Here is a 57,671-nt window from a genome sequence, read left to right as displayed (position 1 = left end):
AGATCTTCGCCGCAGCGATCTTCCTGCCGCTCGCCTATTTCATGCCTGACGACATGTTCAACACCTGGGGCTGGCGCATTCCGTTCCTGCTCAGCGCTATCGTTCTGGTGGCGGGCTACATCATCCGCCGGACCGTGGAAGAAACCCCGGCGTTCGCCAACGTTGAAGCCAAGCAAGAACTGACCAAGTCGCCGATCGCCGAAGCCTTCCAGAAAAACTGGCAGAACATGGGCCTGGTGACCTGCATGGCGCTGATGAACGTGATCCCGGTGGTCGCGACCATCTTCGGTGCGGCATACGCGGTGCAGCCAGCCTATGGCATCGGCTTCTCGAAGAGCGTGTACCTGTGGATCCCGGTAGTAGGCAACATCGTTGCGGTACTGGTGATTCCGTTCGTGGGCAACTGGTCGGACAAGATCGGCCGTCGCCCGATGATCATCGGCGGGGCGCTGGGTTCGGGGCTGCTGTCGTTTGGTTACTTGTATGCCATCAGCGTGCACAACGTGCCACTGGCCTTCTGCATGTCGCTGCTGATGTGGGGGGTGGTGTACCAGGGCTACAACGCGGTGTTCCCAAGCTTCTACCCGGAGCTGTTCCAGACTCGCTACCGCGTATCGGCCATGGCCATTTCGCAGAACGTCGGCACCATGATCACCGCCCTGCTGCCAGCGCTGTTCGCCGCCGTGGCCCCGCCCGGCTCGGACAACATCCCGATGACCGTGGGCGCCATCGCCTTCGGGATTACCTGCATCGCCGCACTGGCAGCCTTCAGCGCCAAGGAAACCTACCGGATTCCGATGAGCGAGCTGGGCAAGCGTGATGCGGTCCCGGTGCAGAAGAAGGACTATGACGTGCAACGCATGTCGGCTGCGGCCAAGCCTTGAAGCTATAAGTAGCAATAAAAAAACCGGCGCCTGATGAGGGCGCCGGTTTTTTCATGTCTGAAGATATTGTTTCGATCAGCGACCGCCGGCCAGGTCGATGAAGGTCCCGGTCACATAGCTGGACAGCTCGCTGCTGAGCCAGACGATGGCTTCGGCCACTTCGTCCGGACGTCCGCCGCGGCCCATGGGTAGCGCCGACTCCTGCTTGGTCACGCGATTGGCATCGCCGCTCAGGGAGTGGAAATCGGTGTGGATGTACCCCGGACGCACCGCGTTGACGCGAATACCCTCGCTAGCCAGCTCCTTGGACATGCCGATGGTGAAGGTGTCCAGCGCGCCCTTGGACGCCGCGTAATCGACGTACTCGTTAGGCGCGCCTAGCCTGGCGGCGGCCGACGAAACGTTGACGATGGTGCCACCCGAGCCACCATGCAGGGTCGACATGCGATGAATCGCATGCTTGGCGCAGAGCATCGGGCCAACGATGTTGTTCTTCATCATTTTCAGCAGACGAAACTCTGACATCTCCTCGACCCGCGATTGTTCGGCGATGGTCGCGGCGTTGTTGACCAGCGCGGTCACCGCGCCCAGCTCGGTATCGACGCGGTGGAACAGGCGAATGACCTCGTCTTCGTTACTGGCGTCGGCGCGCACCGCGATGCCATGCACACCACAGGCACGGACCTCGGCCAGCACACGCATCGCCGACTCCTCGTCGGACAAGTAGTTGATGCACACGCGATAGCCCTGTCGGGCCGCCAGCAGCGCGGTTGCAGCGCCGATACCGCGACTGCCGCCAGTAATGACAATGACCTTGGCCATGGACCTTTCGTCTCTCCAGAAATGTTTGATTGCCCATCATTGCATCAAGCAATGGCGGGCTGGCCGAATGATATCAAGCTATGACAGCTTTGGCCTTCTGAATATCGGCCATGAAGGCCTGGGCAGGTAATGGATGCCCCAACAGGAAGCCTTGCAACGCATCACAGCCAAGGCGCGTGAGGAAATCCTGCTGTTGGTCGGTTTCCACCCCTTCGGCGACAATCCGCAGCCCGAGCGCCTGGCCCAGAGCGACGATGGCCGAAACGATCGCGGCATCGTCGCTGTCCTGCTGCAGATCGCGGACAAAACCGCGATCGATCTTCAGCTCGTTGGCGGGCAAGCGCTTGAGGTACATCAGGCTGGAGTAGCCAGTACCAAAATCGTCGATGGAAAGGTCCACGCCCATGGTCGACAACTGTTGCAGCACGCCCATGCTCGCATCGGCATCGCTCATGGCAGTGGTTTCGGTGATCTCCAGGGTCAGGTTGCTGGCCGGCAACCGATGCCGCGCCAGCGCCTGGGCCACGCTGGCGACCAGGCCGGCATGGCAGAACTGCAACGCTGATAGGTTGACCGCCATGCGCCAGTCGGTGAAGCCCTGCTCCAGCCACAGCGCCATCTGCCGGCACGCCTCGTTGAGCACCCACTCGCCGATGGGGATGATCAGCCCGGTCTTTTCCGCCAACTCGATGAAACTGGCCGGCAACAGCAGGCCCCGCTGCGGGTGCTCCCAGCGCAGCAACGCCTCGGCGCCCACTGGCGCACCGCTGGCAGCATCGAACTTGGGCTGGTAGTAAAGCCGTAACTGGCTGAGTTCGATGGCCAGGCGCAGCTCCTGCAACAATTGCAACTGCTTGCGCGCATCGGTGTTCATGGAGGCGTCGAAAAAACAGTAGCCGTTCTTGCCGACGCTCTTGGCGTGGTACATGGCCGCATCGGCATTCATCAGCAGCTGATGCTGATCGTCACCGCCGCCAGGGTACAGGGTGATACCGATGCTGGCGGAAATCTGCACGTCGTGATCGTTGACGTTGAACATCTGCGCCAACCGGTTGACCTGCTCGGCCGCCACGGCCATCGCATCGCTGGGCTCGCGCAGCGCCACCAGCAGCACGAACTCGTCACCACCGATACGCGCCAGGGTGTCGTGGCCGTGCAGGCCGACCCGCAAGCGTTGCGCCACCGCGCGCAGCAACTCGTCGCCAACATGATGGCCAAACGCATCGTTGACCGGCTTGAAGCCATCGAGGTCGATGAACATCAGCGCAAAGCAGCCATGCCCATCCAGTACGTTCTGGATCGCCTGACTGATGCGATCGGACAGCAGCATGCGATTCGGCAAGCCGGTGAGGTTGTCGTGCAAGGCCAGTTGGGTGAGTTCCTGATTGGCCTGTTGCAACGACAGCGCCAGCTGTGCGGTGCGCGACTCCAGGCGAGCATCCAGCACCGAGGTGACCAAGGCGATGCTCAGCACCGCTAGGGTGGTAATCAAGACCAGATACGCCAGGCTGTCGCCGGTCAGACCGCCTGGCAGCGCACCGCAGTGGCTGCCCACCGGAAAGCGCGCCGCCGCCATGCCGGTGTAATGCATGCCGACGATCGCGACGCCCATGATTACCGCCGCGCCACTGCGGATCAGCCGCACATAGGGTGTGTGGCGGCGCAGGCGAAAGGCGATCATCAGGGCCGCCGCCGCCGCGCCGACGGCAATCAGCAGGGAGGCACCGAACAGGTAAGGGTCATAGTCGATGCCCGGGGCCATGCGCAAGGCGGCCATGCCGGTGTAATGCATGGCGGCGATGCCCGCGCCCATGACCAGTGCGCCCATGGCGACGCCGCTCATGGTCAGTTGTGCACGACTGACCAGCCAGAGTGCAAAGCCCGATGACGCCAAGGCAATGAGCAGGGAGAGCGCGGTAAGCGTCAGGTCGTAGCCCAGCGCCAGGGGCAGTTCGAAGGCGAGCATGCCGATGAAATGCATCGACCAGACGCCAATGCCCATCGCCAGAGTGCCGCCGACCATCCAGCCCAGCACCGCACGACCGCGCGCGGTGGCGATACGCCCGACCATGTCCAGCGCGGTATAAGAAGCCAGAATGGCCACGCAAAGGGAAATGGCCACCAGCGAAGGCGAAAAACTTCCTGTGAGAAAACTACCAATGAGCATGAGCACTCTCGAAACCGGACACAAAGGTTCCAGAGACGCGCGCCTGGGGAGATGCCCTGACGCTGCAGGCCCGTTCGCTCATTTACAAAAGGCAGGCGGGCGACAGAAAGCGCGGCTTGCAAAAGACGCCGTACAGATCTGCTTATCGCTGGAGAGCAGCAGTCTAGCGCGTTGCAGCCTGAACCGTTAATGGCCTTTTCAGATCATGGCCGTTATCGCGTACGACTTTTGTATAACCCCTTGTCAAAAACCGAACAAGGCCACCGCACCGTCGCGCAGAATGGCCTGGCGCTGGCGCGGCCAAGGCACCAACTGCGCCAGCAATTCGAACTGCGAGGCATAACTGACCTGATCCTCGAACTGGGTATGCGGCCAGTCGCTGCCCCACATCAAACGCTCGGTGCCGAAGTGCTCGATCAACAGCGGTATGGCCGCTTGGGCGAATGCCAGGTTCTCGCTGTCGGTGCCGCCCAAGCGGTACACCCCGGAGATCTTCACCCACACATCCCCGCCACCCAGCGCCAGCAGGGCTTTGAAGGTCGGATGGGCCACACCGAAGGCCGCGTGCGGACGGCCAAAATGGTCGACGACTATCTTCAGGCCGTAAGGCTTGAGCGCGGCCACCAAGGCCGGGATGTCTTCGATCTGCCGATGCAGCTCCACGTGCCAACCCAGCGCCGCCACTTGCTCGAGCAGCGGCCGCCATTCCTCGCTGCCTAGATCAGGCAGGCTTTTGCCCATCAGGTTCAGGCGAATCCCCACCACCCCCAGGCGCGCCATGCGCTGCAACTGCGCCTGGCTGACATCCGCATCAACCACTGCCACTCCGCGCAAGCGCTCGGGCGCCAGCATCAGCGCCTCGAGCAGATAGGAATTGTCGCTGCCCAGAAAGCTAGGCTGCACCAGCACCCCGTGGCTCACGCCCTGGGCGTCGAGCACGGCGCGCCAGTCCTGCAGGGTAGCGTCGTATTGCGGGGTGTAGCGACGCTCGCCGGCAAAGGCCAGGGCCTGGGTGAAGACATGAGCGTGGGCGTCGACGCCGCGGATAGGCAAGGTAGTGTCCATGGATCTCATCTGGGTAATGGGGCGGCGCTTTTCGTACGCCGCAGGTTCATTCATTCAAGCCCGGCTAGGGGTCGACGCAGCGATCGGGTCGGCTGTGGCCGGCATCTCGGTATCAAGGTTGCGACCGCGGGTTTCCGGCAACGCCAGGGCCGCGATCACCGCGACGCCATAGGCGATGCCGGCGTCGATGCCGATGGCCGAGCCCAGCGACATGTGCTCGCTCATGTGGCCGACCATGAACGGGAACACCGCCGACAGCACGCGGCCGAAGTTGTAGCAAAAGCCCACGCCCGCACCGCGTACGTCGGCTGGGTACAGTTCGTTGAACAACGAACCCAGGCTGGCCGGAATACCGGCAGCGAAGAAACCCAGCGGGAAGCCCAGAAACAGCATTGCCGTGTTGCTCAGATCCATGAACACGTAGGCCTGCACCGTGGCCACGCAGCAGAACGCGAAGAGGATGATGTTCTTGCGCCGACCGATCTTGTCGACCATGAAGCCACTGGCCACGCAACCGCAGAAGAACGCGACGATGATCACGGCCAGGTAGCCGCCGGAGTTGAGTACCGACAGGTGCTTCTCGGTTTTGAGGAAGGTCGGCAACCAGGTCATCACCGCGTGGTAACCGCCGTGGGCGCCCAGGCCCAGCAGGCCGCCGAGCAGGGTCACCCGCAGCAACTCGGGGCGGAAGATACCGGCCAGCGACGCGAAGAAGGTTTGCGGTCCGGTCTGAGCCTTTTGCTTGCGGGCAAAGCTCTCGGGCTCCGGCACCTGGCGGCGCACGTAGATGATCACCAGCGCCGGCAGCAGCCCGACCACGAACATCACGCGCCAGGCCATGGCCTCGGGCACGAAGGTATAGATGAGCGTGAACAACCCGACAGCGGCTCCCCAGCCCACTGCCCAGGCGCTTTGCACCGTGCCCATGACCTTGCCGCGGTACTTGGGCTGAATGGCTTCGGCCATCAGCACCGCACCGGCTGCCCATTCACCGCCGATACCAAAGCCTTGCAGGGCTTTGACCACCAGCAATTGCTCATAGCCACTGACAAACGCCGACAGAAAGGTGAACAGGGAGAACCACAGAATCATCCATTGCAGGGTACGTACCCGGCCGTAGCGGTCCGACAAGGTACCGCCGACCCAGCCGCCCAAGGCCGAAGTGATCAAGGTCACGCTGCTGATGGCGCCCGCCTCGCCCTTGCTCAGCGCAAAGGCCGCGATCAAGGCCGGGATGGCGAGGCCGAACATCTGTACTTCCAGGGCATCGAGCGCCCAACCGCCGAAGCAGGCCCAGAAGGTTTTGCGCTCACGCGAGGTGACGTCTCGATACCACTTGAACATGATGTTTGTTGTCCTTATCGATGTTGTGTTGGCGACTGCTGTCATGGCGGCGTTGGATCAGCGGATCTGCACGCTGTAACGGAAATGGCTGGCGCGCCCATGGGAACGGCGCCACTCAAGAGCAAGCCCGGCGTGATTGCGCGCCAAGCGCTCGATCACCACTACGGGGCTGCCGGGCGAGATGCCAAGCAGATTGGCGCGGTGATCGTCGGCGGCTTCGGCGCCCAGGGTTTCGTCGGCCGAGGCGACGATCTGCCCGCAAAGCTCTTCGTAAATGGGGTACAGCAGCGGGCCATAGGTATCTAGGTCGACACTCAGCAACGCCTTGAAGCGCTCGCGCGGCAGCCAGATGTCTTCGGCCAGCACCGGCTGCTCGTCGAGCAGACGCAAGCGCTGCAGGCGGATCACCGCAGTGGAGGGCGCCAGGCCCAGGGCGCGAGCGACATCAGCAGGGGCCTGGAGCGACTGCACCGAAAAGATCTGGCTCTGGGGAATCTGTCGTTCGCCATCCGGGGTCTGGAAGCGGAAAAAACGGAACAGCGAGGCATGAAACTGCGGACGACGGATAAAGGTGCCGCGGCCTTGTTGGCGCTCCAGGATGCGCTCGCCAACCAGCATGTCGATGGCCTTGCGCACCGTCCCGACCGACAAGCCATACTCACTGGCCAACAGCGCTTCGGTGGGAATGGCTTCGCCGGCGCGCCAACGGTTGTCGGCAATCTGCTGGGCGAGCTGATCGCGTAAGCGCTGGTAGAGGGGCAGGCGTTCGTCGCTGGAGAGTGGGGTCATGGCGGTTCTCGTCCCGGAGCAGTTATTGTTATCTAGTCATATATATGAATTTGTACGTCAGTATTCTGTTACAGCGCCTGTCCGTCAAGCACCACCTATCCCCCGTGTGAACGGATGTAGCCTTACCGATTCCACGGAACGATGGGGCTTATCAGCAACAAAAAACCAAAAAAATAAAAAATACAGCAATAAACCCCCGACAAATTGCATTCCCATAGCAACCTAAGCAATCATATGTGTCCAAATAATTCTAAAATGGCGGCTCGACCCGTATGGATATCTGCGCATGACCACCCTCTCCCCCACTGCCGCGCTCGACACCCAAGACCCTGTCCGCGCTTCATTGATTTCCGCTCGCATCGACCGCCTGCCGGCCGTGGCGACTATCTGGCGACTGGTGGCGTTGCTCTCCATCGGCGGCTTCTTCGAGCTGTACGACCTATTCCAAACCGCCTACATCAGCCCTGGGCTGATCAAGGAAGGGATTTTCGCCACCGGCGCCCAGGGTGCCTTCGGGTTGTCGGACCAGGCGGCATTCGCCTCGGCCACCTTCCTCGGCCTGTTCCTGGGCGCCAGCCTGCTGAGTCAGTTCGCCGACCGCTTCGGCCGCCGCGCGATCTTCACCTTCGCCCTGCTGTGGTACACCGTGGCGACCGTGCTGATGGGACTTCAAGACCACGCCATGGGCATCATCGTCTGCCGCTTCCTGGTGGGCATCGGCCTGGGCATCGAACTGGTCACCATCGATGCCTACCTGTCGGAGCTGGTTCCCAAGCGCATGCGCACCTCGGCCTTCGCTTTTGCCTTCTTCATTCAATTCGCCTCAGTGCCGGCGGTCGCGCTGATGTCCTGGTGGCTGGTGCCGCAGGCGCCGTTCGGGGTGTCGGGCTGGCGCTGGGTGGTGTTCGCCAGTGCAGTGTTCGCGCTGTTCATCTGGTGGCTGCGCAAGCGTCTGCCCGAGTCGCCGCGCTGGCTGGCCCAGCAAGGCCGCCTCGATGAAGCCGATCGGGTGCTGAGAGACATCGAACAGCGCTGCGCCGCCGACTACCGAAAAAAAGCCGACGCGCCACTTCCCGAGCCAGAAGTCGAACAGGTGCAAGTGGTGAGCACCGGTCGCTTCAGCGATATCTGGCAGCCGCCGTATCGCCGCCGCGCGTTGATGCTGATCGTGTTCAATATCTTCCAGGCCATCGGTTTCTTCGGGTTCGGCAACTGGCTGCCGGCGCTGCTCGCGGGTCAGGGCATGAGCGTGACCCACAGCCTGGGGTACGCTTTCATCATTACCTTGGCCTATCCGTTGGGGCCATTGCTGTTCGTGCGCGTGGCCAACCGCTTCGAGAACAAATGGCAGATCGTCGGCTCGGCGATCGGCACCATGATCTTCGGCACCTTGTTCGCGGTGCAGACCTCACCGCTGGGCCTGGTGGCCTGCGGCGTCGGCGTGACCTTCTGCAACGCCTGGCTGACGTTCAGCTATCACTCGTACCAATGCGAGATGTTCCCCACGCATATCCGCGCGCGTGCAGTGGGGTTCTGCTACTCCTTCAGCCGCCTGTCGACAGTGTTCAGCAGCCTGATGATCGGCTTCTTTCTGGAGCACCTCGGCACACCGGGGGTATTGGCCTTTATCGTCACCAGCATGCTGATCGTGACCCTGACCATTGGCGGCTTCGGGCCACGCACCCGGAACCTTGCACTGGAAAATATTGCGCACTGATTACCTACCGTTGGTCGGTTGGGCGGAGCCTTTTTGGCCGCACAGCCGCCCAATATCAGGTAACGACTCTATCCAGAACAAGGAGACGCACCATGATCAGGAATACATTGACCCATCTCACCCTGGCCGGCCTGCTCGCACTGACCTCTGGTATGGCGCTCGCTGGCGTCAGCGGCCCGAGTGGCAGCTCAGGTGGCTCCAATGCCACCGGCAGCACCTCTACCATGTCGCCATCGAACACCACCAACGACAGCAAGATGACCAAGCGCAGCGGTGGCGATGTCACCAGCAAGCACAATGGCGTGGGTACCGCGAAAGGCAAGACCAATGATGGCGCCGGCTCTCAGCCCGGTGGCGCAGGCAGCAACGGTGCCTCCGGCTCGGGCGGCGCAGGTGCAGGTGCCGGCGGTGTCGGCAGCGGGGAAGGCGGCGCTGGTACGGTCAAGTAACGCCTGACCGCCCATCCGGGCAGAGCCGGCTCCTGCGGGAGCGGGCTCTGCCTGTGTAAGGGCCCTCAAACCCCGGAAATCCGACTGACTCAAGCAAATCCGAACAATCGCCGCGGCGTGTCCCACATCACCTGTCGACGCACCTGTGCATCCGGCATGAACTGCTCGGCATACTTGAGCAGCGGCCCGTAATCGATGCGGCTTTGCTCACGCAAAAACGGCCAGTCCGACCCCCACACACATGCCTGCGGCCCGAACGCCCGCAGCAATGCCTGCACGTAACGATCGGCCTGCTCGAACAGCTCGTCGATGTGGGCAAACTTCTGCATACCAGAGATCTTCACGCAGGCCCGGCCACTGTCGGCCAGCCGTAGCAAGGCCGCGAACCCTGGCTGATTCAGGCCATCCTTCTGCTGCGGCCGCCCGCAGTGATCGATCAACAGCCGCGGCGTGCTGCGCTCGAGCAATGGCAGCAGTTCGAGCAGTTCGTCCTGCTTGACCTGGATCTGCGCGAACATGTCCAGCTCGGCGAGCTTGGCGAACAACCCGTCCACCCCGGCCATTACCGCCGTGCCCTCGCCCGCCGGGTTGAAGGCCACCCCGACCACGCCAGCGTCCTTGAGCGCCGCGAGTCGTTCCAGGGACGTATCGTCCTCGACCACGGCAATGCCCTTGAAGCGTCCCTGGCCTTGCGCCAAAGCATGCAGTAGCAGCGAATTGTCGGTGCGATAGCCGCTGGTAGGGCCGACCAGCAACGCGTGCTTCACGCCGTAGGCATCGAGCACGCGGTTGAACTGGGCCAGAGTGCCGATCTCCTGTCCGGCCGGGCGATACAGGGTTTGCGCGCGGTAGGGGAAATGCAGCGGATCGAACAGGTGGTTATGGCAGTCGATCTTCGGTTCATCAAAAATGCTCATGGTGCCACTCCTGGATAGATGAAGGATCGAGGCTTTGTGCCGGGCGCAATGTTGGGGGGCTTCGCCTGCCAAAGCCGTCACTGCCGCGAGCGTACCAACTCGCGGCAACCAGCGCTCTCATCCAGATAGCGACAGCACTTACATCAATACATACAACAACACGATATTGACCACCAGCATCGCCAGCGCCGTCGGCACCTGCACCTTGATCACCGCGTACTTGTCCGGCAATTCCAGCAAGGCCGAGGGCACCATGTTGTAGTTGGCCGCCATCGGCGTCATCAACGTGCCGCAGTAACCGGAGAACATGCCGATCGCCGCCATCACTGCCGGGTTGGCATGGAACACCCCCACCAGCACCGGTACACCGATGCCACCGGTCATCACCGGGAACGCCGCAAAGCCGTTACCCAGCGCCATGGTGAACAGCGCCATGCCGAGCACATAGACCATCACCGCCACCAGTCGGTAATCCAGATTGATGTAGGAGGTCGCCAGATGGGCCACCGCCTTGCCGACCCCAGCGTCATTGAACATCAACCCGAGCATCGCCAGCATCTGCGGCAGCACCAGTGCCCAGCCCAGCGCCTCGATCAGGCGGCGCGACTCGCGCATCGACTGAATCGGCGTGTCGCGGGTCAGCCAGCAGGCCAGCACCAGCGCGATCAGACTGCCGACACCCAAGGCCACGAACGTGCTGTTGGCCGGATCGAGCAGGAACAGATCGCCGATCTTGAACGACTTCAAGCCCATCGCCACGATCACCGTGATCAGCGGAATTGCCAGGGCCGGGATGAACAGCTTGCTGCCCAGACGCTTGACGCTAGCCAGGCGGCGCTCGCCATCGAGTTCACGATGGCTGCCGATACCGACGCCCCCCATGCCCGCCAACAGCGCCATGGCCAGCACACCTATGCCTACCACTACTGGCGGCAAGCGTTCCCCTACCAGAAAGGCAATGGCGAACAAGCCCCAGAACAACCCGGTGGTCCAGCGCTTGGGATGGGCGCGATCGGCAAGGATCATCACGGTGGCGATTGCCAGCATCACCCCGGCCAGCCAATACAGGTACTGAATGGAAATGATCATTTGGCGGCGACCTCGGCACTGGCAGCGGCAGGAGCAGGCACCGGTTCGGCCTGCTGCTGGGTGAGATAGCGATCCAGGCGATAGAGCCTGAAGCTGTGGATGAAGAACACGCTGATGGCCGTGGGGATACCCCAGAAGGCGATGGCCAGCGGTTCGACGTCGATACCCGCGCCCAGCAAAAAGGTGTGCATCAGCGCAATCGCACCGAAGGCCACGAAAATGTCTTCACCGAAAAACAACCCGACGTTGTCCGTGGCCGCGCAAAACGCCAACAAGCGTTGGCGCACCGCCGGTTTCAGTGGGCCATGACGGCTGACCGCTGCCCCTTCGGCCATGGGCGCCAGCAACGGGCGGACCATCTGCGGATGGCCGCCGAGGCTGGTCAGGCCCAAAGCCGCAGTGGTTTCGCGCACGAACAGATAGGCGATCAGCAAGCGCCCGGCCGTGGCGCTGCGAAAGCGCGAAATGAATTGCTGGGCATGCACCCGCAAGCCATGGCGCTCCAGCAGGCCGATGACGGCCAGCGGCAAGAGAATGATCAGCGCCAGGGTGCGGGTCTTGATGAAGCCGGTGCCGATGGTCGCCAGGATGGTCTCCAGCGGCATGCTTGCCGCGAAGCCGGTGACCACCGCAGCGGCGGCCACCACCAGCATCGGATTGAACCGCAGCACGAAGCCCACGACGATAACCAGCACCCCCAGTAGCGGCCACAGGTTGATTGCAGTTTGCATAGTAATGATCTCGTTGCAGGGTGAACGGAAGTCTCACCAGCGGTAGCAGGGATCGGGCCATGCGACCCGAACTCAGATGCGGGCAAGCCGCACGGTTACCAGAGGGCCAGGGTGTAGCTGAGGATCAGGCGGTTCTCGTCCAGGTCGTTGCCGAAGTTGGAGCGCACCGTGGCGTTACGCCATTTGATCCCGACGTTCTTCAGTGGCCCGCTCTGCACCACGTAGGCGATGTCCATGTTGCGCTCCCACTCCTTGCCCTCGCCGCCGCTGGCGCGTTCGACGTTGTCGCCGTTGACGTAGCGGGTCATGAAGGTCAGGCCGGGAATGCCCATCTGGGTGAAATCATAGTCGTAGCGCACTTGCCAGGAGCGCTCGTGAATGTTGGCGAAGTCGCCGATCTGGATGAAGTTGACCAGATAAGGATCGCTGCCGGTCATGTAGGGAAACGGGCTTTCGCCGTTCATCTTCTGAAAGCCGGCAGCGAAAGCCTGGCTGCCGATCTTGTAGGTGAACAAGCCACCCAGCGCCTGGTTGTCGAGGTGCGCGAAGGTGCCGTCATCGTGGCTGGTGGAAAAACGCAGGTCGGACTTGAGGCTCTGGCCATTGCCCAACGCCAGGGTGTGAACCAGGCCGCCATAGTACTGCTGATAGATGTTTTCGAGCTTGGCGTAGCGGGCGCTGAGGGTCAAGTTGGGCGTGGCCCGGTAGTCACCGCCACCAAAGCTGAAATCGTTGCTGACGCCACCGATGCGGTTGGCACTCATGTCGGTGAAATCGGTGGAGCTGTTGGCCTTGATGCGGTCGATATGGCCGCCGATGAGGCTGAAGTTGGCCAGGTCCTGAGAAGTCACCAGCGCGCCGCGAAACGTCTGCGGGACCAGGCGCGTGTCGTTGGAAGACACCACCGGATCGCGGAAGAACAATGTGCCGACCTTGAATTCGGTCTTGGAAATCTTCGCTTTGGCGGTCAGGCCGAGCTTGCCGTATTGATCCTGCGAGCCACCGTGCTGATCCGCCGGCAGCAAGCCAGTACCGGCATGGCTGTCACTGGAGTCGAGCTTGTAGCCGATCATCCCCAGCGCATCGACGCCGAAGCCGACGACGCCCGGGGTGTAGCCCGATTGCAGGTGAACGATAAAGCCCTGAGCCCATTCATCGGCCTTGTCGCGGGCGCCGCTCTGGCGAAAGTCGCGGTTGAAGTAAACGTTGCGTAGTTCCACATCCCCTTTGCTGTCGGCGAAAAAATCCGCTTGAGCCATGCTGCACAGCGTCAGGCCGGCACCGCCGAGGGCAGCCAGGCGCATCGATTTACCAAGGTTCATGCAATCCATCTCCACAGGGAGCGCGCAGCGGCGTGGCCGGCTGTTGGCAGTGCGCGATTGTTTTTATAACCGCTGCTCGCTGGCATCGGCCGTGAAGGTTTGACAGCCCGGGCGGGCGGCGACCTTTCTCTGGGGCGCATTGTTCGAACGCTTTGCGCCAAGCGTCCAACGAGAAAAACCGTGGCTGGCCGATAAGTTTTTTTTGCCGGGCAGTGGCATGCAACCTGCTGTACACGGGCTCATCATTTTTACCTTCGGCACCGCACGAAGGCGAAATGGCAGGCTTCAGGAATCGCCGAAAATGAACATCAAGTTTCTCGAAACATTCGTCTGGGTCGCCCGCTTGAAGAGCTTTCGGCTCACCGCCGAAAAACTCTTCACCACCCAGGCATCCATCTCCAGCCGCGTCGCGGCACTGGAAGACGAGCTGGGTGCGCGGTTGTTTCTGCGAGACTCCAAAGGCGTGGCCCTGACCGCCGAGGGCCAGCGCGTGCTCGAATACGCCGAGCACATGATCGACACCCTGGACAGCCTCAAGGCCGCCATCAAGGACCCTAACCAGACACGCGGGCGCATCCGCATCGGCGCCATGGATACGGTGATACACACCTGGTTGAGTGCCTTGGTAACACGCCTGACTGCGGCCTACCCAGCACTGGAGATCGAGATCACCGCCGACACCGCGCGCAACCTGTGCGAGCAGCTGGAAAAAGGCTATCAGGACATTATTTTCCAGACCGACATGGTGCGCCTCGACACCGTACGCAACGCCCTGCTCGACCGTTTCCCCATGCACTGGGTAGTGGCTCGCGGTTCATCCTATGATCGTCAATACACCTCCTTGAACGATCTGGCCGCCGAACGCCTGGTGACGTTCTCGCGCAACTCGCGCCCGCATCAGGACCTGCTCAATCTCCTGCACAGCAGCGATGTGCTGAGCACGCGCATCAATTGCGTGAACTCGGCGTCGGCGATCACCCGCTTGATTCGCGACGGCTTCGGCATCGGGGTATTGCCGCTCAAGCTGGTGCAGGCGGAGGTAGCCAACGGCAATCTCATGGCGCTCGAAGGCGTGGCCAGCCTGCCTGACATGGACATCGTCGCGACCTGGCGTACGGGGTCGGGGATCGCGCTGGTGGAGGATATTGTCGAAATCGCTCAGGAGGTTTCGCGCACCGATATAGGGCGCAATCAGATGAGTGCACCAATACCAAGCCCATAGGGGCGGTATTGCGACGAGCCTCCTCGCCGGTCGCCTCACCACAACCTTCAACCGATCAGCTTTTCTTATGCACAGGCCCCAGCTTTTATTCATTGACCGGCTGTACCCCTGCGGAAAACACTCGCTACATACTTTGAAAGAATTCCCTGCATGAGGACCGCCGCATGAGCCAAATCCTACTCAACTGCGACATGGGCGAAAGCTACGGCGCCTGGACCATGGGTCTGGACGCCGAAGTCATGCCCCTGGTCGATTGCGCCAACATCGCCTGCGGCTTTCATGCCGGCGATCCCGGAACCTTGCGCAAGACCGTGGCCATGGCCCTGGAGCACGATGTGCGTATCGGCGCGCACCCGGCCTACCCGGACCTGCTCGGCTTCGGCCGCCGCTCCATGGCCTGCTCGGCGCAGGAAATCGCCGACCTGCTGCACTATCAGATCGGCGCCTTGCAGGGCATTTGCACTGCCCAGGGCGGCCGCGTGCAGTACGTCAAACCCCACGGCGCGCTGTACAACGACATGATGGCCAACCCGATGGTGCTGCGCGCCGTGGTCACCGCCATCGCCCACTACGACGAGCAACTGCCGCTGATGCTGATGTCCACTGCCGACAATAGCGCCGCTGAGGCGATCGCCGCCGAAACCGGCGTGCAGTTGTGGTTCGAGACCTTCGCCGACCGCGCCTACGATCGCGCCGGCCACTTGGTCTCGCGGCGTTTGCCAGGCGCCGTGCATCATGATGCCAGCGTCATCGTCGAGCAGGCCAAGACCCTGGCCGGTCAGCAACCGCTGCTGGCCAACGACGGCAGCGTCCTGCAGCTGCGCACCGACACCCTCTGCGTGCATGGCGACAACCCGGAGTCGGTCGCCGCGGTCCAGCGTATCCGCGAAGCCCTGGGACCTCGCGCCTCATGACCCGTTTTACCTATGCCCGCACGCGCGCCGGCCAGTTGGAAACCGTCGCGGTGGACTGCGTGATGATCCGCCTGTTCGAGCGCATCGAAGAAGACAACGTGCCCTGGCTGCTGGCGGCCGCTGCAAGGTTGCGCGCGGCATTCGGTGAACGCCTGATCGACCTGGTGCCCTCCTATACCACCCTGATGCTGCACTACGAGCTGCAGCAACTGGCGCCCCGCGACGCTGCCGCGCTGATCATCGACGCCCTCGCCGACCTGACCCCAGACAGCCAGATCGCCGGCCAATGCCATGAATTGCCGGTGTGGTACGACCGTAGCGTCGGCCCCGAGCTGCAACGCCTGGCCAGCGCCGGCGCGTTCGGGATCGACGAAGTGATCCGCCGCCATTGCGCCAAGGCCTATCAAGTCTTCGCCCTGGGCTTCACCCCCGGTTTCGCCTTCATGGGCCTGGTCGAACCCGCGCTGGCCACGTCGCGGCTCAGTACCCCCCGGCAAAAAATCATGGCGGGCAGTGTCGGCATCGGCGAGCGTCAGACCGCCATCTACCCCTCGGTATCCCCGGGCGGCTGGAACATCCTCGGGCGCTGCCCGACGCCGCTGTTCGACCGCGAGCGCGAAGGCTTCGCCCTCATGCAACCGGGCGACACCGTGCGCTTCGTGGCCATCGACAAGGCCGAATTCATTCACCTGGGTGGCGACGACACGCCGCTGGAGAGCGCGGCATGAGCGGTTTGCAGATCGAGAAAAGCACACCCCTGTGCCTGTTGCAGGACGGCGGACGCTTCGGCGCGCGCCACCTGGGCGTGACTCAGGGCGGCGCGGCCGACTGGGTGTCGATGTCCTGGGCCAACTGGCTGCTGGGCAACAGCGTGGACGCGGCCGTGGTGGAAATCGCCCTCGGTGGCTTCAGCGTGGTGAGCCAGGGCGACTGCGTGCTGGCACTGGCAGGTGCCGACCTCGGCGCGCATATCGAGGGTCGACCACTGCTGCCGTGGCGGGCGTTTACCGTGCGCAAGGGCGAACGCCTGAGCTTCAACGGCGCGCAGGGTAATAGCGACTCCCCGAGCGGTGTACGTGCCTACCTGGCAGCGCCGGGCGGTTTCGCGGCGGACAGCGTGCTGGGCAGTCGCTCGACCGTGGCACGCGATGCCATGGGGGGATTGCGCGGGCAGGGCCAGGCGTTGGCCAGTGGTGAAGTCTTGAACGCCGCAGGGCTATCGGCGGTTACCACTCGGGAACTGTCAGCAGCGCTTGTCCCTCGGTTTACCACCCGCCCCGTGCTGGACGTGGTGATCGGCGCACAGATGGCCGCGTTCAGTGGCCAGAGCCTGTTCGATGCGTTCAACAGCGACTGGCAGGTCGATGCCCGCGCCGACCGCATGGGCGTTCGCTTGCTGGGGCCGGTGCTGGAGTATCAGGGTGCACCGATGATCTCCGAAGGTATCTCGCTGGGTTCGATCCAGGTGCCGCCGGATGGCCAGCCGATCGTGCTGGGCAACGACCGCCAGACGATCGGAGGCTATCCGCGGCTGGGGGCGTTGACCCCGCTGGCCAGTGCACGGCTGGCGCAGTGCATGCCCGGTGAAAGCCTGCGGTTCAGGCCGACCGTGGCGGATTCGGCGCGAGGGGAGCAGGTGCGGTTCATGGCCCGGTTTGGGTGATTCGGGCAAAAGGCTCAAGCCTGGTCATTGGCAGCCGACAGTGCTGGCCAGGCTCTCAGGATTGTGGTCATTTCCTGCGCATTCACCGGGGGGCTGAGCAAATAGCCTTGAACGAATGGACACGCCATTTCCCTCAAGTGCTGAAGCTGTGCCAGGGTTTCAACGCCTTCGGCGGTAATACCTATCTTCAGCGTTCTGCCCAGCGACAGAATGCTTTTGACAATCGCGTCGGAGCGTTCAAACAACATCATTCTGGAAACGAATGAACGATCGATCTTTATCGCATCGATGGGATAGCGATCAATGAATCCAAGCGAACTGTAGCCGGTGCCAAAGTCGTCAAGCGCCACTCGAATCCCCAGCCCTCGCAGCGACTCCAGCACTTTCGCAATCTTCTCGGGTTCATGGATGAATACCGACTCGGTGATCTCTATCTGCAGTTCTCTGGCGTCAACGCCTGTTTCCTCAAGGATTGCAGCTATCTGGGCGACGTAGCCCGGACGACTCAGCTCGGTACCCGATACGTTCACATTCAAATGCAGTGCCAGTGCGCTGAATTCGGCCTTCCATCGCTGGAGCTCCGAACAGGCCCGATGCATGACCCACCCCCCCAGGTCATGAATCACGCCAATCTCTTCCGCCACACCAATGAACATATCGGGCGGAATATGGCCCAGCTCAGGATGTAACCATCTCACCAACGCTTCGACCCCGCGAATCTCTCCCGTGGTGACGTCATAGATAGGTTGATAGGCAACGGAAAATTGATCCTTGGCGATGGCCTGTCTGAGCGCGTTCTGAAGGAACAGCGCATCGACTGCCGCTTTGCGCATGGAGGCGTCGAAGATAGCCCAACGTCCCCGGCCCTCTTTTTTGGCGGCGTACATGGCGACATCTGCATCTCTGAGCAGGTCTTCCGGTGAGGAATGACTGCAATCAGCAGACACGATGCCCAGGCTGCATGAGGTGAAGATGTTTTGCCCATCGATGACGACGGGCATCGCCATTTCTTTCACTATTCGCTGCGCCAGTTCGACGGCTGCTCCCGATTGCTCCTCGCCCATGAGGAGAATGGCGAACTCATCTCCGCCAACGCGGGCAAATACATCCCCGTCCCTGACACAGGCTTCGAGTCTACGCGCTACCTGCGAAAGGAGGAGATCCCCAGCACGATGCCCTAGGCTGTCGTTGACGAACTTGAAGCGATCCAGATCCAGAAACAATACGGTGGCAGGCGCAGCCTGGGCGTGACCGGCCTGGTTGAACAGACCCAATAGCCGGTTCATGAGGTATGCGCGGTTATGCAGCGACGTCAATCCATCATGGAACGCCGCGTAGGACAGCTCCTGCTCTATGCGCTCTCTTTCGAGCAGGCGGGTCTCCAGCGCCGCCTTCGCTTCCCTGTCGGCCTGGGCCTGGCGCTGCAGTAGCTCGGCGTCCTTGCGTTCACTGATGTCCCGTTGGACAGAGACCCAATGGGTAAACCAACCCCGCTCATTCGCCACTGGCACGATGCTCAGTTGCACCCAGAATCTGCTGCCATCGCTTCGGGCGTTGATCAGTTCGACTTCGATGGGTTCCCACTTCAACAGCGATGCGCGGACCAAATCCAAGGTGTCACGACAAGTTTCGTCGCAATGCAGAATCCGGGGCGTCTTGCCCAAGACTTCGGCCAGGCTGAATCCAGTGGTGGAAAGAAACGCCGGATTGCAGTAGACGATTCTCGGCCCCGGGGTATCGATAGGCTCCGCTTGAGTGATGAGGATCGCATCCTTTGCATTCACCACCACAGACTCGAGCAATCTGAGACGCTCGATCGAGGGCTTGTCCTTCGCTGCCACGCCACCGATGCCGGCCTGCAGTATCTCGCTGGCAATGGCTGCATGGGTCTGCAACGCATAGGTTTGCGCAGCGCTCAGACGCTGCTGCGCAACAGTACTGGAGACGAACAGAACGCCAATCAGCTCCAGCGCCTTGCCACGCAGCGCTACCGCGACGATGAAATCCTGGCCTGCGTTGTGGAAATCGTGAAGCGGCGCCGGCAGACTCGCGCCCATCACCTCATTGACCATGAGCAGGTCGCGATCAGCCAAGGATGACTTCAGCCAGGCCTCGGTCGACGGCTCGAAAACCAATGGATGGTCTACCTCGAATCGGGAAATGACTTCCCAACCAAAAGCACCGGTGGCGATGAAGCCGCAGGCACACTCTGCAGAGTGCGCGGCGGCCTGAACAACTTTGTCTAGAGCAGTGTGATGAAGATCGCTGGAAGCGTTAACCATTTTGCCCACCTGATGCAGCATAGCCCGGCGGAGGCCGTAAAATTTTTTTCAAGATATCACTTTGACATCATTGCCGAACGATTAATACCAGCCGACCTCATCTCGCTGGTCGGATATACGTCCCTGCCGCAACGGTGGATCACCCATCCTCGCGTCCGTCTGCCCAAATCCTGTCAGCGCGCCAGGCCAGGCAACTGCCTGTATACCTACCCATCCGCTATGCTAGCCCCCACAATACCGCTAAAAACCAGGCGCCCCATGCCCATTCCTCGCTACCACGGCTTCGCCCAGGCCCTGCACTGGGTCACTGCCGGTGCCTTGTGCCTGTTGCTGCCGTTCGTCTGGGTAGCCGAAAACTTCCCGCCCGGCCCGATCCGCACCTTCTGGTACATGGCCCACGAATCCATGGGCATTTCGGTCTTTTTGCTGGTACTGATGCGCCTCACCTGGCGTTGGCGGCACAGGCCACCGCCCTACCCCAGGCATATGGGCACGGCCCAGCGCTGGGTCGCCTCGCTCAATCACGCCTTGCTGTATGCGGTGCTGCTGGTGATGCCCATCACCGGTTACATGATGGCCGGCAATGGCCAATGGGTACCCTGGTTCCGGCTGGTGAACCTGCCGGGCTTCGCCCACAACGAGGCGCTGGGCATCACCGCCGACGGCATTCACGTCGCGGGGCAATTCGTGCTTTACGGCCTGATCTTTCTCCATGTCGCCGCCACCGCGTGGCACGTCGCAGTGCGTCGCGATGGCATGCTCGAACGAATGCTGCCCGAACAATACGCCGCGCAAAATAGCGATGAGCAGGATGTCGAAGAGAAAAAATAAGCGATCACCGACAAACGGGATGAATGGATTCAGCCTGCCCTTTCACACAGGTGGTATGGCTATCAGAAAATATCAGCCATCGCCGTCCGTCGGAGTGATGGCCATACGCCAGTGATTTTTCCGAAGCGCCCGAATATATTGGCCCCGCCTGCCATCGAAGCCGTAATAGGCACAGGCTTTTTACATCTCCGGAGCCCTCATGAAATACAACAAATGGTTGGCCACCCCAGGTCAACTCATGGATGAGGCGAGTCAAAAGCAAGGAACCGCAAACACCTTTCAAAATCTTCAGGCATGGCAACGCGGCGTGCGCGGTCTGATCATGGCAGTGGTCGTCGCTGGCATCAGTGCCTGCTCGAGCAACTACGCGATCAAGACCACCGACGGTACGGTCTACAATACGCAGGGAGCTCCGACCCTGGAGAATGGGGCATACAAATTCGTCGACGCGCAAGGCAAGCAGCAGCAACTCTTCCTGTCCAAGGTCACGCAGGTTGAAAAGCGTTGAAGCTCAGGCATTGACGTCCAGCACACGCAACGCGGGTGTCGCTGAATTCAAAAGCCCCGGCAATTCACACTGCCGGAGCTTTTGCGTAAACGAGCGCCGCGTTTTTAGCGGATCGGCAAGCCCAGATTACCGCGCAACGTCGTGGCCTCGTACTCCCGACGGAACACCCCGCGCTCCTGCAGGATAGGCAACACCTCTTCGTTGAAGCGGCGAAACTGTGCCGGGTGGCTCACGGAGATATTGAAACCGTCCAACGCGCGTCCTTCGAACCAGCGGATCATCTCGTTGGCTACGGTCTGCGCCGAGCCCACGAACGGCCGCGGTTTCAGCTGGCTGACGAACTCGATGGTCTGGCGCAGGCTGTAATCACGCCCCGCCGCCAGCTCGGTGATGCGCTTGGCGCCGGTGTAGAAACTCTTTTTTGCGTACTCCAGCGCTTGCACCGGGAACGGCGCATCAAGGTCGTACTGGCGGAAGTCGTGCCAGCCGAAGTTGCGACCGAACTCGCCCAACGCCAGGTCGAAGTCGTGATCCTGGGCATGGTAGTGGGCTTCGATCTCGCGGGCGTGGGCATCGGTGTCGCCGACGTACACCTGAAAACCGGGCAGGATGACGATCTGCTCGGGGTCGCGGCCCTGGCGCTCGGCGCGGCTTTTGATGTCCCGATAAAACGCCTGCCCTTGCTCGAAGCTGGCGGCGTGGGTGAATACTGCATCGGCGATGTTCGCGCCCAGGTCGCGGCCCTGTTCCGAATCCCCGGCCTGAAAAATCACCGGCTCGCCCTGCGGTGAGCGCTGGATATTCAGCGGCCCGACCACGCTGAAATGCTCGCCCTTGTGATTGAGCGCGTGCAATTTGTCGTTATCGAGGAACTGCGCCGTTTCACGGTTATAGGGGAACGCATCTTTCTCGTAGGATTTCCACAGCCCCTGCACCACGCGCACGTGCTCCAGCGCACGGCCGTAGCGGGTGTCGTAGTCGTAGTGTTCGTCCTTGCTGTAATTGCCAGCAGTGCCCGCGTCGCCGCTGGTGACTACGTTCCAGCCGGCGCGGCCCTTGCTGATCAGGTCCAGCGAGGCCAGCCGTCGCGCCACGTTGAAGGGGTCGTTGTAGGAGGTGGTCAGGGTACCGACCAGACCCAGGTGCTGGGTGGCCATGGCGAGGGCCGAGAGCAAGGTCAGGGGCTCCAGGCGATTGAGGTAATGGGGCGGCGAGTCCTTGGTGATGAACTGGCTGTCGACCACGAACAACAAATCGTAACGCGCGGCTTCGGCCTGACGGGCGATATCGACGAACCAGTCAATGCTGACGCTGGCGTCGACCGGAAGATCGGTATCGAGCCACAGCTTGTGCTGGCCAGGGCCGCCAGCGCCGTACGGGACAACGCCGAGTTTGATTTGTCGCTTTGCCATTGGGGATCTGCCGTTGCCGATTAGAAAATGCATTTTTAGCATTTTCATTAGGTACGACATAAATACTTTTTATCACCCCGTTATTTCTTATAGTTATAAAAAAGCATCTTTCCCCCAAGCTACCACCCGTGTAGAGCCATCACCGTGTCGATGTCGTCACGGGCCAATGCCGCGGCACAGTCGTAAAGCCCGTTGCACCCGGGCTGCGCTGTCAACTCGTCGACGCCGGCCCGCCATGGATCGGCAATCAGCACCCGTCGTGCCTGCGGGTTGGCAGCGATCGGCGGCGTGAATCCTGCCGATGCGCCCGGCACCGAGCGCGGCGCATCTGAGCATGGTGGCTGTCCTGCTGTTCTTGTTGTGAGGTTATCTTGAGGTGTTATCGGGTCAATATGAGCCCATCGCAGTGCTAGTCTCAGTTGCGCAAGCTCGCCATGCACTCTGTACGTACCGCTTCACCCAGCGCCTCCACAACAACAAGAATCAGGACCGCACCCATGAAAAAAAGCCTGCTGGCTCTCGTCTTTCTCGCCTTCACACCCTGGGCCCTCGCCGATGTGCGCATCGGCGTCAGCATCGCCCAGGTGGACGACGTGTTCCTCGCGCAGATGCGTGACTACATGGCCGCTCACGCCAAGGAACTGCCCGGCGTCACTCTGCAGTTCGAGGATGCTCAGGGCGACGTGGTGCGCCAGCTCAATCAGGTGCAGAACTTCACCAGCCAGAACGTCGACGCAATCATCGTTAATCCGGTGGACACGGCCGCCACCGCCAAGATGACCACCGACGCCACCCAGGCAAAAATCCCGCTGGTGTACGTCAACCGGCGCCCCGACGCCGCCGTGCTGCCGGCCGGGGTCGGTTATATCGGTTCGGACGAGGTCAAGGCCGGCGAACTGCAGATGCAATACCTGGCTGACAAGATGGGCGGCAAAGGCAACCTGGCGATCATGCTCGGGCTTTTGTCCAACAACGCCACGCACAATCGCACCCAGGGCGTGAAAGAGGTGCTGAAAAAGTACCCGGAAATCCACATCGTCGAAGAACAGTCCGCCGAGTGGCAGCGCAGCAAAGCCATCGACCTGATGAGCAACTGGATCATCTCGGGCAAGCGGATCGACGCGGTGGCGGCCAATGCCGATGAGATGGCCATCGGCGCTGCCATGGCCATCGCCCAGGCCGGCAAACAACCGGGCAAGGACATCCTGGTAGCCGGCAGCGACGGTGGCGCAGCCGGGCTGCAAGCGATCAAGCAAGGCCAACTGGTAGTCACGGTGTATCAGGACAACAAAGGCCAGGCCGTGGGTTCCATCGACCTCGCGCTGAAAATGGCCCGCAAGGAAAACTACACGCCTGAGGTCACCATCCCCTACCAGTTGATCACCCTGGACAACTACCAGAAATTTCTCAATCCCTGATCGGTAACGGCGGCGCCCGGTGACGCCGCCATTCTCCCTACTATCGGCAGATCGAGCGGGATCCACTTGTAGACGGCCAAGGCATCGTCATGCGCCGCGGGAAACGTGTGTTCAGGCGCCAGCCGGTAATCCACCGAAATCACCACCGCATTGGCCTGCTTGGCGATGCCGCGAGCACCGCCGTTCTGCCTATCTGGCTTATACGCAACGCGGTTCGTTCAAAGATTCAGTGCAAGCGGCGGACAGGCCGGCAACTGCCGCCACTGAATGAACATCAATCCGATGATGCGCCGAAGGCGAGCTGCACGTCGCGACATGCCACTCGGCACGTCCCATCAACCGCTCAGCCCGCGGCTCTCAAGCTCGCCATAGGCGCCGCCCGGGCCTGCTCGCGCGCCGCGCACTCGAGCACCATGCGCAGCCAGTCGCGCACCTGCGCCCAGGACTGCGGGTTGCCCTCCGCGCCGAACAGCCAGCGAGCCATCTCGACTTCCAGCCCGAAGTACACGCACACCGCGTCCCAGCCGCTGGCCAGTCGGGGTGGATAACCGGGCACCAAGGAAGGCGCGCGGGTGGTCGGTTCGAGATCACGCAGGTTCAGACCGACAAAGCGGCTGTCGAGGCAGGCGAACCCTACGGCGCAGCCGGACGCGCCCAATGGATGGTCGACATTGGCGATCCACAGGTCCGGCAAAAACGTCGGCTGGCGCCGGGTCGCGGTGATGAACCCTGGACGGGACGCATACCAACGGCCGGTCGCCAACTCATCCAGCATCTCCACCATCAGCGACAGTCGTTGCGTATCCATTGATTTCCCCCCGATCCCCGATCCAGACGCCGCAAGCGCGGTCTCTTGAGTTGGATCGGACCGAGTTATGGGGGATACGTTCAGTGGCGGCTGTGAGCAAATGGCCTTTTTGTAGCCCAGGTCACGTTTTGGAGCGCCGTATGGCATCGATCTTTTTTGCGAACAACGGATGCCGCTCGATGGCATGCGCTAACGGCACCCTGGATCGTCTGGAGCGCCAGTCAGCATCCGAACTTTTTGTTGGCTCTTATGCTGCACAGGCCTTGGACAGAAAGGTTGCAGCGCCGTTAACCTCGCCCTTAGAAAATCCCAGCCGGCACAGATGCGCCAGCGCAATTCCCAAGCATGCCGCGCGCGCCTCGCTACAGATCACTGAATAGCCAACGTTTGGAGTTTGACGCCTGTGACCTCCCCGACCCCTTTGATCAGCACCACCAACCTGGCCGACCGCGTGCGCGCCGCCAGCCAGGGCCAGGGCGAAATCGCCGTGATCGATGTGCGCGAGCAACACGCCTATGCCGAACAACTGATCCTGCTGTCCACCAACCTGCCCCTGCAGCGCCTGGAACTCAGCGTGGCCACGGCCTTGCCACGCCTGCAAACCCCCATCGTCATCGTCGACCACCACGGCGAACTGGCCGAGCAGGCGGTGCAGCGCTTGCGGCAACTGGGCTACAGCGATCTGAGCATTCTCGATGGCGGTATCCAGGGCTGGCAGGCGGCGGGGCTAACGCTGTACGACGGTTTCAACGTGCGCAGCAAAGCCTTCGCCGAACGGATCGAGCATGATTTCGGCACCCCGGCCATCTGCGCCACCGAGCTGTTCGCCCGCCAATCCCGCGGCGAAGACATCCTGGTGCTCGACAGCCGCCCCTATGAGGAATACCACCACAGCACCGTGCCCGGCGCGCTGTCGGTGCCGGGCGCCGAACTGATCCGCAACGTGCGCGACATCGCCCCCAACCCGCGCACCACGCTGGTGGTCAGCTGCGGTGGCCGTACCCGCAGCATAGTCGGCGCCCAGGCGCTGATCAGCGCCGGCGTGCCCAACCCGGTATTCTCCCTGCGCAACGGCACCGGCGGCCTGCGCCTGGATGGCATCGATCTGCAATATGGCGCGATCGGCGCCCACGCCCAACCCAGCACCGATGCCTTGGCCTGGGCTGAACACGCGGCCCGCCAATGGGAGGGGCAGACGCCCACCACGCTGCTGTCCGCCGAACTATTGCAGCGCTGGCAAGCCGACCCGCAACGCACCCTGTACGTGCTGGATCTGCGCGAGGCACCCAGCTATGCCGCCGGCCACCATCCGCTGGCGCGTAATGTTTCCGGCGGTCAGGTGTTGCAGGCGATCGACGTGCATGCGCCGGTGTGGAACGCGCGCATCGTGCTGATCGACGACGCCAGCTTGGTGCGTGCCCGGCAGACGGCGTTCTGGCTGGCGCAACTGGGCAGTTTCGAGGTCGGCATTATCGCCCACAACGAGTTGCCCGAAGCCCACGTCCAGGGCGCCCCCCCCGCTGCGGTACGCCAGGCCCGGCAGGCGCAGATCATCGTACTCGAAGCGGCGCAATTGGCCAGTGCCCTGCAGGCCGACAACGAACGCGCGCGCCCAACGGTCATCGACCTGTCACTGAGCCCGGCCTACCGCAAGGCGCATATTCCCGGCAGCCAATGGGCGCTGCGCAGCCAGTTGCCAGAGCTACTGGAGAGTTTCAGCGCCGACCAGCCACTGGTGCTCACCTGCGAAGACGGGCGCTTGTCTCGGGTGGCGGCGGAGTATCTGGTGGCCGAGAGCCCCGAACGGGTATCCCGGTTGTTTGCCCTTGCTGGCGGCAATCTGGCCTGGCAAGCGGCCGGGCTGCCAACCATGGCCTCGCAGATCAACGGCCCCGCCGACGTCGCGCATTTCGTCGATGTGTGGACACCGCCTCAGCAGACCATCGGTGACATGCTTGGGGCGGTGAAAAAGTATCTGAACTGGGAGGTCGACCTGCTCGATCAACTGGCCCGTGATCCGCTCAATGATGTGATCATTCGGGGGTTGTTGGTGCCGTCACGCGCAGGTGCATGACGGCGATTGAGCGGTGCGGCGAATGGCCTCTTCGCGAGCAAGGATTCGGCCTGGCTGACGCCAAAGACTACGGACCAGGCCAACATCAAACCGCATACCCCGGATCTTCACGATCGATCTTGCGCCTGAACGCCGCCCACTCGACCTTGGCCCGTGGCGACCAACTCTGTTCGCTGTAGATCGAGGCGCCGAAGCGAATGCTCTCCTCCACCTGCAGCGGATCGATCTCGCGCAACCGACCACCCGCCTGGGCAGCCAGTTGAATGGCACAGGCACGTTCCAGGCGCACCATCAGGCAAAAGGCTTCGCCCAGGCTGGCGCCCACGGTCAGGGTGCCGTGGTTGCGCAGCATGAGGATCTGCCCGTTGCCGACCGCGGCCGCCATGCGCGCGCATTCCTCGCGGTCCAGCCTGGCACCGGTGTAGTCGTAATAACGCACGCGGCTGAGGATCATCAGCGCGCTTTGCGAAGCCGGCAGCAGGCCGTCGTGCTGACTGGCCACACCCGTACCCGCCACCGAGTGCAGATGGATCGCCGCCTGCGCCTGAGGATGAGCCGCGTACAGACCGCCGTGAATCACATCGGCGGCCTTGTTGACGCCGTATTCCGACTGCCCGTTGATCTCGCCGCAGGTGTTGATGCGGATCAATGACGAGGCGGTGATTTCTTCGAAGAACAGCCCATAGGGATTGACCAGGTATTCGTCGACAGTGCCGGGAATGCGCATCGAAAAGTGCGTGCCCAGCAGATCGCTCCAGCCCATCTGCGCTCCCAGCCGATACGCCGCAGCGAGGTCCAGGCGGGCGGCCCATTCGACCTCGGACATACCGGCGGGCGCCGGCGGTGACAACGGCGTGCGGCTCATGCGCCATGCTCCCATATTTTGAGGGCAGCACTGGCGGCGGCGTTCGGGCCTTGCAGCAGCTCCGTGCCGACTTGCGCGGCGGTGCGGTCCAGGTGCTCGCGCATGGTCAGGAAACGCAGGTCGCGGTATTGCCGGACCAGCGGCGAGCCGGGGCCAAAATGACTGGGGCCGACGATCTGCACCACCACGTCGAGCAACTGCTGGGCAACGTCGATGGCCTGGTGCTTGGCGCCGAGCGAGGCTTGCGCCGCAGCCACCTGGTCGGCCTGGGTCCACAACCAGGCCGCGCGATACAGCAACCCGCGTGCACCGTCGATGGCGAAGCGCAGGCGCCCGAGATGACGCTGCACGTGTGGGTCATCGGTGGTGCCGCGACGATTGATGGCGGTGATCGCCAATTGCAGGATGCCTTCGGCGGCGCCGACGTATTGCGCCGCAAAACCGAGGTCGGCCTTGACCGACCATTGCCCGGCAAAGTGCTGGTTGCAGGCCCCGATGGTGTCGGCCCAACCGACCTGCACTGCGTCGAACTTGACCGTCGGGCTGACCGCCGCACGCATGCCCAGCGGATCCCATGAGCCTTCGACGAAACTCACCCCGTGCGCCGCCACCGGTACTGCCACGGCGATCCGCTGGTGAGCGACGAAACGTTCGCCTTGCGGGCTGACCGGCGTGGCCGACTCATCGAAGGCGCCATCGGCCAGCACCAGCAGGTACTTCGACGCGCTGGCCAAGGTTGCATAGTTCTTCACGCCGTCCAGTCGCCAACCGCCATCCACGGCCTGGGCGGTGGTCTGGTTGCGCGCGCCACGGGCAGTGCGCCCTGGCTCACTGCCCAGGGTGGTCATCAGCACGCCGTTGTCGATGACGTCACCGAGGATGCGCTGACGCTGCTCGAGCGTCGCTGTCTGGTCGATGTAGTGCGCCGCGTGGCTGTGCACTTGCAGGCAGTGACTGGTCGCCAGGCACACTTGGGCGATTTGCTCCAGGGCCAGCAGATAGGCCAGCGGATCATCGCCCTGGATACCCCCACCGGCACCGCCGACATCGCGACCGATGACCAGGCCCAACAGGCCCTGGCTACGCAGGTCGGCAATATTGTCGACGGGCACCTCGGCCAGCTGGTCGTAATGCCCTGCCCGCGCCGCGAAGGCCTCCCTCGCCAGCTCGCGGGAGACCGTCTGAACCCGCGCCTGTTCGGCACTCAGTGCGAGGTTCATGCCGCACCCGCGCTGTCGTCGCTGCTGCGGGTGACGCTGGTACGACCATCGATGGCGGTGGCGAAGGTACCGCTTACCGTCACCCGGCGCACCACGCGCTGGGCATCGTTGTAATCGTCAACGGCCTTGTGCAAGGTCGCGCGGTTGTCCCAGATCGCCACGTCGCCCTGCTGCCAGCGCCAGCGCACGATGTTCTCGTGGGCCGTGGCGTGGTCGTGGAGGATCGCCAGCAAGCGCGCCGAATCGGCACTGTTGAAGCCCACCAGGCGCTTGATGAAGTGGCCGAGCAACAGGGCACGCTCGCCGGTCTCGGGGTGCACGTGGACCAGCGGATGCTCGGTCTCGATCACCGCTTTCTTCGACAGTTGCGCATGAAAGGCCGCGGACGTGGCCGAGCCTGCCGGCACCAGTGCGCTGCTGTCGTAGACGTTGCTATGCACCGCCCAGAGCTGGTCGACGAAGCCCTTGAACACCTCCGGCAGATGGGCGTAGGCCGACGCGGTGTTGGTCCATAGCGTGTCGCCACCCAGTTCTGGAATTTCCACGCCGCGCAGCACCGACAGCGCCGGGAAGGCATTGAGGAAGGTCAGGTCGGCGTGCCAGGTGCTGGAGCGGGTGTCGCGGCTGTCGAGGTTCAAGGTCGCCTGGGTGCCTTGCAACGCGGCGCGGGCCGGGTGCCCTTGCAGCGGACCAAGGCGCGTGGTGAAGGCTTCGTGGCTGGCTTCGTCGAGGTGCGACTGGCCGCGAAAGAACAGCACCTTGTGCTTGAGCAAGGCCGCGCGAATGGCCGCCACGGTGCTGTCCGGCAGATCGCCGGACAGGCGCACGCCGTGCACTTGTGCACCAGTGCGCACGGTGAGCGGGCGCACGTCCAGCACTGGGGTGATTGCAGAAAGAGTCATCGTGCTTGTCTCCTGGGGCAGTCAGCCCGCGGAATGTTCAGAGGGGTTGGCGATGGCGTGGGCGTATTCCTCGAAGCGCAGTTCATCCGGCACTTCACTCAATAGCCGCGCGACCTGCTGGTCGAGGTCCTGCAGGAAGAAGTCCTTGACCAGATGGCTCACCAGCCGCGGCACGCCGTAACGAATGCTGCCGACATCGCCCACATGCCGGCCGAAGCTGGTGATCGCGGCAAAGTTGAAGCAGTAGATGTGCTCGATCCACGGCGCCGTACCGGGTACGCGCGGCTGGAACTGATAGCCCGGGCCCAGGTACGGATAACCGGCGTTGGGGCGCTGCTGCTCGGCAGCAGGAATCGCGTAGCGGTCACGCCACAGCGCGATGTCGCCGGCGATGGCGGCGAGTTCGCTGCGCAAGGCCAGGTCGCACTGGTAACCGGTCCCGGCGATCACCTGATCAACCGCTACCTGACCACCACGACTGACGAGTATGGCCTGGCGGCCATTGAAGCTGGCCTGCAGGTCGGCGGCATCCAGGTGCACGGTGAAATTCTCGAAACGCGTCGCCCGCGCGACCACTTCCGGGGTCGGGCCCGGCGAGCGCTCACGGAAATGCCAGGCCAGCTTCCAGCGCACGGCATCCGGCAGATTGGCAAAGTTCTCCTGGGCCGCCGGGTACTTCAGCGTGCCCATGTTCGAGGCAGCTGCCAGGCGCGGATGGCGGCAGTACAGGTGCACGTGGGCGGCGCCGGCTTCCAGCGCCGTGGCGGCGGCATCGAAGGCTGCGGAGCCGGCGCCTAGAACCGCGACTTCACGCCCGGCCAGGGCGGCGAAATCGATGGGCGCATCGGTGTGGGCGAGAATCTCGGCCGGCAGTGCGGCAATGATCGGCGCCGGGATATGGGGCGCGCCGCTGCCGACGATACCGGTGGCCAGCACCACCTTGCGGGTGGTCTCGGTGAAGGTGCGCTCGCCATCGCGCAGGTGCAGGCGCAACAGCCCTTCATAGGGCTCGATGCGCAGCAGCTCGATGCCGAAGCGCACCGCCACCTGGGTCTGCTCGCGCAGCCACTCCAGGTAGCGCGCCCACTCCACAGTCGGGATGCGCGGCAAGGCGTCGTAGGCGGCCTGGCCGTGCTGGGCTTCGTACCAGGCGCGGAAGGTCAGCGACGGAATATCCAGATCCGGCCCGGCACTGCTTTTAGCGGTGCGCAGGTTGCGCATCCGCGCCTTGGCCCGCCAGCTGCCGGTCAACTGTGGCGGGCGGCTTTCGATCACCGAGGTACGGGTCACGCCGGCACGGGCCAGGGCGAAGGCGGTGGTCACCCCGCTCTGCCCGCCACCGACCACCACCACGTCATGATCACTGCCAGGCAGGCTCGGTATCCAGTTGTCCGGCGCAGGTCCCAGCAAGCGCAAGTCGTCGTTGACGCGTTGTTGCAATAGCTCAAGAGTGTTCATTGAAGTGCCGTAGAAGTGGTGATCGTTAAGTCATCGACGCCCACGCATGCGGCCGTCGCTGTTGGCAATGCCGGCGCTTACGCCCAGTGCGCATCGAGCAAGCGCAGCGCTGCGGTGCCCTCGGTGGGCGCCCACTGCAGGCTTTTCTTGCGGCCGTAGACGCGGTGGATTTCTGAGATGAAAATCGCTGCCGCATCGTCGTGCAGGATGCGGCTGATACGCTGGAACAGCGCGCTGCGCCCGGCCGTGTCGCTGGTGTGCGCGGCCTCGGCGAACAGCGCCTCGACCTCGGGGTTGCTGTAGTCGGACCACGCCCCGGACTTGACGAACAGACCGCCCACCGGATGCGACGGGTCGTAGATGGCGTTGGCCACCTGTTGCACGGTCATCGGTGTGGTGCGGCGGGTGTCGTTCCAGATCGTCCAGGTGGCGTAGTCGACCACCTGGATCTGTGCGATCACGCCCACTTGCGACCAGTACGCGGCCACCGCCTCGGCCACCTCTTTGGGGGTATCGCTGGATATCAGCAGCTTGGTGGTGAAGCCCTTGGCGAAACCTGCGGCCGTGAGCAATTCACGGGCCTTGGCCGGATCATAGGCATAGGGCTGCAAGGTCGGATCGAAACCGTAGGGGTAGTGGCGCGAGATGCCGCTGGCCAGCGGCTCGCCGATGCCCTGCAGCACGGTCTTGATGATCGCGTTCTTGTCCAGCGCGTAGTTAAGCGCTTGGCGCACCTTGACGTCCGCCAATGGCAGTTGCGGATCGGTGGTGTAAGGGCGCACCAGCAGCGGAGCGGCCACCGGGTTGGCGACTGCGAAGAAATCCGCCGAGGCGCCCAGGCGCGCGAAGTCCTGCGCAGGCACGCCGACCACCAGGTCGATCTCGCCGGCCAGCAGAGCGTTGAGGCGGTTGCTTGCGTCTTTGATTGCACGGAAAACGATGCGCTTGATCGCCGGCTTCGAGCCCCAGTAATCGTCAAAGCGTTCCAGCTCCAGCAGGTTGCCGTCGGTGCTCAGCGACACCACCCGATACGGGCCGGCCGCCACCGGGGTGCGGGCGAAGAATTCCAGCGCGCTCAGTTCGGTGCTCTTGCCGTCAAGGGTGTAGTTACGCGCAATGATCGGCAGGTAACCGGCCAGCTTGTTGTGGAATGCGCCATCGGGCTTGAGCAAACGAAAGCGCACGGTGTGGCCGTCCACAACTTCGACACCCTCGACGAAGGGCGCGAAGAAGGCCCGCCGCGCGCTCTTGTTGGCCGGGTCGAGGGCGAATTCCATGGTGAACTTGACGTCGTCGGCGCTGAGCGTGCCGCCATGGTGAAACTTGACTCCGCGGCGCAGGTGATAGGTATAGCTCAGGCCATCCGGGGCGATTTCGAAGGCAGTGGCGAGGCTTGGCTGCAGCACGCCCTTGCTATCGAAACCGTATAGCCGGTCGAAGACCTGCAGCGTGTAGCGGTCCGAATCTCCGGTGCCGGCCACCACGCCGTTGAGGTTGACGAAGCCTTTGTCGAGGCCGATCACCAGGGTGTCCTGGTCGACGGCCGGGCCTTGGGTCGAGGCCGCCCACACGCCCGAGGCGCTGCCCAGGCCGGCCACGGCGGCCATGGCCATCGAGGCCTTCAGCAAGCTGCGGCGGCCCAGGCGGCTCGGGCCGTGGTGTTCGGTATTGTGGTCTTTGTCCGTCATGGTGATTTTCCGTGGCAGCAGTCAATGGGTGAATGACAGGTATCAAGCGTGGTGGCAGGCCGCGAAATGCGCCGGTGCCACTGGCCGCAGCAGCGGCGCCTGTTCGCGGCAGCGTTGGGTCGCCGCCGGGCACCGAGGATGGAACGCACAACCCGAGGGCGGTCGCAGCGGCGATGGCACCTCGCCTTGCAAGGCTTCGGTGAGGCTGCCGCGGATCGGCTCGGCCGCCGCGATCAAGGCGCGGGTGTAGGGGTGACGGGGCGACTCCAGCACCGCATCCACCGGGCCTTGCTCTTGCAGGGCGCCGAGGTACATCACGCCGACGTGGTCGCTCATGTGCGCGACCACCGCCAGGTCGTGGGAAATCAGCAGATAGGTCAGGCCGCTGGCCGCTTGCATGTCGTGCAGCAGATTGAGTACCTGGGCCTGCACCGAGACGTCGAGCGCCGACACCGGCTCGTCGAGCACCAGGCATTGCGGCGCCAGGGCCAGGGCGCGGGCGATGGCCACGCGTTGCTTCTGGCCGCCGCTCAACTCGCCGGGATGACGCGACGCCAGGGAGGTCGGCAGACCGACTTTGTCCATCAGGTTGTTGACCTGCAGGATCAATTGGCGCGCTGTGAGGTCCTTGCGATGGATGCGCAGCGGCTCGTCGATCAGCTCCCGTACCCGCAAGGTCGGATTGAGTGAACCGTAGGGGTCCTGCAACACCGGTTGCAGACAGGTGCGCAGCCAGGCCAGCGACTGCTTGCGGCCATCCATGAGCCGACCGTCGATGTGCACCGTGCCGGCGCTGGGACGTTCGGCCCCCATGACCATCTTGGCCACGGTGCTCTTGCCCGAGCCCGACTCGCCGACCAGGCCATAGGTGGCGCCGCGCGGGACGTCCAGCGACACTCCGCGCACCGCGTGCAGTGGCTGGCCGGCGCGAATGATGCCGCCGCCGACTCGGTAGACCTTGCGCAGGTCGTTGAGGGAAATAAACGCACTCATTGAATGTTCACATGTCCGTCGAGCAATTCCTGGCTGCGCCAGCACGCGGCACCGCTGTGGGTCTGACCTGCCGTGGCTCGCGGCTGCCAGTCGGGGTATTGCGCATGGCAACGGGCCTCGGCCAATGGGCAGCGCGGCGCGAACCGGCAGCCGCTCGGCAAAGCGGAGAACGCCGGCGGCTGGCCATCGATCGCCAGCAAACGGGTACGCCGCCGCGAGAGTTTGGGGATCGCCTGCAGCAGCGATGCCGTGTAGGGATGGGCCGGCGCCTCGAACACCTGCTCGACCGGGCCTTGCTCGACGATACGCCCGGCGTACATCACCGCGACGTCGTCGCAGAAGTACCGGACGATATGCAGGTCGTGGGTGACGAACAGCATCGCCATGCGCTGCTCGGCCTGCAGTTCGGCGAGCAGGCGCAGCACCTGCATGCGCAAGGTCACGTCCAGCGCCGTGGTCGGTTCGTCGGCGATCAACAGGCTGGGGGTGCAGGCCACCGCCATGGCGATCGCAGCGCGCTGGCGCATGCCCCCAGAAAACTGATGCGGGTAACTGTTGTAGCGCTCGGCGGGCGCAGGAATGTGCACGCGACGCATGGCCTCGATGCTGCGCTCGCGAGCGACGCCTTGGGCCGGCGCCTGCTGGTACTGGATGATCTCGCTGATCTGCTGACCGACCGTGAACAGCGGATCGAGCGAGGTGTGCGGATCCTGCAACACGGTGCCGATGCGGCTGCCTCGCAGGCGGTGCATCGCGGCCTCGGGCAGGTCCAGCAGGTTCTGGCCTTCGAACCTCACCTGACCACCGACCACCCGTGCGCCGTGGGGCAAGACCCGCAGCAGCGACAGGCAGCTCAGGGATTTGCCCGAGCCCGACTCACCGACCAGCGCCAGGGTGCGCCCGGCCTCGACCTTGAAGCTCACGTCGTCGACCGGGCGAATCAACCCGCTCGAGGTGGCGATCTCGACGCTGAGGTTTTTGACTTCCAGCACAGGTTCAGACAAGCGCCACCTCCATGTGTTGACCGCGCTGTTCACTGCGCGTGCGCAATACCTTGCCGGTGGCGTTGACCGCCAGAATGGTAAGGACCAGCACCGCCCCTGGCATCGCCGTCAGCCACCAGGCCTGGCTCAGGTAGCCGCGACCATCGGCGATCATGGTGCCCCACGACGGGTCCGGCGGTTGCACGCCCAGGCCGAGGAAACTCAAGGTCGCTTCAAGGGTGACGATCAAGCCGATGTCGAGGGTGACCAGGAGCATCACCGTCGTCAGCATGTTTGGCAGCAAGTGGTGCCAGAGCACCCGCGCCACCGAGGCGCCGCCAAGTTCGGCAAGCAACACGAAATCGCGCTGACGCAGGTGCAATGCCTCGGCCCGCACGATGCGCGCGAAACGCGGCCAAGTGGCCAAGGAAATCGCCATGACCAGATTGAACATGCCGGTGCCCAGCGCCACCGTCGCTACCAGCGCGAGGATCACGGGCGGCAGGCTGTACTGCAGGTCGGCGGCGCGCATGATGATGGCGTCGAACCAGCCGCCGCGATAACCGGCCAGCAAGCCCAGCAGGCAGCCCAGGCCACCGCCGGCAACTACCGCGGCCACCACGATGGACAGCGACGTGCGGCTGCCGTAGATCACCCGCGTGAAGGTGTCCCGGCCCAGGTTGTCGGTGCCGAACCAGTGCAGGCTCGACGGCGGTTGCAGTGCCGAGGCCAGGTCGATGGCGTCGCGGTCGAACAACGGCAGCCACGGTGCGAAGAGCGCGCCCAGCACCACGACGGCGAGAAAGGCCGGCGCCAGATAACGATCAATTCGCAAGACGAATCCTCGGGTCGAGCCAACCGTACAGAACGTCGACGATGAGATTGATGAGCACGAACAACAGCACCACCACCAGCGCCACAGCCTGGATCACGGTGTAGTCGAATTGGGAAATCGCATCGACCATTGCGCCACCGATGCCGGGCCAACCGAAGATCACTTCCACCGACACGGCGCCGGCGATCAGCAAGCCGAATTGCGACGCCGAGAACGTCAGGATCGGCAGGCTGGCGCTCTTCAGTGCGTGCTTGAAAATCACCGAGCGCTGCGAGATACCCTTGATGCGCGCAAAACGGATGAAGTCGGCGCGCAGGATGTCGGTCATGGTCGACTGGGTAAGTTTGTACAGCGCGGCCGTCGAATACAGGCTCAACGACAGGGCCGGAATGACCAGATGGGCGAGCGTGCCGTAGCCGTTGGTGGGCAGCCAGCGCAGGTCGACCGACAGCCAGCGGATCAACAGCAGCGCCACCAGAAAGGCCGGCGCCGCCAGGCCGAAGGTCGCCAGCAGGTCGGTGATGCGCGCGACCTTGCCCTGGGGCCGTTGCGCGGCGGCAATACCGGCGGGCACGCCCAGGATCAGGCTGATCAACAACGCGGTACCGGCCAGCAACAGGCTCGGCACGATGCGCGGCACCAGCACGGCGACTGCCGACTGGCCGGTGATGAACGAGGTGCCGACGTCACCGCGCAGCAGGTTGCCAGCGTAGATCGCGTACTGGATCGGCAGCGGTTTGTTCAGGCCCATCTGCTCGCGCAGCACGTCGCGATCATGGGCAGTGGCTTCGGGCGGAAGCAGCAAGTGAGTCGGGTCACCGATCAGGCGCACGCTGACGAAGACCAGCACCGACATCAGCCAGAGTGTCACCAGCGCGGAGCCTATGCGTAACAGCAGGTATTTCTTCATCTACGGTGGATCCGTCTCGCCTGGGCAGTCGCTGCGGGCGCTGCCCCCTGTTTGCGCAGCACTATAGGGAGCCATGGCAGGCCGTCCAAATACCTAATGTTCATTACCTCATAACCATTTACGGTTATGTTCAGAACAAAAATAAATCAGCGCGCACAGGGCATCTATTTGGCTTGATGACCACCGGGGGGATTGCATCGAAGCGCAAGGTTGCTGTTATTCTGTGGCGCACTTTTTGAACATAAGATTATGTTCAGGTACTTCCATACCGGATTTCAAACCCGCTCAAGCGACCGCATCGGAGACGTACGTGGGTCAGTTCATCGACAGCCAGTGGCTTGCCAGCCAGATCCCTTCCCCCGCCAGCGATATCATCGCCGCCTCGGTGGCGCAGCTGATTCGCGCAGGCGATATCGCCCAGGGTGCGCGCTTGCCGACGGTGCGGGATTTCGCCAGTGCGATGGGCACCAGCGCCGGCACCGTGGCCGCCGCGTGGAGCAGTTTGCGTGGCCGCGGCCTGATCGAAAGCCGGCGTCGGGGCGGTACGGTGGTCTGCGATACTGCGGGCAACGCCGCCGATACCCCAAACACTCACAACCTGGGCCTGGCGCCGCGGCAATGGTTGCAGGCCACCGAGCACAGCTGGTCGGCCACTGATTTATCCCGCGGCAGCGCCGACCCGGCATTGCAGCCGGACTTGGCGCCCGCCCTGGCCGCCGGCTTGCAGGTCACCCACCTGCATGCGGCCGAAAAAGAACACTTGATCGAACCGTTGCGCGCCGCCGTCGCCGCCACGTGGCCGGGCAGCGCCGAGGACTGGACCACCGCGGGCGGCGGTACCGAGGGCATGCTGCTGGCATTGCAGGCGGCGACCCGGCCTGGCGATCGCATCGCCATCGAACACCCGACCAGCCCGCGCCTGCTGGGCTTGCTGGAGTTGCTCAAGGTCGAGGCCATTGCCATGGCCTGCGACCAGCAAGGGCCTCTGCCGGCGGCGTTGCAGGCCGCGCTCGAGCAAGGCCCCAGCGTGGTCCTGTATCAATTGCGCGCACAGTTGCCCAGCGGCTCGGCCCTGACTGCCGAGCGCCGCGATGCACTGGCCGAGGTGCTGGAGGGCCACCCCGAGGTGGTGATACTCGAGGACGATCACATGGGCACGGTGTCCACCGCCGCCGCCCACAGCATGAGCGAACGCCTGCCGCAGCGGACTTTACTGGTACGCGCCTATTGCCGAGCCTTCGGGGTCGATTTGCGCACCTCGGTGCTGGGCGGTTCGGCTCGGATCATCCAGGCCATCGAGGCCTACCGCAGCGATCGCGTGGCCATGACCAGCCGGATTTTCCAAGGTGCGCTGGCCTGGTTGCTGACCGATCCCGGCGCCGTCGCCACCCTTGAACGCGCCCGCAGCACCTACGCCTGGCGCCGTCATGCACTGGCCCAGGCGTTGATCGAACAAGGCGTGCCCGTCGAAGAAGGCAGCGGCCTGACCCTGTGGTTGCCGGTGGCCGATGAAACGGCGGCCATTGTCAGCCTGGCGTCCCAGGGCGTCGTGCTGGGCAGTGGCTCGCATTGCTTTATCGGCACGGGGCACCCGGCCGGGCTGCGCGTGGCCATCAGCCGCCTGCCGGATGATCTGGGCAAGATCACCGAGCTGGCGCAACTGATCGCCAATGGCGTCAAGCGGCCGCGGCATGAGGATTTCGATTGATCGTACTGAGGACGAAGAGGCCCACGGGAGCACAAACAATCTCGGCATTCACAACAGCGGCAGCCGCTCATGCTGATCCAGATCCGCGAGCCTCTCGAACAGCGCTATCCCGTCAAATGCCGGCTGCGCCCGTTGCCCGCATTCCCGCGCCTTGGCCAAGCGTTCAGCAACACTCAACGGCGCCTGAGCCGAACCCGGCAGATATCGGCAGGTGCAGCTCAGCACCTGCCCATCGCGCAGCCGCACGCGCACACTGGCCGGCGCCAGCTCCTGCTGATTGCCCGCGTCGATTTCAACCTTGATCCGCGTCACCCACGCCGCCGCATCCAACACCGCGTCGCGTGTCAGATGCTGCAAGGTCAGCGGCCCACGCAGCAGCACCGAGGCCAGCTGGTATTGCAGATTGAATTGCGCCACCACCTGCAAGTCCCCTGCGGGGTTGAACGCGCCACCCACCAGGCGCGCCATGAACGGCGAAATCAGCGCCGTCACCTCAAGCACCTCGTCGCTCTCGAACGGCTCGCGCTGACGCAGATCCAGCAGCGCCTGCACCGCCGCGTGACTGCAGGCACACACCGGGTAGCGCTTGGTGGCCGTGTCGAGCAATTGCCAGCGTTCACCCCAGCCGTCGAGCAGGCGGGTGTCATCGCCGGGTTGGTACAACGCGCGCAGGCCGAAGCGGCCTTCCAGCGCCTGGATCGGCGCCGTCGCGCCAGCCTGGGCCAGCAACGCGGCTTGCACGCCATGACGCGCGGCCAACGCCGGCTGCAAGCGCTTGGCCAGGGTCTGCTCGACGTTGGCCTGCTGGCTACCCGCCGCCTGCAGCGCCGCCAGGCCCAAGGCATGGACCAGTTGCTCGGGAATCAGGCGCAGCAACAGCCCACTGGCCAATGCCGCGCCGATACCGCCATACAACGCGGTGGCCGACCAGCCTTTGCCCGGCCCCTGTGCGCAACGGGACAGGCGACTGACCAGCTCGCTGGCGGCGATATAGGCCACCAGCATGTCCTGCGGGCTGCGCTGGCAATGCTCGGCCGCGGCCCAGGCGGCGGGCAGGGTCACCAGGTCGGCATGCACAGCGCCGTTGAGGCTGTCGTAGTCCAATGCTGCCGCGCTCAGGGTGTTGGCGAACGTGGCATCCGCCGGGGCCAGCGCGCCCGTCTGGCTGAACCACAGGCGACTGGTGCCCGGCGCACCGGTGATCGCCGCGCTGAAAGCACGACTGCTGGGCTCGGCCTGCCCCGCCGCAGCCGCCAGGAGCAAATCGCCGATCAGGTCCTTGGCGCTGTTCAGCAGGCCACCCGGCAAGCGCTCGACACTCAGGCCCATGGCCGCCCGGGCGATCTGCTGGGTGATGCTCTCAGCGGGCATGACGATGCGCCGGGCGCTGCAGGCCCAGATGCTCGCGCAAGGTCTGGCCTTCATAACCGGTGCGGAACAACCCGCGTCGTTGCAACTCCGGCACCACCCACTGAGTGAAATCACGCAGCCCCACCGGCAGCTGCGCCGGCATGATATTGAAGCCATCCGCAGCGCCCTCTTCGAGCCACTGCTGCATGGCGTCGGCCACATCCGCCGCGCTGCCGACCACAGTCAGATGGCCGCGAGCACCGACCACCCGCTGATACAGCTGGCGGATGCTCAGGTTGTCGCGGCGAGCCATGTCGATCAGTAACTGTCGACGGCTCTGGGGGCCGTTGGCGGGGGGCAGATCGGGCAGAGGGCCGTCGAGGTCGTAGCCACTGAGGTCGACCTCGCCCAGCGTCGTGGCCAAGGTCGCCAGGCCGACTGCCGGCAGCACCCGCGCTTGCAGTTGCTGGAACTTGTCTTCAGCCTCGCTGCACGTCGCGGCCACCACCGGCAGCAACCCCGGCATGATCAGCAGCTGCTGCGGATCGCGCCCGGCGCCTGCCGCCAGGGCTTTCATGTCGGCATAGAACGCCTGGGCGTCGGGCAGCCGTTGTTGCGCAGTGAAGATCACATCGGCGGTGCGGGCGCCCAGGCGCTTGCCGGTGTCCGACGACCCGGCCTGCACCACCACAGGATGCCCCTGGGGCGATCGCGCCTGAGTCAGCGGGCCTTTGACCGCGAAGTGCTGGCCGTGGTGATCGAGCACGTGCAGTTTGCTGGGGTCGAAGAACTGCCCGGCCTGTTTGTCTTCGACGAAGGCATCGTCTTCCCAGGTGTCCCAGAGGCCCTTGACCACCTGCAGGAATTCCGCCGCGCGCGCGTAGCGATCACCGTGCACGGCATGGCTGCTACGGCTGAAATTGAGCGCCTCGGCTTCGTTGTTGGAGGTCACCAGGTTCCAGCCGGCGCGGCCTTGGCTGATGTGATCCAGCGAAGCAAAGCTGCGCGCCAGGCTGTAAGGCTCGTTGTACGTGGTGGTCGCGGTGCCGATCAGGCCGATGCGCTGGGTGACCATGGCCAGCGCCGACAACGCCGTGAGCGGGTCCCAGTGAATGGCGCGGGCGCTGTGCTGCAAGGCGTCGATGTCGTTGGCGCCGCGCATGGCGTAGGAGTCCTGAATGAACAACAGGTCGAAACACGCCGCCTCGGCCAGTTGCGCGAGTTCGATCTGCCGGCGGAAGTGGCGCGCGGCATCGGCCGCCGCGCCTGGCTCGCGCCAGCCGGCGATGTGGTGCCCGGTCTCCTGGATGAACAGCCCGAGGTGCAGTTGACGCGACATGGTCAGGCCTCAGCGTTGCAAGGTGGAATCGAAGCTGGCGCCCAATTGCGCCTGGCCGATGATCTGCGCGGTACGGTCGTGGCCAGCATGCACCACGAAGGTCTCGATATTGCGCGCGATGCGCCCCAGTGGATGCTCTTCGAACTGCGCGGTAGCACCCGCCGAGAGCAACACGGCCTGCAGGGTGTTGAACGCAGTGCGCGCAGCGATGGACTTGGCACCCATGGAGGTCAGCTCGGACTGCACCACGTCGTCCCCGCGCCAGCTTTGTACCGCGCGATCGAACAGCGCCGCAGCGGCGTCGATCTGCATCTTCACTTCGCCGACGCGCAGTTGGGTGTAGGCGTCGCTGCCCTTGTTGCGGCCGCGCTGATAGCCCAGGTACCAATCGAACAGGCCCTCGGTCGTGCCCAGGTAGTTGGCTGCAAAACCCAGGTGGAAACGCCCCTGCCAGCGCTGACGGGCGAAAGCGCCGGGCTCGCCGAGCAGGTGGTTGTCGGGCACGAAGACGTTCTCCAGGCGCATGATCGGGCTGCGCGCGCCGCGCATGCCGTGGGGTTGATACCAGGCGTCGTCCCAGCTGACGCCGGGCATGTCCGGGCGGATCAGCATCATCTGCAGGTTATCGAGATAGCCCTCGACACCGTCCAGCGCCACGGAGGTGATGATCAGGTCGGCGATCGTACCGTTGGTGACGAAGTTCTTCACGCCGTTGACCAACCAGCCGCCGTCTACGCGCACCGCACGGGTTTTCATTTCATACATGTTGACTCGGCCCGGCTCGCTACCCACGGCCGAAAAGATGCTGAACCTGGCCAGCGCCGGTTTGACGAACAGTTCGATCTGCTCCGGGGTGCCGACGGTTTCCAGTTGCCACAGCGCGTGGTTGTGCAACTGGAAGCAATGGCCGGTGGCGCTGTCGGCGCGGCACAGGGTGCGCAGCATGTTGAGGAACAGCTCGGGCTGGCGGCCCTTGAGGCTGCCATCCGGGCCGCCGAGGGCCTGGGAATGGGTGACGTGCAACAGGCCTTTGGCGTGCAGGGTCTGCAGGCTCTGCTTGGGGGCCACGCCTTCGCGGTCGGCATGGGCGCCGGCATCGCGGAAGGTGTCGGCCAGAGCCAGCAGTTGCGGCAGCGCGTCATTGAATTGCAGGTAGTTGGACATGCGGCGTTCCTCTGGAAATGGGCCGTTCAGCTGTGCAGCACTGAGGGGTGAAAGAGCTGCTCGACGGCGATAGGCGCCGCCAGCAGGGCCTGGTCCACCAGGTAATCGATGAACCACGCGAGGTTGTCGCGGTTGGCGGCCAGGCCGGCGGCAAACAGCCCGTCGCCGAAGTCCGCGCTGCTCTGTTGCCAGGCCAGGCGGCCGAGCGGCATGGCGGTGTAGGCGTAGTCTTCGTAGGCGTGACGGGTCTTGTGCTGGGCATCGGCCCAGGCCTCTAGCAAGTACTGAGGCAGGTGCGCGAAGCGCTGCGCCACGTCGTCGCGTATGGCCAACACGTGCATGGCCGGGAAACAGCGGCGCTGAGCGAAGTAGTCGAGGCATTCGCGGCGTTGATCGATGAACAACGGACGTATGCCGCCCTGCCCTTCCAGCACCGCTCGGGGCGGACGCGGATCGATATAGGCATCCACCGCGCCGTCGAGCAGCAACTGAGCGCCGCGGGCCCCGGCCGGCATGGCTTCGAGGCGCACCCGCGGATCGGCGAAGGCGACCTGCTCGGCGCCCTCGACGATCCAGTGGATGTCCTGCCAGTCGACGCCATGGCGAGTCTTGAGGTCGCCCTTGGCGAGCACCGACAGGCTTACCTGCCAACCGCGTATTGCCACCCGCCGCCCACGCAAGTCAGCCGGTGTTTCGATGCCGTTGCCGGCCTTGACGTAGATATGGTTGGCGCTGAACAAGCGCCGCGGGAACACCGGCACCGCGGTAAACGCCGCGCCCCGCGCCTTGGCCATGATGTAAGAGGCCAGCGACACTTCGGCGATGTCGAACTCGGCGTCGCGCAGCATGCGCCCATGACGATCAATGCCATCGCGCCCCAGGCTGCTCATGCCAACGTCCAGCGCCTGCAAGTGAAAGCCCTCGGCGGGCGGTAGCCAGCCGAGGAAGAACGGCAGGTGCCGATCGAAGTTGGCCAGGGCGATGGTCAGCGGCACCGAAGCGCTGGTCGCCGTGCCTGTGCTCATTGCAGCGCGTCCTGGGCCAGCTTGGTGGCTTGGAGGGCCTTGTCGGCATTGGCCTCGGAGTTGAAGGTCAGGCCCTTCTCGAAGCCTTCGGCGGTCAGCACACTGGCAGCCAAACCGGGTTTCACATCGGTGCGTCGCGAGTTGACGAAGCCGCGGGCGGCCCAGTCGGCCTGGGCCGGTTGCGCCAGGAACCAGTTGACGAACACCTTGGCAGCATTCGGATGCGGTGCCTGATGCAGCAAGGCGATGGCGCCCCAGCCCGGCGTCCAGGCGGTGCGCTCGGGCGGCGTCTGCAGTGCCTGCACCGATTCGGCCAGGCCTTGGTCCTTGAGGGTGGCGATTTCCGACGGGCTCAACCCCGAGGTGATCGGGTAGGCGCCTTGCGCCACCCAGTCCTGCAACTGGCGGTTGCTGGAAGCCAGCACCGGTTGTTGCTGGGTGAGGAATTGGCGCGCCTTGTCGCTACCGAGGGTGGTTTGCAGCAGGGTGATCAAGTGGCCGCTGCCGCGGGTACGCGGATCGAGGATAGCGATCTTGCCTTTCCATTTCGGGTCGAGCAGGCCTTCGAGCTTATTCAGATCGGCCTCGGACACCTTGCTGCGGTCGATGTTGACGTTGTTCTGCTTGCCGGCCTGGAAGGCATAGACATAGGCCTGCTGCTTGTCGAGGAAGCCGGCAGCGAAACCACCCAACCAATTGTTGTCGGCCAGCACCGCCGGCTGGGTGATCAGCGCACGGATCGGGTCATACCAGCCTTCGGGCAGTTGCTGAGTGAACGCCGAGCCGCTGAAGCCTTGGATGGTCAGGTCCCAGAGGTAGCGATTGACGCGCCGTTCGTTGCGGATCCGCGCTTCGAATTCCGGCGAGGTGATGCCGGTGTATTCCAGGCGGATTTTCGGGTACGCCGCCTGGAACTGCTCGATGGCTTGGCGATACGGCTGGATGGCCGGGCCGAGCAAGGTCAGCGAGCCTTCTTTCTCGGCGGCGGCGACCACCTGGTTCCAGTCTTCGGCATGGGCGACGGCGGTGTACGAGGCTCCCAGCAGCAATGCGGCGCTGAGCCATGAAGGTTTGAACATCGATGTATTCCCTGTGAGAAAGCTATTGATCCGCCGCCAGCGGACTGGCGTGAGGTTGGCGAGTGAAAGCGATATCGACCTGCTGGCCCGGCGCGCTGAGGGCCTCGCGGGACTGGTAAGCCATCACCCATTGCTGGTCGCGCAGTTGCACGTAGGTCTCGTAGCGGTCGCCGGCGAACACGCTGTGGCTGACCCGCCCTTGCAGGCGCGGCCCGTCGGTGCCGGCGGCAGCGCTGAAGTGCACGTCCTCGGGGCGAATCCATAGCGCCAGCGGGCTGTCGGCGGGCAACTGCGCCGGGGCCGCCAGGCTGATTTGCGCCCCCGCCAGCCAGACACGCTGCGGATCGCCCATCAAACGCCCGCGCAATTGCGCACCGCGGCCGACGAACCCCTGCACGAAAGCCGTGGCGGGCTGGTCGTGGATCTGCTCGGCGGTACCGATCTGCTCGACCCGGCCGCCGCGCAATACGGCGATGCGATCGGATAACGCAAAGGCATCATCCTGGTCGTGAGTCACCAGCACCACGGTCAGCCCGAGGCGCTGTTGCAAGGTCTTGAGTTCCTGGCGCAGTTGCTTGCGCAAGCTGATATCGAGGTTGCTGAACGGTTCGTCGAGCAACAGCAGGGCCGGGTCGCCCACCAGCGCCCGGGCCATGGCCACGCGCTGCTGCTGGCCGCCACTGAGTTGATGAGCGGGGCGTTGCGCGTAGTCCTGCAGGCCGACGCTGTGCAACGTGGCGAGGACCTTTTGCTGGATGACCTGGCGGTCCAGGCGCCGGTGGCGCAGTGGATAGGCGACGTTGTCGAAGACGCTCAGATGCGGCCACACCGCGTAGCTCTGGAACACCAGGCCGATGCCACGCTTTTGCGGGGCGAGCAGGCGCTTTTGCTCGGTGTCGACCCAGGTCTGGCCGGCGAAATACACCGCACCGCGGTCGGCCTGCTCAAGGCCGGCGAGGATGCGCAGCAAGGTGGTCTTGCCGCAGCCACTGGCGCCCAGCAAGGTGAAGATCTCGCCACGCTGGATGTCCAGGCTGAGGTCGTCGAGCACCCGCTGGCCGTCGAACGATTTGGTGATATGACGAATTTCCAGCATGTTCACCTCTGGCGGGTTTCAGGTCGGTAGCCCAGACGCCGGGCGATCAGCGCCGCGACGATGGCCATGGCGGCGATGAGCACGCCGATCACCGCCGAGGCTTCGGAGCGCCCTTCGGCAATGTATTGCAGTTGCAGCAACGACAACGGCTGGTTGTCGCTGCTGACTAGCAAGGACAGGTGGCCGATGTCGCGGGCCGCCGAGATAAAGGCCATGACCGCGACAACCACGATGGAGCGTGCGCACAGCGGCACGACGATGCTCCAGATCGCGCGCCAGGCCGAGGCGCCGCTGATCCAGGCGGCCTCTTCGAGCTCGTTGCTCAGTTGCAACAGCTGGCTGCGGATCAACTGCACGCCAAGGGTGATCGAAGCCAGGGTGACGGTGACGATCAGGCTGATGGTCGAGCCGTACAGGCTGTTCAGACCGCTGTGCAGGATCAGCCAGAGCATGGCCAGCGACGCCAGCACTCCGGGGATGCTGAACGGCAGCCAGGCGGCAAACTCCAGCAACGCACGCCCGGCGCGCCGCGACCGGACGATGCTATAAGCCACTGCCAGGCTCAAGGCGGCGGTCAACACCGCGCTGCCGGCGGCGATGACCAGGGTGTTGCGCACGGCGCCGAGAAAGATCGGATCGCCGAGCACGCTGTGCCAGTGGTCGAGCGTCCAGGGCTGGCGCAGGTTGAAGAAGCCAAAGCGGCGCATCAGGCTGCTGACCACCAGGAACACCAGCGGCACCAGGGTCAGCAGCAGCGCGAAGGCCCCGACCAGCGCCGCCAGGGGCCAGCGCCAGCGCCCCAGGGCCATGACCGTGGGCCGCGCCTGGCTCGACACCGTGACGTGTTGCACGCCACGCCCGCTGCGCCGCGACAGCCAGGCCAGCATCGCCATGACCACCACGATCAGGATGCCGAGGGCAAAGGCGCTGGCGAAGTTGATCGGGTCGTAGCGGGTCATGTCGTAGATCAGCGTGCTGTACACATCGATGCGCTTGGGGCCGCCCAGCACCAGCTCGATTTCGAACGATTCCAAGGCGCGGATCACACCCATGATCGCGGTCACCAGCAGCGCCGGCTTGAGCAACGGCAAGGTCACTTTGCACAGCGCCTGGAAGCGATTGTCGCCGGCCATCAGCGCGGCTTCTTCATAACGCGCATCCATGCTCTGGAAGGCCGGGGTGAGCATCATCACCTTGGCCGACACGGTGGTGGTGGCCAGGTGCGCGAACACGATGCCGCCCCAGCTGTAGATGTCCAGGGGTGCGCTGGCGAGGCCGAAGGTGTGCATCAGCCAGTGGTTGAGCACGCCGTTATTCGGGTCGAGCAGCAGTGTCCAGCCCTGCACCACCGCCAGCGCCGGCAGGAAGAACGACACCCAGAAGGCAAACTCGAAGCCGCGCTTGCCGGGCAGATCGGTACGCCCGAGCAGCCAGGCCAGACCAATGCTCAAGGGCAAGGCAATGGCCTGGCTGACCAGCGTCAGGCTCAAGGTGTTGCCGAGCGCCGACACAATCCGCGGCTCGCGCAGCAGGGTGCGCCAGCCGTCGAGGCTCCAACTGCTGACGCCCTGCAGCTCGCTTTGCAGGCTGCCTTGCAGCATGGCCAGCAACGGCAGCACGGTCAGGGCCAGGAACACCACCACCAGCGCACCATAGATCAGGCCCTGCCAGCGCGGCCCCTGGGCACTGCGCCGCCACTGGAGGCGGGGCGACACTTTGCTGCTGACGGTCATCGACTGCGCTCGGTGCGAGCGCCGACACGGGCGGAAAAAAGCAGGCTCAACGGAACGCTCCACGAAGGGTGGGTTGATGGCTGACCAGAGCGTTCCGTTGTCGAATAGGCTGAAGAGGTCGATGCCCTGCTGCGGTGTGCAGGCAGGCACAGGGTGCGACTCTAAATAAAATTAATTTTTTTAAGAAGAATTGATTTGTTCTGAGGTTATGCGATTTTCGCAGGCGTACCGCGCAGGCTTTTGCGGCAAAATGTCGGCCGTGCAGCAACGTCAACGATTGCCACGAGCCATGGACCGAGCCCCCTGATGAGCAAGACCACTTCGCCCTTGGGCGTGATCGAAACCGTGTACCAGCAACTGCGCGTGCGCTTGGTCACCGGGCAACTACGCCCCGGCCTGCGCCTGAAAATCAGCCAGATGGCCGAGGAGCTGCTGGTCAGTACCGGGGTGGTCCGCGAGGCCCTGACGCGTCTGAGCGCAGAAGGGCTGGTAACGGCCACGCCACAACGGGGGTTCAGCGTGGCGGCGATGTCGGCCGCCGAACTGCTCGACATCACCCGCGTGCGCATCGAGATCGAGGCACTGTGCATTCGCCGCTCGTTGAGCCTGGGCGATATCGAATGGGAGTCGGCGGTGGTCGGCGCCTATCACCGCTTGATGCACACGCCGGCGCGCGACGGCCATCGCTTTGCCCTGCCCTCGGCGCCTTGGTACAGCGCGCACAATCATTTTCACGACAGCATCGTCGCGGCATGCGACAGCCCCTGGCTGCTCAAGCTGCGCGAGCAGTTGTACGTGCAGGGCGAGCGCTACCGGCTGATCGCCGCGTCGATGATCCACCACGACGAACGCGACCTCGATCATGAGCACCAACAACTGCTGGCGGCGGTGACCGCCCGCGATGCGGACCTGACGGTGGCGCTAATCGGCACACATTTTTTCAGCACCGCGCAGAACATGCTCGAACGTGGAGCCGAGGTGTGGCTGGAGGCCGACTGATCAGCACGCAACAACACGATTCATGAACCGGCCCATCACGCTTTGCCGATTGCCAGCGGCCCCCGCGGTGGCCCAGGATGGGAAAAACATCCCGAGGGCCACCTGCATGTTTGCTGGATTCGAGAAACATCTGCGTCACGTCAATGGCGTCGACATCGCCTACCGCATCGGCGGTAACGGCCCGGGCTTGCTGCTGTTGCACGGCCACCCGCAAACCCACGTGATCTGGCACAAGGTCGCCGAGCGACTGGCCGAACATTTCACCGTGGTGGCGGCCGACTTGCGCGGTTATGGCGACAGCGCCAGGCCTCCCATCAGCGACGGAGCCGGCCATTACAGCAAACGCGAAATGGCTGTCGACAATGTCGAATTGATGCGTGCACTCGGCTTCGACAGCTTCAGCGTGCTGGCCCACGACCGCGGTGCACGGGTCGCCCATCGTCTGGCGCTGGACCACAGCGCAGCCGTGCGGCGCATGGTGCTGCTGGACATCGCCCCAACGCTGGCGATGTACGAGCAGACCAGCGAAGCCTTTGCCCGTGCCTATTGGCACTGGTTCTTCCTGATCCGTCCGACGCCATTGCCCGAAACGCTGATCGAGGCCGACCCGCCGCTGTATCTGCGCAGCGTGATGGGCAGCCGCAGCGCGGGCCTGGCGCCGTTTACCGATGAAGCGTTCGGCGAATACCTGCGCTGCCTGCAGCGGCCTGGCAGCGCGCAATCGATCTGTGAGGACTACCGCGCCAGCGCAGGCATCGATCTGGAACATGATCGCGCCGATATCGCCGCCGGCCATTCCCTTGCGCTGCCGTTGCTGGTGCTGTGGGGTCAGGACGGCACGGTCGGGCGCTGCTTCAAGCCGCTCGAAGAGTGGCAGAAAGTCGCCCTGGATGTACGCGGCAAGGCGCTGCCGTGCGGCCATTATGTTGCCGAGGAAGCGCCCGAATTACTGCTGGCCGAGGCTTTGGCCTTTTTGCGCTAGATGCTTGCCTGGTGGCGCCGCTGTCGGCCTCGACACCGGCGCCGATGCTATGCTGGCCCCTTGTGCTGCCAGCGCCCGCCTACCATGACCCTCAAGAAAGACACCGTGCCCCTTCCCGAAGACCTGCGGGTATTCCTCACCGTCATCCGCCAGCACGGTTTTGCCGCTGCGGCCGCTGAGCTGGGGCAGTCTCCCGCCTATGTGAGCAAACGCATCCAGATCCTCGAAACCACACTGGGCACGCGGCTGCTGCACCGCACCAGCCGACGTACCACCCTGACCGAAGACGGCGAGCGGGTGCAGCGTTGGGCGCTGAGGATTCTCGACGACTTCGTGCAACTGCATGACGAACTCGCCGACGCCCGCGCCCTGCCCAACGGCCATCTGCACCTGTGCAGCAGCTTCGGTTTCGGGCGCAACCATGTGGCGCCGGCCGTGTCGCTGCTGGCGGCGCAATACCCCGATCTGGAGATCCGCCTGGACCTGTTCGACCGCACGGTGGACATCGTCAACGAAGGCTTCGACCTCGAAATCCGCGTGGGCGATGACATCCCCGGCCAGCACATCGGCCGCCAATTGGTGACCAACCGCCGCGTGCTGTGCGCCGCGCCCGATTACCTGCAACGGCGCGGCACGCCGCAGACGCTCCTGGAGCTGGAGCAACACGACTGCCTGGTGATCAAGGAGCGTGACAATGCCTTTGGCCTGTGGGAGTTACAGCGCGGTGCCGAGAGTACCAGCGTGCGGGTGCGCGGGCCGCTGTCGTCGAACAATGGCGAGATCGTCTTGCAGTGGGCGCTGGATGGCCGCGGCGTGCTGTTGCGCTCGCTGTGGGATGTGAGACCGATGCTGGAGCAAGGTCGATTGGTGCAGGTGTTGCCCAACTACAGCCAGCCGGCCAACGTCTGGGCGGTGTACCCGACGCGGCTGGCGTATTCCGGCAAGCTGCGCGCTTGCGTGGAGTTTCTGCAGGAGCACTTCAAGACGCTGTCGACCTGACGCTATCGCAGCCAGGGATTGTCCGCCAGGTGGCGGCGCTCGAATGCGAGGATCTGTTCGCGGCGCTGCAGGGTACTGCCGATCGCGTCCAGGCCCAGCAGCAAAGAGGTCTTGCGCAGGGTGTCGATCTGGAAGTCGATGACCTGATCGTTGGCCAGGCGAATCTGCTGCGCCTCCAGATCGATGGCGATGGTCGCCTGCTCCGGTTGGCTCACCACGTGTCCCACCCCTTGCACCACGGCCGCTTCGAGGGTGATGAGCAGTACGCCGTTGCGCTGGCAGTTGTCGTAGAAGATCCCGGCGAAACTGCTGCCGATCAACGCGCGGATGCCCATCTGCTGCAAGCCCCAGACCGCATGCTCGCGGCTCGATCCGCAGCCGAAGTTGGGCCCGACCACCAGGAAACGGGCACCTCGCCAGGCCGGCTGATTGAGCACGAAGCGTGGATCGGGCTGGCCATCCGGCAGGAAGCGCAGGTCGAAAAACAGCCCGCGATCGAGGCCGGCACGGTCGATGCCCTTGAGAAACTGCTTGGGCATGATCACGTCGGTGTCGACGTTGGCGGCAAGGATCGGTGCGGCCTTGCCGCTGACCTGGGTGAAGGGTTGCAGGCTCATGGGCGCACTCCAGCATGGCGGATATCGGTGAGATGGCCGGCGATCGCGGCGGCGGCGACCATGGCCGGGCTCATCAGGTGGGTGCGCGCACCGGCGCCTTGACGGCCTTCGAAGTTGCGGTTGGTGCTGGACGCGCAGCGGTCGCCGGGGGCCAGCACGTCGTCGTTCATCGCCAGGCACATGGAGCAGCCGGACTGCCGCCATTCGAAGCCCGCGTCGATGAAGATCTGCGCCAGCCCTTCGGCCTGTGCCCGCTCGCGCACTTCGGTGGAGCCCGGCACGATGATCGCTCGCACATGGCTGGCGACCCGCAGGCCACGCACCACGCGGGCGGCGTCACGCAGGTCCTCGATCCGCGCGTTGGTGCAGGAGCCGATGAAGGCGTGGCTGATGACGATATCGCTGAGCGGCGTGCCGGCATCGAGGCCCATGTACTGCAAGGCGCGGTGCATGTCCTGGCGCAGGATCAGGTCGCTGACCCCTTGCGGGTCGGGCACGCAACCGCTGATGGGCGCGGCCTGGTCCGGGCTGGTGCCCCAGGTGACCATGGGCTCCAGGGTGCTGGCGTCCAGGGCGACTTCGCGGTCGAAGCGTGCGTCGGCATCGCTGTGCAGGTGCTGCCAGCTGGCAAGTGCCTGAATCCACAACTCGCCTTTGGGCGCGCGGGGTTTGTCCTCGAGATAGGCGAAGACTTTATCATCCGGCGCCATGAAAGCACCGCGCGCACCTGCTTCGACCGCCATGTTACAGACAGTCATGCGTGCTTCGACGCTGAGCGCATCGATGGTCGACCCACAGAATTCGATGGCGTAGCCACTGGCGCCGGCCGTGCCGATCTGGCGAATCAGCGCCATGATCACGTCCTTGGCAGTCAGCCCTGGGGCGAGCGCGCCATCGACTCGCACGCGCATGCTTTTCAGGCGCTTGTAGACCAGCGTTTGCGAGGCCAGCAAGTGCTCGATTTCCGAGGTGCCGATACCGAAACCGAAGGCCCCTAGCGCGCCATAGGTGGTGGTGTGGCTGTCACCGGCGGCAATCACCATGCCTGGCAGGACGAAGCCCTGCTCCGGCGCGATCACGTGTTCGATGCCCTGGCGCTTGTCGAGGATGTCGAGCAGTTCGATCCCGAAGTCGTGGCAGTTTTCGGCCAGGTAGGAGACCTGCCGGGCGCCGCCCGGATCAGGCATTTGCGCGACACGTTGCGGGGCGGTGGGGTTGACGTGGTCGACCACGGCCAGGGCGGTACCGGGGCGCCAGACCGAGCGTTCGGCCGCGCGCAGGCCGCTGAAGGCTTGGGGGCTGGTGTATTCGTTGATCACCTGGCGATCGACGTACAGCAGCACGTGGCCCTGGTCGTCCAGGTCGCAGACGCGATGGGAGTCGATGTGTTTGTCGTAGAGCGTTCTGGCGGGGTTCAAGGGAAGGCCCTCATTGGCGGTCGCGGTTCGTCTATGGTCAGAGAACCCGAGGCCGCCAACAATGGCCTGGCAGTGATAGCGTGGAACATGAAGTGTGTAGGATCAGCCACGCGGTGCGGCAGATGGGCTTTCGATAGCCTCGCTTTCGACATGGATGCGCAGGCCGGTGCGGCCTGGAGCGATATCGTCACGCAAGGTCAGTTCGGGAATGGCATAGGCGCCGCCGTTCTGCGGCCTGAAGGCGATCGGCGTGGTGGTCGCCAGGGTATCCAGGCGCTGCGCCAGCTCTGAACGGATCACAGCGAAACGGGCCTCGTCGACGCGGCTGGTGCGGTAGATCAGATAGGGCGGCAGCACCTCGAAGCCCGGGTAATACAGCACCCCGTGGTGGATGGGGTAGAGCAAATCCTCGATCGGGCCGTTGATGCCGCGCGGGCTGTAGTGGGACTGCCAGCCGCCTGCGCTGACGATCAGCATGGCGCGCTTGCCGGCCAGGGTCCCTTCACCGTAACGATCGCCCCAGTGCGTGTCGCAATGCTCGCCCACGCCGTAGGCAAAGCCGTAGGCGTACACGCGCTCCACCCAGCCCTTGAGGATTGCCGGCAGGCTGAACCACCACAGCGGAAACTGCAGGATTACGGTGTCGGCCCAGAGCAGTTTCTGCTGCTCGGCAGTGATGTCGGCGCTTTGCAGGCCGCAGGCAAAGGCGTGTTCTGAATCACGGTCGGGGTAGAAACGCCGGGGGTCGATCTGCTCGCGGGTATCTTCGGCGTCGAGGACGGCCTTCCACTGCATGGCGTACAGGTCGGACACCTGCACCTGGTGACCGGCCTGTTGCAAATGCTGCACGGCGAAATCCTTGAGGGCGCCGTTGAGGGACTGCGGCTCGGGGTGGGCGTAGACAATGAGGATTTTCATGGCTGGCTCTGTATGTTGATCGGGTAATGCTCAGCCTAGGTTTTTGCCAGGTATATTAGAAATGAATAGCTGATATGGCAGGTATTACCATGAATAATCTACGTCGCGTCGACCTCAATTTGCTGGTCACCCTCGATGCGTTGCTGGCTGACCCCAATGTCACCCGCACAGCCGAGCGTTTGCATCTGTCGCAGCCCTCGGTGAGCGTGCATCTCTCCAAACTGCGCCATGTGTTCGATGATCCGCTGTTGTTGCCGGGCCCGCGCGGCATGCGCCCGACCGCCAAGGCGGACGCGTTGCGCGAGCCACTGCGCCGGGCGCTGGAAGCCCTGACCCAGGCGATCGCGCCGGCAGGGCCTTTCGATCCACTGCAGGCCACACATACCTGGCGAATCGCCGCCTCCGACAATAGCGCCTCGACCATTTTGCTGCCGGTGCTGGCGGGCCTGCGCGATGCCGCGCCGCACACGCGCCTGGCAGTGATCGAAAAGGCCCCTTCACGTATGGCCAAGGACGCCGAAGACGGCCATATCGATCTGGGTTTTCATACCCGCGACGATGCTCCGGCGGGCCTGCATATGCAGGTGCTGTACAGCGAGCGCTATGTGCTCGCCAGTCGCATTGGTCATCCGCTGCTGGACCAGGCGCCGAGCCTCGAGCTGTTCTGCCAGTTGCAACACGTTATGGTTTCGCCGGATGGGGGCGGGTTTATCGGCATCACTGACCAGGTGCTGGCCGAACGCGGCTTGAGCCGCACAGTGGTGTTGTCGGTGCCGCATTTTCTGTTCGTCGCGGCAGCGCTGGCGAGCACCGATCTGGTGGCGCTGCTGCCGGCTCGGCTGGTGGCGGGCCATGGCGGCTTGCAGGTGATGGAGCCGCCCGTGCCGATTCCCGGTTATGAAATGGCGATGTTCTGGCCTGAACGCCTGCATCGGGATCCCGCCCATCAATGGCTGAGGGGGTTTATTGCGGGGTCGGTCTGAAGCTGTTTTTGATATATATAAAACATATAGTTTTGGCTGAGCATAAACACAAAACATGGTGAGTATTACGGCGATTGAGATGTTTGGCAGGGTCGCCCCCTTCGCGGGCGAGCCTTGCCCCCACAATTGCATGCCGTGCATACCGTGGGAGCAAGGCTTGCCCGCGAAGCTGTTGATCTTGACTTTGACTTTGACTTTGCCAGGCACCAGAAAGACAAAACCCCCACCTGCCTTCGCAGATGGGGGTTTCGGAATTGAATCTTGACGATGACCTACTCTCACATGGGGAAACCCCACACTACCATCGGCGATGCATCGTTTCACTTCTGAGTTCGGGATGGGATCAGGTGGTTCCAATACTCTATGGTCGTCAAGAAATTCTGTTTGCCAGCAGACCGTTTGGGCGGTCTTCCAGCGAATCGGGTATGTGATAATTTGTGGGTGTCGCTTCAGAGTCGACGAACTTTCGGTTCGTGTCATCTCCACAGTCACCGCAATCTGATGCTCTTTCGAGTCGCAAATTGCTTGGGTGTTATATGGTCAAGCCTCACGGGCAATTAGTATTGGTTAGCTCAACGCCTCACAGCGCTTACACACCCAACCTATCAACGTCGTAGTCTTCGACGGCCCTTTAGGGAACTCAAGGTTCCAGTGAGATCTCATCTTGAGGCAAGTTTCCCGCTTAGATGCTTTCAGCGGTTATCTTTCCCGAACATAGCTACCCGGCAATGCCACTGGCGTGACAACCGGAACACCAGAGGTTCGTCCACTCCGGTCCTCTCGTACTAGGAGCAGCCCCTCTCAAATCTCAAACGTCCACGGCAGATAGGGACCGAACTGTCTCACGACGTTCTAAACCCAGCTCGCGTACCACTTTAAATGGCGAACAGCCATACCCTTGGGACCGGCTTCAGCCCCAGGATGTGATGAGCCGACATCGAGGTGCCAAACACCGCCGTCGATATGAACTCTTGGGCGGTATCAGCCTGTTATCCCCGGAGTACCTTTTATCCGTTGAGCGATGGCCCTTCCATACAGAACCACCGGATCACTAAGACCTACTTTCGTACCTGCTCGACGTGTCTGTCTCGCAGTCAAGCGCGCTTTTGCCTTTATACTCTACGACCGATTTCCGACCGGTCTGAGCGCACCTTCGTACTCCTCCGTTACTCTTTAGGAGGAGACCGCCCCAGTCAAACTACCCACCATACACTGTCCTCGATCCGGATAACGGACCTGAGTTAGAACCTCAAAGTTGCCAGGGTGGTATTTCAAGGTTGGCTCCACAAGAACTGGCGTCCTCGCTTCAAAGCCTCCCACCTATCCTACACAAGCAAATTCAAAGTCCAGTGCAAAGCTATAGTAAAGGTTCACGGGGTCTTTCCGTCTAGCCGCGGATACACTGCATCTTCACAGCGATTTCAATTTCACTGAGTCTCGGGTGGAGACAGCGCCGCCATCGTTACGCCATTCGTGCAGGTCGGAACTTACCCGACAAGGAATTTCGCTACCTTAGGACCGTTATAGTTACGGCCGCCGTTTACCGGGGCTTCGATCAAGAGCTTCGCGTGAGCTAACCCCATCAATTAACCTTCCGGCACCGGGCAGGCGTCACACCCTATACGTCCACTTTCGTGTTTGCAGAGTGCTGTGTTTTTAATAAACAGTCGCAGCGGCCTGGTATCTTCGACCGGCATGAGCTTACGGAGCAAGTCCTTCACCCTCACCGGCGCACCTTCTCCCGAAGTTACGGTGCCATTTTGCCTAGTTCCTTCACCCGAGTTCTCTCAAGCGCCTTGGTATTCTCTACCCAACCACCTGTGTCGGTTTGGGGTACGGTTCCTGGTTACCTGAAGCTTAGAAGCTTTTCTTGGAAGCATGGCATCAACCACTTCGCGCTCTAATGAGCACTCGTCATCAGCTCTCGGCCTTAAGATCCCGGATTTACCTAAGATCTCAGCCTACCACCTTAAACTTGGACAACCAACGCCAAGCTGGCCTAGCCTTCTCCGTCCCTCCATCGCAGTAACCAGAAGTACAGGAATATTAACCTGTTTTCCATCGACTACGCTTTTCAGCCTCGCCTTAGGGACCGACTAACCCTGCGTCGATTAACGTTGCGCAGGAAACCTTGGTCTTTCGGCGTGGGTGTTTTTCACACCCATTGTCGTTACTCATGTCAGCATTCGCACTTCTGATACCTCCAGCAAGCTTCTCAACTCACCTTCACAGGCTTACAGAACGCTCCTCTACCGCATCACCAAAAGGTGATACCCGTAGCTTCGGTACCTGGTTTGAGCCCCGTTACATCTTCCGCGCAGGCCGACTCGACTAGTGAGCTATTACGCTTTCTTTAAAGGGTGGCTGCTTCTAAGCCAACCTCCTAGCTGTCTAAGCCTTCCCACATCGTTTCCCACTTAACCAGGATTTTGGGACCTTAGCTGACGGTCTGGGTTGTTTCCCTTTTCACGACGGACGTTAGCACCCGCCGTGTGTCTCCCATGCTCGGCACTTGTAGGTATTCGGAGTTTGCATCGGTTTGGTAAGTCGGGATGACCCCCTAGCCGAAACAGTGCTCTACCCCCTACAGTGATACATGAGGCGCTACCTAAATAGCTTTCGAGGAGAACCAGCTATCTCCGAGCTTGATTAGCCTTTCACTCCGATCCACAGGTCATCCGCTAACTTTTCAACGGTAGTCGGTTCGGTCCTCCAGTTAGTGTTACCCAACCTTCAACCTGCCCATGGATAGATCGCCCGGTTTCGGGTCTATTCCCAGCGACTAAACGCGCTATTAACACTCGCTTTCGCTACGCCTCCCCTATTCGGTTAAGCTCGCCACTGAAAATAAGTCGCTGACCCATTATACAAAAGGTACGCAGTCACAGAACAAGTCTGCTCCCACTGCTTGTACGCATACGGTTTCAGGATCTATTTCACTCCCCTCTCCGGGGTTCTTTTCGCCTTTCCCTCACGGTACTAGTTCACTATCGGTCAGTCAGTAGTATTTAGCCTTGGAGGATGGTCCCCCCATATTCAGACAAGGTTTCTCGTGCCCCGTCCTACTCGATTTCATGACCAAGAGATTTTCGCGTACAGGGCTATCACCCACTATGGCCGCACTTTCCAGAGCGTTCCGCTAATCTCAAAGCCACTTAAGGGCTGGTCCCCGTTCGCTCGCCACTACTAAGGGAATCTCGGTTGATTTCTTTTCCTCAGGGTACTTAGATGTTTCAGTTCCCCTGGTTCGCTTCCAGCACCTATGTATTCAGTGCAGGATAACCATCTTATGATGGCTGGGTTCCCCCATTCAGACATCTCCGGATCACAGTCTGTTTGCCGACTCCCCGAAGCTTTTCGCAGGCTACCACGTCTTTCATCGCCTCTGACTGCCAAGGCATCCACCGTATGCGCTTCTTCACTTGACCATATAACCCCAAGCAATCTGGTTATACTGTGAAGACGACATTCGCCGAAAATTCGCAAAACTCTTAAGAGCCACTCACAAATTTTACCTTAGCCTGAATGAACACCAGTGAAAGTGTCATCCAGTCTATCTTTCTATCACATACCCAAATTTTTAAAGAACGATTCTGAAAAAGATCAGAAATCAACACTCAACCATCAATTGATGGAGTGCTCATTTCTAAGCTTTGGCAACGAAGCAGTAAGTGGTGGAGCCAAACGGGATCGAACCGTTGACCTCCTGCGTGCAAGGCAGGCGCTCTCCCAGCTGAGCTATGGCCCCATATTTCTACAGGCGTTTCCCACACAAAATTGGTGGGTCTGGGCAGATTCGAACTGCCGACCTCACCCTTATCAGGGGTGCGCTCTAACCAACTGAGCTACAGACCCAATTTCGGGCTGCTTCTATCGTCTTCTTCAATGAATCAAGCAATTCGTGTGGGAGCTCATGAGCCAGCTGATGTCGTCGATTAAGGAGGTGATCCAGCCGCAGGTTCCCCTACGGCTACCTTGT

At 63.0% G+C, this 57,671-nt stretch carries 47 protein-coding genes, 2 tRNA genes, 3 rRNA genes and 2 pseudogenes (2 of these 54 running past the window's edge); 16 read left to right on the top strand and 38 right to left on the bottom strand.

Going from position 1 to position 57,671, the window contains the following annotated elements; all coding sequences use genetic code 11:
• A protein-coding gene (locus REH34_RS24240; protein ID WP_226507315.1) for an MFS transporter crosses the window boundary here: on the top strand, positions 1-884 show its 3' portion. Its footprint begins 502 nt before the window's first position; 884 of the gene's 1,386 nt are visible here — the last part of the coding sequence; the start codon falls outside the window, past its left edge; it ends in the stop codon at positions 882-884.
• Between the two features lie 75 nt (positions 885-959).
• Here REH34_RS24240 and REH34_RS24235 read toward each other — a convergent pair whose 3' ends face one another.
• The 5 genes from REH34_RS24235 to REH34_RS24215 all read right to left on the bottom strand — a co-directional run bounded on the left by REH34_RS24235 (position 960) and on the right by REH34_RS24215 (position 7,071).
• Positions 960-1,706 carry an SDR family oxidoreductase gene (locus REH34_RS24235; RefSeq protein ID WP_226507316.1) on the bottom strand — a complete coding sequence of 249 codons (747 nt, stop codon included), beginning with the start codon at positions 1,704-1,706 and terminating at the stop codon, positions 960-962.
• Between the two features lie 73 nt (positions 1,707-1,779).
• Entirely contained in the window at positions 1,780-3,873 is a 2,094-nt protein-coding gene (locus REH34_RS24230; protein WP_311969432.1) for an EAL domain-containing protein, read from the bottom strand.
• A 243-nt stretch (positions 3,874-4,116) separates the two neighbouring features.
• Positions 4,117-4,947: an amidohydrolase gene (locus REH34_RS24225; protein ID WP_226507350.1), complete on the bottom strand. Its 831-nt coding sequence runs from the start codon at positions 4,945-4,947 to the stop codon at positions 4,117-4,119.
• A gap of 45 nt (positions 4,948-4,992) precedes the next feature.
• On the bottom strand, positions 4,993-6,282 hold the full coding sequence (locus REH34_RS24220) for an MFS transporter (RefSeq protein ID WP_346015252.1): 1,290 nt from the start codon (positions 6,280-6,282) through the stop codon (positions 4,993-4,995).
• 57 nt (positions 6,283-6,339) lie between these two features.
• Positions 6,340-7,071, bottom strand: coding sequence for a GntR family transcriptional regulator (locus tag REH34_RS24215; RefSeq protein WP_226507319.1), 732 nt, complete (start codon positions 7,069-7,071; stop codon positions 6,340-6,342).
• Positions 7,072-7,357: 286 nt separating this feature from the next.
• Here REH34_RS24215 and REH34_RS24210 point away from each other — a divergent pair, with 286 nt between their 5' ends.
• Both REH34_RS24210 and REH34_RS24205 read left to right on the top strand, forming a co-directional pair.
• The gene (locus REH34_RS24210) at positions 7,358-8,788 is read left to right on the top strand and encodes an MFS transporter (RefSeq protein WP_311969431.1); all 1,431 of its coding nucleotides are present in this window, start codon (positions 7,358-7,360) and stop codon (positions 8,786-8,788) included.
• Positions 8,789-8,880: 92 nt separating this feature from the next.
• On the top strand, positions 8,881-9,237 hold the full coding sequence (locus tag REH34_RS24205) for a hypothetical protein (protein WP_311969430.1): 357 nt from the start codon (positions 8,881-8,883) through the stop codon (positions 9,235-9,237).
• Between the two features lie 89 nt (positions 9,238-9,326).
• On the opposite strand, the gene REH34_RS24200 is transcribed toward REH34_RS24205, so the two are convergent.
• The 4 genes from REH34_RS24200 to REH34_RS24185 all read right to left on the bottom strand — a co-directional run bounded on the left by REH34_RS24200 (position 9,327) and on the right by REH34_RS24185 (position 13,296).
• On the bottom strand, positions 9,327-10,154 hold the full coding sequence (locus REH34_RS24200) for an amidohydrolase family protein (protein ID WP_311969429.1): 828 nt from the start codon (positions 10,152-10,154) through the stop codon (positions 9,327-9,329).
• 138 nt (positions 10,155-10,292) lie between these two features.
• Positions 10,293-11,243, bottom strand: a complete 951-nt coding sequence (locus REH34_RS24195) for a DUF979 domain-containing protein (RefSeq protein WP_311969428.1) — start codon at positions 11,241-11,243, stop codon at positions 10,293-10,295.
• Positions 11,240-11,974 carry a 5-oxoproline transporter, DUF969 family subunit gene (locus tag REH34_RS24190; RefSeq protein WP_311969426.1) on the bottom strand — a complete coding sequence of 245 codons (735 nt, stop codon included), beginning with the start codon at positions 11,972-11,974 and terminating at the stop codon, positions 11,240-11,242. Before REH34_RS24190 ends, REH34_RS24195 begins: the two co-directional genes overlap by 4 nt.
• 95 nt (positions 11,975-12,069) lie before the next feature.
• Positions 12,070-13,296: an OprD family porin gene (locus REH34_RS24185; protein ID WP_409373169.1), complete on the bottom strand. Its 1,227-nt coding sequence runs from the start codon at positions 13,294-13,296 to the stop codon at positions 12,070-12,072.
• A gap of 301 nt (positions 13,297-13,597) precedes the next feature.
• On the opposite strand from REH34_RS24185, the gene REH34_RS24180 reads away from it, so the two are divergent.
• From REH34_RS24180 to REH34_RS24165, 4 genes are all read left to right on the top strand, one after another.
• Entirely contained in the window at positions 13,598-14,518 is a 921-nt protein-coding gene (locus REH34_RS24180) for a LysR family transcriptional regulator (RefSeq protein WP_311969425.1), read from the top strand.
• A gap of 164 nt (positions 14,519-14,682) precedes the next feature.
• Positions 14,683-15,432 carry a 5-oxoprolinase subunit PxpA gene (locus REH34_RS24175; RefSeq protein ID WP_226507326.1) on the top strand — a complete coding sequence of 250 codons (750 nt, stop codon included), beginning with the start codon at positions 14,683-14,685 and terminating at the stop codon, positions 15,430-15,432.
• Complete coding sequence (locus tag REH34_RS24170; protein ID WP_311969424.1) at positions 15,429-16,160, top strand: carboxyltransferase domain-containing protein; 732 nt, start codon at positions 15,429-15,431, stop codon at positions 16,158-16,160. The genes REH34_RS24175 and REH34_RS24170 overlap by 4 nt, the downstream gene beginning before the upstream one ends.
• Positions 16,157-17,095 (top strand): biotin-dependent carboxyltransferase family protein, encoded by a 939-nt coding sequence (locus REH34_RS24165; RefSeq protein WP_311969423.1) that lies wholly within the window; start codon positions 16,157-16,159, stop codon positions 17,093-17,095. Before REH34_RS24170 ends, REH34_RS24165 begins: the two co-directional genes overlap by 4 nt.
• A gap of 14 nt (positions 17,096-17,109) precedes the next feature.
• Here REH34_RS24165 and REH34_RS24160 read toward each other — a convergent pair whose 3' ends face one another.
• Positions 17,110-19,377 carry an EAL domain-containing protein gene (locus REH34_RS24160; protein WP_311969422.1) on the bottom strand — a complete coding sequence of 756 codons (2,268 nt, stop codon included), beginning with the start codon at positions 19,375-19,377 and terminating at the stop codon, positions 17,110-17,112.
• A gap of 258 nt (positions 19,378-19,635) precedes the next feature.
• Here REH34_RS24160 and REH34_RS24155 point away from each other — a divergent pair, with 258 nt between their 5' ends.
• Both REH34_RS24155 and REH34_RS24150 read left to right on the top strand, forming a co-directional pair.
• A complete protein-coding gene (locus REH34_RS24155; protein WP_311969421.1) occupies positions 19,636-20,208 on the top strand; it encodes a cytochrome b in 573 nt (190 codons plus the stop codon).
• A gap of 199 nt (positions 20,209-20,407) precedes the next feature.
• On the top strand, positions 20,408-20,716 hold the full coding sequence (locus REH34_RS24150; RefSeq protein WP_311969420.1) for a YgdI/YgdR family lipoprotein: 309 nt from the start codon (positions 20,408-20,410) through the stop codon (positions 20,714-20,716).
• Positions 20,717-20,820: 104 nt separating this feature from the next.
• On the opposite strand, the gene REH34_RS24145 is transcribed toward REH34_RS24150, so the two are convergent.
• Together REH34_RS24145 and REH34_RS24140 are read right to left on the bottom strand one after the other, a co-directional pair.
• Positions 20,821-22,128 carry an LLM class flavin-dependent oxidoreductase gene (locus REH34_RS24145; RefSeq protein WP_226507332.1) on the bottom strand — a complete coding sequence of 436 codons (1,308 nt, stop codon included), beginning with the start codon at positions 22,126-22,128 and terminating at the stop codon, positions 20,821-20,823.
• A gap of 137 nt (positions 22,129-22,265) precedes the next feature.
• Positions 22,266-22,464: pseudogene (locus REH34_RS24140) on the bottom strand (inositol 2-dehydrogenase); the annotation flags it as partial.
• A 161-nt stretch (positions 22,465-22,625) separates the two neighbouring features.
• Here REH34_RS24140 and REH34_RS24135 point away from each other — a divergent pair.
• Positions 22,626-23,546 (top strand): substrate-binding domain-containing protein, encoded by a 921-nt coding sequence (locus tag REH34_RS24135; RefSeq protein WP_311969419.1) that lies wholly within the window; start codon positions 22,626-22,628, stop codon positions 23,544-23,546.
• 68 nt (positions 23,547-23,614) lie between these two features.
• On the opposite strand, the pseudogene REH34_RS30350 reads toward REH34_RS24135, so the two are convergent.
• Positions 23,615-23,731 (bottom strand): annotated as a pseudogene (locus REH34_RS30350) (alpha/beta hydrolase fold domain-containing protein); the annotation flags it as partial.
• A 158-nt stretch (positions 23,732-23,889) separates the two neighbouring features.
• Positions 23,890-24,354, bottom strand: a complete 465-nt coding sequence (locus REH34_RS24125; RefSeq protein ID WP_226507334.1) for a hypothetical protein — start codon at positions 24,352-24,354, stop codon at positions 23,890-23,892.
• Positions 24,355-24,757: 403 nt separating this feature from the next.
• On the opposite strand from REH34_RS24125, the gene REH34_RS24120 reads away from it, so the two are divergent.
• Positions 24,758-26,428, top strand: coding sequence for a rhodanese-like domain-containing protein (locus tag REH34_RS24120; RefSeq protein ID WP_311969418.1), 1,671 nt, complete (start codon positions 24,758-24,760; stop codon positions 26,426-26,428).
• A gap of 85 nt (positions 26,429-26,513) precedes the next feature.
• Here the strand turns inward: REH34_RS24120 and REH34_RS24115 are convergent, their stop codons facing one another.
• The 9 genes from REH34_RS24115 to REH34_RS24075 all read right to left on the bottom strand — a co-directional run bounded on the left by REH34_RS24115 (position 26,514) and on the right by REH34_RS24075 (position 36,282).
• On the bottom strand, positions 26,514-27,293 hold the full coding sequence (locus REH34_RS24115; RefSeq protein WP_311969417.1) for a class II aldolase/adducin family protein: 780 nt from the start codon (positions 27,291-27,293) through the stop codon (positions 26,514-26,516).
• The gene (locus REH34_RS24110) at positions 27,290-28,513 is read right to left on the bottom strand and encodes an acyl-CoA dehydrogenase family protein (RefSeq protein WP_311969416.1); all 1,224 of its coding nucleotides are present in this window, start codon (positions 28,511-28,513) and stop codon (positions 27,290-27,292) included. Before REH34_RS24110 ends, REH34_RS24115 begins: the two co-directional genes overlap by 4 nt.
• The gene (locus REH34_RS24105; RefSeq protein WP_311969415.1) at positions 28,510-29,415 is read right to left on the bottom strand and encodes a TauD/TfdA family dioxygenase; all 906 of its coding nucleotides are present in this window, start codon (positions 29,413-29,415) and stop codon (positions 28,510-28,512) included. The genes REH34_RS24110 and REH34_RS24105 overlap by 4 nt, the downstream gene beginning before the upstream one ends.
• 21 nt (positions 29,416-29,436) lie before the next feature.
• Positions 29,437-30,873 carry an FAD-dependent oxidoreductase gene (locus REH34_RS24100; RefSeq protein ID WP_311969414.1) on the bottom strand — a complete coding sequence of 479 codons (1,437 nt, stop codon included), beginning with the start codon at positions 30,871-30,873 and terminating at the stop codon, positions 29,437-29,439.
• Between the two features lie 77 nt (positions 30,874-30,950).
• Entirely contained in the window at positions 30,951-32,561 is a 1,611-nt protein-coding gene (locus tag REH34_RS24095; protein ID WP_311969413.1) for an ABC transporter substrate-binding protein, read from the bottom strand.
• Between the two features lie 42 nt (positions 32,562-32,603).
• Positions 32,604-33,554 (bottom strand): oligopeptide/dipeptide ABC transporter ATP-binding protein, encoded by a 951-nt coding sequence (locus REH34_RS24090; protein ID WP_311969412.1) that lies wholly within the window; start codon positions 33,552-33,554, stop codon positions 32,604-32,606.
• A complete protein-coding gene (locus tag REH34_RS24085) occupies positions 33,551-34,558 on the bottom strand; it encodes an ABC transporter ATP-binding protein (RefSeq protein ID WP_311969411.1) in 1,008 nt (335 codons plus the stop codon). Before REH34_RS24085 ends, REH34_RS24090 begins: the two co-directional genes overlap by 4 nt.
• Positions 34,551-35,372, bottom strand: coding sequence for an ABC transporter permease (locus REH34_RS24080; RefSeq protein ID WP_311969410.1), 822 nt, complete (start codon positions 35,370-35,372; stop codon positions 34,551-34,553). The genes REH34_RS24085 and REH34_RS24080 overlap by 8 nt, the downstream gene beginning before the upstream one ends.
• A complete protein-coding gene (locus REH34_RS24075; protein ID WP_311969409.1) occupies positions 35,362-36,282 on the bottom strand; it encodes an ABC transporter permease in 921 nt (306 codons plus the stop codon). Before REH34_RS24075 ends, REH34_RS24080 begins: the two co-directional genes overlap by 11 nt.
• Positions 36,283-36,592: 310 nt before the next feature.
• On the opposite strand from REH34_RS24075, the gene REH34_RS24070 reads away from it, so the two are divergent.
• Complete coding sequence (locus REH34_RS24070) at positions 36,593-37,990, top strand: aminotransferase class I/II-fold pyridoxal phosphate-dependent enzyme (protein ID WP_311969408.1); 1,398 nt, start codon at positions 36,593-36,595, stop codon at positions 37,988-37,990.
• A 48-nt stretch (positions 37,991-38,038) separates the two neighbouring features.
• Here REH34_RS24070 and REH34_RS24065 read toward each other — a convergent pair whose 3' ends face one another.
• The 7 genes from REH34_RS24065 to REH34_RS24035 are packed head-to-tail and all read right to left on the bottom strand — an operon-like array spanning position 38,039 to position 46,776.
• The gene (locus REH34_RS24065; RefSeq protein ID WP_311969407.1) at positions 38,039-39,361 is read right to left on the bottom strand and encodes an MmgE/PrpD family protein; all 1,323 of its coding nucleotides are present in this window, start codon (positions 39,359-39,361) and stop codon (positions 38,039-38,041) included.
• Positions 39,351-40,679, bottom strand: a complete 1,329-nt coding sequence (locus REH34_RS24060) for an LLM class flavin-dependent oxidoreductase (protein WP_311969406.1) — start codon at positions 40,677-40,679, stop codon at positions 39,351-39,353. Before REH34_RS24060 ends, REH34_RS24065 begins: the two co-directional genes overlap by 11 nt.
• 9 nt (positions 40,680-40,688) lie before the next feature.
• Positions 40,689-41,843, bottom strand: coding sequence for an acyl-CoA dehydrogenase family protein (locus REH34_RS24055; RefSeq protein WP_311969405.1), 1,155 nt, complete (start codon positions 41,841-41,843; stop codon positions 40,689-40,691).
• Between the two features lie 26 nt (positions 41,844-41,869).
• Positions 41,870-42,868 carry an ABC transporter substrate-binding protein gene (locus REH34_RS24050; protein ID WP_311969403.1) on the bottom strand — a complete coding sequence of 333 codons (999 nt, stop codon included), beginning with the start codon at positions 42,866-42,868 and terminating at the stop codon, positions 41,870-41,872.
• Positions 42,865-43,947, bottom strand: coding sequence for an extracellular solute-binding protein (locus REH34_RS24045; RefSeq protein ID WP_311969402.1), 1,083 nt, complete (start codon positions 43,945-43,947; stop codon positions 42,865-42,867). Before REH34_RS24045 ends, REH34_RS24050 begins: the two co-directional genes overlap by 4 nt.
• Positions 43,948-43,969: 22 nt before the next feature.
• On the bottom strand, positions 43,970-45,043 hold the full coding sequence (locus REH34_RS24040) for an ABC transporter ATP-binding protein (RefSeq protein WP_311969401.1): 1,074 nt from the start codon (positions 45,041-45,043) through the stop codon (positions 43,970-43,972).
• Positions 45,044-45,045: 2 nt separating this feature from the next.
• A complete protein-coding gene (locus tag REH34_RS24035) occupies positions 45,046-46,776 on the bottom strand; it encodes an iron ABC transporter permease (protein WP_311969400.1) in 1,731 nt (576 codons plus the stop codon).
• A 306-nt stretch (positions 46,777-47,082) separates the two neighbouring features.
• On the opposite strand from REH34_RS24035, the gene REH34_RS24030 reads away from it, so the two are divergent.
• The 3 genes from REH34_RS24030 (at position 47,083) to REH34_RS24020 (ending at position 49,756) form a co-directional block, all read left to right on the top strand.
• A complete protein-coding gene (locus REH34_RS24030; RefSeq protein WP_311969399.1) occupies positions 47,083-47,775 on the top strand; it encodes a GntR family transcriptional regulator in 693 nt (230 codons plus the stop codon).
• Between the two features lie 106 nt (positions 47,776-47,881).
• Positions 47,882-48,757, top strand: a complete 876-nt coding sequence (locus tag REH34_RS24025; protein WP_311969398.1) for an alpha/beta hydrolase — start codon at positions 47,882-47,884, stop codon at positions 48,755-48,757.
• A gap of 84 nt (positions 48,758-48,841) precedes the next feature.
• Positions 48,842-49,756 carry a LysR substrate-binding domain-containing protein gene (locus tag REH34_RS24020; protein ID WP_311969397.1) on the top strand — a complete coding sequence of 305 codons (915 nt, stop codon included), beginning with the start codon at positions 48,842-48,844 and terminating at the stop codon, positions 49,754-49,756.
• A 2-nt stretch (positions 49,757-49,758) separates the two neighbouring features.
• Here REH34_RS24020 and leuD read toward each other — a convergent pair whose 3' ends face one another.
• The 3 genes from leuD to REH34_RS24005 form a co-directional block, all read right to left on the bottom strand.
• Positions 49,759-50,373: a 3-isopropylmalate dehydratase small subunit gene (leuD, locus tag REH34_RS24015; protein ID WP_226507343.1), complete on the bottom strand. Its 615-nt coding sequence runs from the start codon at positions 50,371-50,373 to the stop codon at positions 49,759-49,761.
• Positions 50,370-51,791 carry a 3-isopropylmalate dehydratase large subunit gene (leuC, locus tag REH34_RS24010; protein WP_311969396.1) on the bottom strand — a complete coding sequence of 474 codons (1,422 nt, stop codon included), beginning with the start codon at positions 51,789-51,791 and terminating at the stop codon, positions 50,370-50,372. Before leuC ends, leuD begins: the two co-directional genes overlap by 4 nt.
• A 102-nt stretch (positions 51,792-51,893) precedes the next feature.
• Positions 51,894-52,709 (bottom strand): NAD(P)H-dependent oxidoreductase, encoded by an 816-nt coding sequence (locus REH34_RS24005; RefSeq protein WP_311969395.1) that lies wholly within the window; start codon positions 52,707-52,709, stop codon positions 51,894-51,896.
• 89 nt (positions 52,710-52,798) lie between these two features.
• Between REH34_RS24005 and REH34_RS24000 the strand changes: the two genes are divergently transcribed.
• Entirely contained in the window at positions 52,799-53,692 is an 894-nt protein-coding gene (locus REH34_RS24000; RefSeq protein ID WP_311969394.1) for a LysR substrate-binding domain-containing protein, read from the top strand.
• A gap of 259 nt (positions 53,693-53,951) precedes the next feature.
• On the opposite strand, the gene rrf is transcribed toward REH34_RS24000, so the two are convergent.
• The 5 genes from rrf to REH34_RS23975 form a co-directional block, all read right to left on the bottom strand.
• A 5S ribosomal RNA gene (rrf, locus tag REH34_RS23995) occupies positions 53,952-54,067 on the bottom strand.
• A 161-nt stretch (positions 54,068-54,228) separates the two neighbouring features.
• Positions 54,229-57,120 (bottom strand): 23S ribosomal RNA (locus REH34_RS23990).
• Positions 57,121-57,364: 244 nt separating this feature from the next.
• A tRNA-Ala gene (locus REH34_RS23985) sits at positions 57,365-57,440 on the bottom strand.
• Positions 57,441-57,470: 30 nt separating this feature from the next.
• Positions 57,471-57,547: transfer RNA gene (locus REH34_RS23980), tRNA-Ile, on the bottom strand.
• An 81-nt stretch (positions 57,548-57,628) separates the two neighbouring features.
• Positions 57,629-57,671: ribosomal RNA gene (locus REH34_RS23975) — 16S ribosomal RNA — on the bottom strand; it runs 1,494 nt beyond the window's last position.
• The 16S, 23S and 5S rRNA genes sit together here with 2 tRNA genes alongside, the layout of an rRNA operon.

It is taken from the genome of Pseudomonas baltica, from assembly GCF_031880315.1.
Classification (GTDB): domain Bacteria; phylum Pseudomonadota; class Gammaproteobacteria; order Pseudomonadales; family Pseudomonadaceae; genus Aquipseudomonas.
The sequence above is the reverse complement of the archived record's forward strand: the minus strand, read 5'-3'. Positions and strand labels throughout refer to the sequence as shown.

Coding starts and splice junctions, on each gene's coding strand:
- leuD (WP_226507343.1), bottom strand. CDS start 50,373: ATGAGCCTGCAACCCTTCACCCAGGTCAGCGGCAAGGCCGCACCGATC.
- REH34_RS24190 (WP_311969426.1), bottom strand. CDS start 11,974: ATGCAAACTGCAATCAACCTGTGGCCGCTACTGGGGGTGCTGGTTATC.
- REH34_RS24050 (WP_311969403.1), bottom strand. CDS start 42,868: ATGAGCACAGGCACGGCGACCAGCGCTTCGGTGCCGCTGACCATCGCC.
- REH34_RS24235 (WP_226507316.1), bottom strand. CDS start 1,706: ATGGCCAAGGTCATTGTCATTACTGGCGGCAGTCGCGGTATCGGCGCT.
- REH34_RS24230 (WP_311969432.1), bottom strand. CDS start 3,873: ATGCTCATTGGTAGTTTTCTCACAGGAAGTTTTTCGCCTTCGCTGGTG.
- REH34_RS24055 (WP_311969405.1), bottom strand. CDS start 41,843: ATGTCCAACTACCTGCAATTCAATGACGCGCTGCCGCAACTGCTGGCT.
- REH34_RS24145 (WP_226507332.1), bottom strand. CDS start 22,128: ATGGCAAAGCGACAAATCAAACTCGGCGTTGTCCCGTACGGCGCTGGC.
- REH34_RS24095 (WP_311969413.1), bottom strand. CDS start 32,561: ATGACGGACAAAGACCACAATACCGAACACCACGGCCCGAGCCGCCTG.
- REH34_RS24155 (WP_311969421.1), top strand. CDS start 19,636: ATGCCCATTCCTCGCTACCACGGCTTCGCCCAGGCCCTGCACTGGGTC.
- REH34_RS24135 (WP_311969419.1), top strand. CDS start 22,626: ATGAAAAAAAGCCTGCTGGCTCTCGTCTTTCTCGCCTTCACACCCTGG.
- REH34_RS24115 (WP_311969417.1), bottom strand. CDS start 27,293: ATGAGCCGCACGCCGTTGTCACCGCCGGCGCCCGCCGGTATGTCCGAG.
- REH34_RS24060 (WP_311969406.1), bottom strand. CDS start 40,679: ATGTCGCGTCAACTGCACCTCGGGCTGTTCATCCAGGAGACCGGGCAC.
- REH34_RS24175 (WP_226507326.1), top strand. CDS start 14,683: ATGAGCCAAATCCTACTCAACTGCGACATGGGCGAAAGCTACGGCGCC.
- REH34_RS24025 (WP_311969398.1), top strand. CDS start 47,882: ATGTTTGCTGGATTCGAGAAACATCTGCGTCACGTCAATGGCGTCGAC.
- REH34_RS24020 (WP_311969397.1), top strand. CDS start 48,842: ATGACCCTCAAGAAAGACACCGTGCCCCTTCCCGAAGACCTGCGGGTA.
- REH34_RS24065 (WP_311969407.1), bottom strand. CDS start 39,361: ATGCCCGCTGAGAGCATCACCCAGCAGATCGCCCGGGCGGCCATGGGC.
- REH34_RS24165 (WP_311969423.1), top strand. CDS start 16,157: ATGAGCGGTTTGCAGATCGAGAAAAGCACACCCCTGTGCCTGTTGCAG.
- REH34_RS24200 (WP_311969429.1), bottom strand. CDS start 10,154: ATGAGCATTTTTGATGAACCGAAGATCGACTGCCATAACCACCTGTTC.
- REH34_RS24220 (WP_346015252.1), bottom strand. CDS start 6,282: ATGTTCAAGTGGTATCGAGACGTCACCTCGCGTGAGCGCAAAACCTTC.
- REH34_RS24205 (WP_311969430.1), top strand. CDS start 8,881: ATGATCAGGAATACATTGACCCATCTCACCCTGGCCGGCCTGCTCGCA.
- REH34_RS24160 (WP_311969422.1), bottom strand. CDS start 19,377: ATGGTTAACGCTTCCAGCGATCTTCATCACACTGCTCTAGACAAAGTT.
- REH34_RS24195 (WP_311969428.1), bottom strand. CDS start 11,243: ATGATCATTTCCATTCAGTACCTGTATTGGCTGGCCGGGGTGATGCTG.
- REH34_RS24005 (WP_311969395.1), bottom strand. CDS start 52,709: ATGAAAATCCTCATTGTCTACGCCCACCCCGAGCCGCAGTCCCTCAAC.
- REH34_RS24110 (WP_311969416.1), bottom strand. CDS start 28,513: ATGAACCTCGCACTGAGTGCCGAACAGGCGCGGGTTCAGACGGTCTCC.
- REH34_RS24180 (WP_311969425.1), top strand. CDS start 13,598: ATGAACATCAAGTTTCTCGAAACATTCGTCTGGGTCGCCCGCTTGAAG.
- REH34_RS24090 (WP_311969412.1), bottom strand. CDS start 33,554: ATGAGTGCGTTTATTTCCCTCAACGACCTGCGCAAGGTCTACCGAGTC.
- REH34_RS24105 (WP_311969415.1), bottom strand. CDS start 29,415: ATGACTCTTTCTGCAATCACCCCAGTGCTGGACGTGCGCCCGCTCACC.
- REH34_RS24030 (WP_311969399.1), top strand. CDS start 47,083: ATGAGCAAGACCACTTCGCCCTTGGGCGTGATCGAAACCGTGTACCAG.
- REH34_RS24035 (WP_311969400.1), bottom strand. CDS start 46,776: ATGACCGTCAGCAGCAAAGTGTCGCCCCGCCTCCAGTGGCGGCGCAGT.
- REH34_RS24210 (WP_311969431.1), top strand. CDS start 7,358: ATGACCACCCTCTCCCCCACTGCCGCGCTCGACACCCAAGACCCTGTC.
- REH34_RS24125 (WP_226507334.1), bottom strand. CDS start 24,354: ATGGATACGCAACGACTGTCGCTGATGGTGGAGATGCTGGATGAGTTG.
- REH34_RS24045 (WP_311969402.1), bottom strand. CDS start 43,947: ATGTTCAAACCTTCATGGCTCAGCGCCGCATTGCTGCTGGGAGCCTCG.
- REH34_RS24075 (WP_311969409.1), bottom strand. CDS start 36,282: ATGAAGAAATACCTGCTGTTACGCATAGGCTCCGCGCTGGTGACACTC.
- REH34_RS24225 (WP_226507350.1), bottom strand. CDS start 4,947: ATGAGATCCATGGACACTACCTTGCCTATCCGCGGCGTCGACGCCCAC.
- REH34_RS24150 (WP_311969420.1), top strand. CDS start 20,408: ATGAAATACAACAAATGGTTGGCCACCCCAGGTCAACTCATGGATGAG.
- REH34_RS24000 (WP_311969394.1), top strand. CDS start 52,799: ATGAATAATCTACGTCGCGTCGACCTCAATTTGCTGGTCACCCTCGAT.
- REH34_RS24100 (WP_311969414.1), bottom strand. CDS start 30,873: ATGAACACTCTTGAGCTATTGCAACAACGCGTCAACGACGACTTGCGC.
- REH34_RS24215 (WP_226507319.1), bottom strand. CDS start 7,071: ATGACCCCACTCTCCAGCGACGAACGCCTGCCCCTCTACCAGCGCTTA.
- REH34_RS24170 (WP_311969424.1), top strand. CDS start 15,429: ATGACCCGTTTTACCTATGCCCGCACGCGCGCCGGCCAGTTGGAAACC.
- REH34_RS24040 (WP_311969401.1), bottom strand. CDS start 45,043: ATGCTGGAAATTCGTCATATCACCAAATCGTTCGACGGCCAGCGGGTG.
- REH34_RS24185 (WP_409373169.1), bottom strand. CDS start 13,296: ATGAACCTTGGTAAATCGATGCGCCTGGCTGCCCTCGGCGGTGCCGGC.